Annotated in this window: 52 protein-coding genes and 1 pseudogene (2 of these 53 cut by a window edge); 25 read left to right on the plus strand and 28 right to left on the minus strand. The window is 66.0% G+C overall.

Annotated features, from left to right (window positions below; all coding sequences use genetic code 11):
• From AAF481_05500 to AAF481_05515, 4 genes are all read left to right on the plus strand, one after another.
• On the plus strand, window positions 1–1908 hold the 3' portion of the coding sequence (locus AAF481_05500) for a PilC/PilY family type IV pilus protein (protein MEM7480608.1). 1767 nt of this gene lie to the left of the window's left edge; only the last 1908 of its 3675 coding nucleotides appear in the window; its start codon lies beyond the left edge, outside the window; its stop codon occupies window positions 1906–1908.
• Window positions 1908–2588, plus strand: a complete 681-nt coding sequence (locus tag AAF481_05505) for an FxLYD domain-containing protein (GenBank protein ID MEM7480609.1) — start codon at window positions 1908–1910, stop codon at window positions 2586–2588. Before AAF481_05500 ends, AAF481_05505 begins: the two co-directional genes overlap by 1 nt.
• A 297-nt stretch (window positions 2589–2885) precedes the next feature.
• Window positions 2886–3056 (plus strand): hypothetical protein, encoded by a 171-nt coding sequence (locus AAF481_05510; GenBank protein MEM7480610.1) that lies wholly within the window; start codon window positions 2886–2888, stop codon window positions 3054–3056.
• Window positions 3057–3102: 46 nt separating this feature from the next.
• Complete coding sequence (locus tag AAF481_05515; protein ID MEM7480611.1) at window positions 3103–3840, plus strand: hypothetical protein; 738 nt, start codon at window positions 3103–3105, stop codon at window positions 3838–3840.
• Between the two features lie 150 nt (window positions 3841–3990).
• Here AAF481_05515 and AAF481_05520 read toward each other — a convergent pair whose 3' ends face one another.
• Complete coding sequence (locus AAF481_05520; GenBank protein ID MEM7480612.1) at window positions 3991–5322, minus strand: sigma-54 dependent transcriptional regulator; 1332 nt, start codon at window positions 5320–5322, stop codon at window positions 3991–3993.
• Between the two features lie 174 nt (window positions 5323–5496).
• On the opposite strand from AAF481_05520, the gene AAF481_05525 reads away from it, so the two are divergent.
• Together AAF481_05525 and AAF481_05530 are read left to right on the plus strand one after the other, a co-directional pair.
• The gene (locus AAF481_05525) at window positions 5497–6030 is read left to right on the plus strand and encodes an MXAN_5187 C-terminal domain-containing protein (protein ID MEM7480613.1); all 534 of its coding nucleotides are present in this window, start codon (window positions 5497–5499) and stop codon (window positions 6028–6030) included.
• A gap of 28 nt (window positions 6031–6058) precedes the next feature.
• Window positions 6059–7135, plus strand: coding sequence for a tetratricopeptide repeat protein (locus AAF481_05530; GenBank protein ID MEM7480614.1), 1077 nt, complete (start codon window positions 6059–6061; stop codon window positions 7133–7135).
• 286 nt (window positions 7136–7421) lie between these two features.
• On the opposite strand, the gene ychF is transcribed toward AAF481_05530, so the two are convergent.
• The 3 genes from ychF to AAF481_05545 form a co-directional block, all read right to left on the minus strand.
• Window positions 7422–8492 carry a redox-regulated ATPase YchF gene (ychF, locus tag AAF481_05535; GenBank protein MEM7480615.1) on the minus strand — a complete coding sequence of 357 codons (1071 nt, stop codon included), beginning with the start codon at window positions 8490–8492 and terminating at the stop codon, window positions 7422–7424.
• Between the two features lie 222 nt (window positions 8493–8714).
• Window positions 8715–10085 carry a metallopeptidase TldD-related protein gene (locus AAF481_05540; protein ID MEM7480616.1) on the minus strand — a complete coding sequence of 457 codons (1371 nt, stop codon included), beginning with the start codon at window positions 10083–10085 and terminating at the stop codon, window positions 8715–8717.
• Window positions 10079–11395 carry a metallopeptidase TldD-related protein gene (locus AAF481_05545; protein MEM7480617.1) on the minus strand — a complete coding sequence of 439 codons (1317 nt, stop codon included), beginning with the start codon at window positions 11393–11395 and terminating at the stop codon, window positions 10079–10081. The genes AAF481_05540 and AAF481_05545 overlap by 7 nt, the downstream gene beginning before the upstream one ends.
• A 247-nt stretch (window positions 11396–11642) precedes the next feature.
• Here AAF481_05545 and AAF481_05550 point away from each other — a divergent pair, with 247 nt between their 5' ends.
• The 3 genes from AAF481_05550 to glyA all read left to right on the plus strand — a co-directional run bounded on the left by AAF481_05550 (window position 11643) and on the right by glyA (window position 14919).
• Window positions 11643–13217: an acyl-CoA carboxylase subunit beta gene (locus AAF481_05550; GenBank protein MEM7480618.1), complete on the plus strand. Its 1575-nt coding sequence runs from the start codon at window positions 11643–11645 to the stop codon at window positions 13215–13217.
• Between the two features lie 127 nt (window positions 13218–13344).
• A complete protein-coding gene (locus AAF481_05555) occupies window positions 13345–13641 on the plus strand; it encodes a hypothetical protein (protein MEM7480619.1) in 297 nt (98 codons plus the stop codon).
• 9 nt (window positions 13642–13650) lie between these two features.
• Window positions 13651–14919 (plus strand): serine hydroxymethyltransferase, encoded by a 1269-nt coding sequence (gene glyA / locus AAF481_05560; protein MEM7480620.1) that lies wholly within the window; start codon window positions 13651–13653, stop codon window positions 14917–14919.
• On the opposite strand, the gene AAF481_05565 is transcribed toward glyA, so the two are convergent.
• The 4 genes from AAF481_05565 to AAF481_05580 form a co-directional block, all read right to left on the minus strand.
• Window positions 14916–16205, minus strand: coding sequence for a folylpolyglutamate synthase/dihydrofolate synthase family protein (locus AAF481_05565; protein ID MEM7480621.1), 1290 nt, complete (start codon window positions 16203–16205; stop codon window positions 14916–14918). The two genes, glyA and AAF481_05565, sit on opposite strands and share 4 nt — an antisense overlap.
• Window positions 16206–16313: 108 nt before the next feature.
• On the minus strand, window positions 16314–17156 hold the full coding sequence (accD, locus tag AAF481_05570; protein ID MEM7480622.1) for an acetyl-CoA carboxylase, carboxyltransferase subunit beta: 843 nt from the start codon (window positions 17154–17156) through the stop codon (window positions 16314–16316).
• A gap of 75 nt (window positions 17157–17231) precedes the next feature.
• The gene (locus AAF481_05575; GenBank protein MEM7480623.1) at window positions 17232–17468 is read right to left on the minus strand and encodes a hypothetical protein; all 237 of its coding nucleotides are present in this window, start codon (window positions 17466–17468) and stop codon (window positions 17232–17234) included.
• Between the two features lie 19 nt (window positions 17469–17487).
• The gene (locus AAF481_05580; GenBank protein MEM7480624.1) at window positions 17488–21312 is read right to left on the minus strand and encodes a TonB family protein; all 3825 of its coding nucleotides are present in this window, start codon (window positions 21310–21312) and stop codon (window positions 17488–17490) included.
• A gap of 206 nt (window positions 21313–21518) precedes the next feature.
• Here AAF481_05580 and AAF481_05585 point away from each other — a divergent pair, with 206 nt between their 5' ends.
• The 10 genes from AAF481_05585 to AAF481_05630 all read left to right on the plus strand — a co-directional run bounded on the left by AAF481_05585 (window position 21519) and on the right by AAF481_05630 (window position 29897).
• A complete protein-coding gene (locus AAF481_05585) occupies window positions 21519–22061 on the plus strand; it encodes a DUF1697 domain-containing protein (GenBank protein ID MEM7480625.1) in 543 nt (180 codons plus the stop codon).
• Window positions 22062–22292: 231 nt separating this feature from the next.
• Complete coding sequence (locus AAF481_05590; GenBank protein MEM7480626.1) at window positions 22293–23045, plus strand: YebC/PmpR family DNA-binding transcriptional regulator; 753 nt, start codon at window positions 22293–22295, stop codon at window positions 23043–23045.
• 6 nt (window positions 23046–23051) lie between these two features.
• A complete protein-coding gene (gene ruvC / locus AAF481_05595; protein MEM7480627.1) occupies window positions 23052–23555 on the plus strand; it encodes a crossover junction endodeoxyribonuclease RuvC in 504 nt (167 codons plus the stop codon).
• Between the two features lie 304 nt (window positions 23556–23859).
• Window positions 23860–24465 (plus strand): MotA/TolQ/ExbB proton channel family protein, encoded by a 606-nt coding sequence (locus AAF481_05600; GenBank protein MEM7480628.1) that lies wholly within the window; start codon window positions 23860–23862, stop codon window positions 24463–24465.
• An 18-nt stretch (window positions 24466–24483) separates the two neighbouring features.
• Window positions 24484–24921 (plus strand): biopolymer transporter ExbD, encoded by a 438-nt coding sequence (locus tag AAF481_05605; GenBank protein ID MEM7480629.1) that lies wholly within the window; start codon window positions 24484–24486, stop codon window positions 24919–24921.
• Between the two features lie 9 nt (window positions 24922–24930).
• Entirely contained in the window at window positions 24931–25368 is a 438-nt protein-coding gene (locus AAF481_05610) for a biopolymer transporter ExbD (protein ID MEM7480630.1), read from the plus strand.
• 24 nt (window positions 25369–25392) lie between these two features.
• Window positions 25393–26136, plus strand: coding sequence for a TonB family protein (locus tag AAF481_05615; GenBank protein ID MEM7480631.1), 744 nt, complete (start codon window positions 25393–25395; stop codon window positions 26134–26136).
• A gap of 19 nt (window positions 26137–26155) precedes the next feature.
• A complete protein-coding gene (locus AAF481_05620) occupies window positions 26156–26989 on the plus strand; it encodes a DUF4388 domain-containing protein (protein ID MEM7480632.1) in 834 nt (277 codons plus the stop codon).
• A 147-nt stretch (window positions 26990–27136) separates the two neighbouring features.
• On the plus strand, window positions 27137–28246 hold the full coding sequence (locus AAF481_05625; protein MEM7480633.1) for a tetratricopeptide repeat protein: 1110 nt from the start codon (window positions 27137–27139) through the stop codon (window positions 28244–28246).
• A gap of 361 nt (window positions 28247–28607) precedes the next feature.
• The gene (locus tag AAF481_05630) at window positions 28608–29897 is read left to right on the plus strand and encodes an OmpA family protein (GenBank protein ID MEM7480634.1); all 1290 of its coding nucleotides are present in this window, start codon (window positions 28608–28610) and stop codon (window positions 29895–29897) included.
• Between the two features lie 191 nt (window positions 29898–30088).
• Here AAF481_05630 and AAF481_05635 read toward each other — a convergent pair whose 3' ends face one another.
• Both AAF481_05635 and ftsE read right to left on the minus strand, forming a co-directional pair.
• Entirely contained in the window at window positions 30089–30994 is a 906-nt protein-coding gene (locus tag AAF481_05635) for a permease-like cell division protein FtsX (GenBank protein MEM7480635.1), read from the minus strand.
• Entirely contained in the window at window positions 30991–31821 is an 831-nt protein-coding gene (ftsE, locus tag AAF481_05640) for a cell division ATP-binding protein FtsE (GenBank protein MEM7480636.1), read from the minus strand. Before ftsE ends, AAF481_05635 begins: the two co-directional genes overlap by 4 nt.
• Before the next feature lie 174 nt (window positions 31822–31995).
• Between ftsE and AAF481_05645 the strand changes: the two genes are divergently transcribed.
• Window positions 31996–32712 carry a polyphenol oxidase family protein gene (locus AAF481_05645; GenBank protein ID MEM7480637.1) on the plus strand — a complete coding sequence of 239 codons (717 nt, stop codon included), beginning with the start codon at window positions 31996–31998 and terminating at the stop codon, window positions 32710–32712.
• Here AAF481_05645 and rlmN read toward each other — a convergent pair.
• A complete protein-coding gene (rlmN, locus tag AAF481_05650) occupies window positions 32687–33823 on the minus strand; it encodes a 23S rRNA (adenine(2503)-C(2))-methyltransferase RlmN (GenBank protein ID MEM7480638.1) in 1137 nt (378 codons plus the stop codon). The two genes, AAF481_05645 and rlmN, sit on opposite strands and share 26 nt — an antisense overlap.
• 40 nt (window positions 33824–33863) lie before the next feature.
• Window positions 33864–34193: a hypothetical protein gene (locus AAF481_05655; protein MEM7480639.1), complete on the minus strand. Its 330-nt coding sequence runs from the start codon at window positions 34191–34193 to the stop codon at window positions 33864–33866.
• Between the two features lie 147 nt (window positions 34194–34340).
• On the opposite strand from AAF481_05655, the gene AAF481_05660 reads away from it, so the two are divergent.
• Both AAF481_05660 and tatA read left to right on the plus strand, forming a co-directional pair.
• Window positions 34341–35294: a phosphotransferase gene (locus AAF481_05660; protein ID MEM7480640.1), complete on the plus strand. Its 954-nt coding sequence runs from the start codon at window positions 34341–34343 to the stop codon at window positions 35292–35294.
• 77 nt (window positions 35295–35371) lie between these two features.
• Entirely contained in the window at window positions 35372–35554 is a 183-nt protein-coding gene (tatA, locus tag AAF481_05665) for a twin-arginine translocase TatA/TatE family subunit (protein MEM7480641.1), read from the plus strand.
• A 423-nt stretch (window positions 35555–35977) separates the two neighbouring features.
• On the opposite strand, the gene AAF481_05670 is transcribed toward tatA, so the two are convergent.
• The 13 genes and pseudogenes from AAF481_05670 to AAF481_05730 all read right to left on the minus strand — a co-directional run bounded on the left by AAF481_05670 (window position 35978) and on the right by AAF481_05730 (window position 47649).
• Complete coding sequence (locus AAF481_05670) at window positions 35978–36697, minus strand: lytic transglycosylase domain-containing protein (GenBank protein ID MEM7480642.1); 720 nt, start codon at window positions 36695–36697, stop codon at window positions 35978–35980.
• A gap of 230 nt (window positions 36698–36927) precedes the next feature.
• A complete protein-coding gene (locus tag AAF481_05675; GenBank protein ID MEM7480643.1) occupies window positions 36928–37221 on the minus strand; it encodes a helix-turn-helix domain-containing protein in 294 nt (97 codons plus the stop codon).
• 103 nt (window positions 37222–37324) lie between these two features.
• Complete coding sequence (locus tag AAF481_05680) at window positions 37325–38461, minus strand: LysM peptidoglycan-binding domain-containing protein (protein MEM7480644.1); 1137 nt, start codon at window positions 38459–38461, stop codon at window positions 37325–37327.
• 171 nt (window positions 38462–38632) lie between these two features.
• The gene (locus AAF481_05685) at window positions 38633–38977 is read right to left on the minus strand and encodes a hypothetical protein (GenBank protein MEM7480645.1); all 345 of its coding nucleotides are present in this window, start codon (window positions 38975–38977) and stop codon (window positions 38633–38635) included.
• Window positions 38926–39561: pseudogene (locus AAF481_05690) on the minus strand (tetratricopeptide repeat protein). Before AAF481_05690 ends, AAF481_05685 begins: the two are co-directional and overlap by 52 nt.
• A 161-nt stretch (window positions 39562–39722) precedes the next feature.
• Entirely contained in the window at window positions 39723–40577 is an 855-nt protein-coding gene (bamD, locus tag AAF481_05695; GenBank protein MEM7480646.1) for an outer membrane protein assembly factor BamD, read from the minus strand.
• Window positions 40574–41227 carry a ribulose-phosphate 3-epimerase gene (rpe, locus tag AAF481_05700; protein ID MEM7480647.1) on the minus strand — a complete coding sequence of 218 codons (654 nt, stop codon included), beginning with the start codon at window positions 41225–41227 and terminating at the stop codon, window positions 40574–40576. Before rpe ends, bamD begins: the two co-directional genes overlap by 4 nt.
• Before the next feature lie 30 nt (window positions 41228–41257).
• On the minus strand, window positions 41258–42010 hold the full coding sequence (locus tag AAF481_05705; protein MEM7480648.1) for a PASTA domain-containing protein: 753 nt from the start codon (window positions 42008–42010) through the stop codon (window positions 41258–41260).
• Window positions 42011–42250: 240 nt separating this feature from the next.
• A complete protein-coding gene (rseP, locus tag AAF481_05710; protein MEM7480649.1) occupies window positions 42251–43561 on the minus strand; it encodes an RIP metalloprotease RseP in 1311 nt (436 codons plus the stop codon).
• Window positions 43562–43684: 123 nt separating this feature from the next.
• Window positions 43685–44536 carry a phosphatidate cytidylyltransferase gene (locus AAF481_05715; GenBank protein MEM7480650.1) on the minus strand — a complete coding sequence of 284 codons (852 nt, stop codon included), beginning with the start codon at window positions 44534–44536 and terminating at the stop codon, window positions 43685–43687.
• 68 nt (window positions 44537–44604) lie between these two features.
• Window positions 44605–45417 (minus strand): isoprenyl transferase, encoded by an 813-nt coding sequence (locus AAF481_05720; protein ID MEM7480651.1) that lies wholly within the window; start codon window positions 45415–45417, stop codon window positions 44605–44607.
• Window positions 45418–45430: 13 nt separating this feature from the next.
• Window positions 45431–46216: a tRNA pseudouridine(38-40) synthase TruA gene (gene truA / locus AAF481_05725; GenBank protein MEM7480652.1), complete on the minus strand. Its 786-nt coding sequence runs from the start codon at window positions 46214–46216 to the stop codon at window positions 45431–45433.
• Window positions 46213–47649 carry a hypothetical protein gene (locus AAF481_05730; GenBank protein MEM7480653.1) on the minus strand — a complete coding sequence of 479 codons (1437 nt, stop codon included), beginning with the start codon at window positions 47647–47649 and terminating at the stop codon, window positions 46213–46215. Before AAF481_05730 ends, truA begins: the two co-directional genes overlap by 4 nt.
• Here AAF481_05730 and AAF481_05735 point away from each other — a divergent pair.
• Both AAF481_05735 and AAF481_05740 read left to right on the plus strand, forming a co-directional pair.
• On the plus strand, window positions 47628–49133 hold the full coding sequence (locus AAF481_05735; GenBank protein ID MEM7480654.1) for a glycosyltransferase: 1506 nt from the start codon (window positions 47628–47630) through the stop codon (window positions 49131–49133). The genes AAF481_05730 and AAF481_05735 overlap by 22 nt on opposite strands.
• Window positions 49134–49210: 77 nt before the next feature.
• A complete protein-coding gene (locus AAF481_05740; protein MEM7480655.1) occupies window positions 49211–49753 on the plus strand; it encodes a GNAT family N-acetyltransferase in 543 nt (180 codons plus the stop codon).
• A 3-nt stretch (window positions 49754–49756) separates the two neighbouring features.
• Here the strand turns inward: AAF481_05740 and AAF481_05745 are convergent, their stop codons facing one another.
• Both AAF481_05745 and AAF481_05750 read right to left on the minus strand, forming a co-directional pair.
• Window positions 49757–51958, minus strand: coding sequence for a UvrD-helicase domain-containing protein (locus AAF481_05745; protein ID MEM7480656.1), 2202 nt, complete (start codon window positions 51956–51958; stop codon window positions 49757–49759).
• Between the two features lie 273 nt (window positions 51959–52231).
• Window positions 52232–53437, minus strand: a complete 1206-nt coding sequence (locus AAF481_05750) for a hypothetical protein (protein MEM7480657.1) — start codon at window positions 53435–53437, stop codon at window positions 52232–52234.
• A gap of 354 nt (window positions 53438–53791) precedes the next feature.
• Between AAF481_05750 and AAF481_05755 the strand changes: the two genes are divergently transcribed.
• A complete protein-coding gene (locus AAF481_05755) occupies window positions 53792–54973 on the plus strand; it encodes a low temperature requirement protein A (protein MEM7480658.1) in 1182 nt (393 codons plus the stop codon).
• 69 nt (window positions 54974–55042) lie between these two features.
• Here AAF481_05755 and AAF481_05760 read toward each other — a convergent pair whose 3' ends face one another.
• Window positions 55043–56548 carry the 3' portion of a sulfatase gene (locus AAF481_05760; protein MEM7480659.1) on the minus strand. It continues 660 nt past the right edge of the window, so 1506 of the gene's 2166 nt are visible here — the last part of the coding sequence; its start codon lies off the right edge, out of view; its stop codon occupies window positions 55043–55045.

Raw genomic sequence — 56548 nt, forward strand, 5'->3', positions numbered from 1 at the left:
TTCCACTCGGACCCTCTGGTCACCGGTTCGCCGGACAGTTTCCGCTTCTACGCCAATGATTTCTTCGGCGACTTCCACGGCGTTGACGAGACCCGGCCGACGGCATCTCTACTCGCCCAGGGTTTCGACGAGGCGTGTGAGGTCAACTCCCCTTACACCAAGAAGAATCCCGGCTACATCTGTTTCTTCGAGCGCCACAAATACCGCCGAAAGTCGCTCTTCGTAGGTTCCAACGACGGCCAAATGCACGTTTTCGACGCCGGAATCTTCGACGGTACTCGCGACAGCACCACCGGCGTGGTCACCGGCTCGTTCACCGACGGCACCGGCCGCGAGCTGTTCTCCTACGTACCCCGCGGCGTGATGCCGACCCTTGAGAAGATGGCGAACGGCGCCGTCGAGCAGTACGGCGTGGACGGCTCCATTCGGGTGGCCGATGTCTTCATCGGCCCGACGGCGACGGACAAGGAGTGGCGCACCGTGGCGGTGGGTGGACTGCGTGAAGGGGGGGTCGGTTACTACGCCCTCGACGTCACCCAGCCGGACATTCTGGGCGCCGGCAACATCCCGGCGCCGCGCTCCGGCTCCCCGAAGTACGTACCGTCCTGCTCCAACCAGGCCACCGGCTGTTCAAAGAAGTATCCGGACGTCCTGTGGGAGTTCGCCGACATGTGCCTCAACACCTTCACCGGCGCTCCGGAGCCCTGTGACGACGACGCCAACGGTCTTCCGGACCTGGCCGACGGTTGGTCGCGGCCGGTGGTCGGGGTGATCGACGTGTGCGACGGCACCAACTGCGGCCCCGGCGGCTCGGATGTGGTGAAGAAGTTCGTCGCCATCTTCGGCGGTGGTCTCGATCCCGCCAGCATCGGCGCGCGGGGCAACTTCATCTACATGGTGGACGTCGAGACCGGCGAGACCCTCTACAAGCGCGAGGTGATCGGCAGCGTGCCGAGCGAGCCGGCGGCCGTCGATACGGACCAGGACGGTATTCTCGACACCATCTATGTCGGCACTACCGCCGGCTACATGTACAAGGTCGACCTGCGCGAGAGGGTGCAGATCGTCAACGTCTCCGGCGTCGGCAAGCGGATCACCGATGCCAAGTGGACCCCGTTCCAGATCTTCGACGCCGGTCCGCGGCCGATCTTCTATCCGCCGTCGGTGATCTTCGTCGGCAAGCTCGGCCGCTACGCGGTGGCCTTCGGCACCGGCTACCGCGAGGACCTGTGGGGGCCGCGGACGGAAACGGCGCGCTTCTTCGTGGTGCTCGACGAGCTCGTCGATTCGAGCTCCGACCCGGCCGTGATCCGGCCCTTCGAGCGGGGTGACTTCCCGTCGAAGCTGCCGCTGGATTCGTCGGACCTGCGCTCGATCGATCCGGAGGGGTCGCCCTTCACCGGCGATCCCGACTTCCTGACGGCGCCGGGGACTTTCGATCCCGGCTGGTACATGGAACTGCTGTCGCGTGAGAAGGTGATCGCTTCGCCCTTCGCGCTCTCCGGCCTGCTGGTGTTCCTGACCTTCCAGCCGGAAGAGATCATCGATGGCGGTAGCCGCACCTGTGCGAACCGCGGCCAGGGGCGCTCCTTCGCGGTACTCACCACCAACGGCAACCCGGTGGCCGGCAGCAGCCGGTACGCCGTGATCGACGATCTGCCCACCGGTGCGTACACGGAATTGGGAATCACTAAGAACCCCGATCCCAGCGCCCAGGCCGGTGAGATCGAAGAAGCGATTCCGGAGTCTCTCGAATCGGTGATGGCAGGCCTCCAAAAGCTCATGCCGGAGAACTGCAATTTCGCCAACTACACGGTGAACGTGAAGACCCGGCGAGCCGACACGGGGGTTGAGTTCATCGCTCCGGTACCGGTCTGTATCGTACAAAAGAACTGGAAGGAGTATTGATGCCCCGAACGCGCTGGTTCGCACTGGTTCTGATCGTCGCGCTATGGGCACCCGTCGCTTCGGCCGACATCCTGGTGCTCAAGGATGGCACCGCCGTCCAAACCGAGGGCGAGTGGGAGGTCAAGGGACGGCTGGTGGTGTTCACCTCCGCCGCCGGCACCTTGTCCTCCATGCGCTTGACGGAGATCGACCTCGACGCCAGCCGGCAAGCGACGCAGGAAGCTCTGCGCGCCGCCATGGCGCCGCCGGCAGAGTCTAGCCCTGAGGAGCGGCCCAAGGCGGTGCTGGTACTGAAGGACGGAGACGTACCGAAGGCGGTGCCGCCGGCGGCCGATGGCGAGGCGAACGAGAAGGCAGTGGAAGGCACCGCCAGCGGCACCGTTGAGGTCATCGAGTGGAACGTCGATCTACCGAGCGATCGCGACGGCGCGGTGGTCTCTGGCCGGCTGCGCAACAACGGCTCCACCATCGCCGTCGGCATCCAGCTCGAAGTGCTGGCCTACGACTCTGACGGCACCCTTCTCGGCAAGATGGCGGCGGACGTCGTCCGCCGGCCCGTCGCCCCGGGGCGGGTGGTGGATTTCGAGGCGCTCTTCCGCGGCATCTACAACATCACCGCCGCCAAGTTCGTGGTGCAGTCGGACACCTTCGACGAGCAGCAGCTAGAGCCGGCGTCTTGATCTGCTGTCGAGGTCGGAATTTTTCCTTATTTGAAGGGGGTTTGCTATACAAGAGATGAGGACTTGGTTGAAGTTGGCGCTCGAGAGTGCTAAAAGAGTTTCAGTCGTCAAAGGTCATGAGGCATGATGGTCCCTGTTGTACACTGCAATTGCTCGGATCTTCGAAGGATCCAAGGGCCATTCAATTGCCGCTAACGTACCCACTCTTGAGTGAAGTGGTCGGTTGGCCGAAAGGAGTCCATGGCAATGTGTAAGCCCCCGTTTTTTTCAGGGCCCAACGAGGATGTGGTGGAGGGCATGACGACCCTGCCAGATGGGGGGCACTACACCGATGCGGATTATTTGGCGACAACGGAGGAGTTTCAGCATCATCTCGTCGAGGTGCGTGAAATGGTGGAGTCCTACCTAAAGGTGCGCAGCGAGAAGCGCAACGGATCCTCTCAGGGTTTGGGCGGCTCGACCGGGTAGGAAGGTAGCCGCGCCACTCATCGGATAACCAATCATCGACTAGTCCTTGCCGTTCAATCTGCTTCTGCTCCCCCTTCTCGGGGGATACGTGCTACTCCACTCCACCTACTATTTTAGATATCGAGCAGTTGGATATTCAAATTACCGTCTAGTTTTCAACTCTGCAATTGCCGGTATTGCCCTGGGATTCCTCTCCCTACTCACCATTCGCGTAGTTTCTGAGTGGAGCTGGCTCCGTGAGCCGATCGGCATTTGGAAAAGCCTGGTGCCTTTTGAGTACAGCGGCACGGCAGCCGGTGCCCTTTTGTTGGCTCCCGCGATCGCTCTCTTCACCAATCTCGTGTGTGGGCGAGATCGCGCAGCCGAGCTCGTGATCGAGAAGCACGGTAGTGCCCTATTGAAGCTCTTTTTTCTCTCGCAGCAGGAGAAGAGTAGCGTTATGGTGACCCTGGGATCGGGCAAAGTCTATATCGGCACGGTGACCCTTTCGGACAACCTCGATCCCACCCATGTCACTCTTCTGCCCAGCGTCAGCGGCTACCGGGACCCGGACACTCAGGAGTTCAGCCTCACGACGACCTACGAACGGATCTATGGCGCCATCAAAGAGGCTCGTAAGAATCCGAAACTAGAGCACTCACCCTTTCGTCGAATGCGGGTCAGCGACTTTCAGATCGTGATTCCGATAGGAGACGTTCGACAGGCGACTCCCTTCCGCACCAATGTTCCTCAGACAGCCTTCCAGCTAGAGCGCTTCCATGAATCCCTGCACGACATGACCTAGCAGGGTGCTGAAAAAGCTCATCACCACCCTGCTCCGAGCCCAAGAGGCGAGGCGGCGCCGCAGGCGCCCTGGACGGGGTGAGCCCAAAAACGAGCAGGGCAGCTTGAGGGATCGGCCGAAAGCCTTTTTCAGCAACCTGCTAGCGGCTGGTCATTTCCGGTATTGCGGTACGCCTTCCAAGTCGTAGGCTTTGATGCGTCGTTGAAGGGTTCGCAGGCTGATGCCCAGGCGATCCGCGGCGGCGCTCTTGTCGCCGTCGGTGGCGATCAGCGCTCGGCGGACGGCCTCCCGCGGATCCTCGTCGGCCGCCGTCGGGGTGGCGCCGGTCAGCGCGAGATCGTCTTTCGTCAGGCGTGTGCCCTCCAGCAGGATCAAGGCTCGTTCGAGCACATTCGAGAGTTCCCGCACGTTGCCCGGCCAAGGCTCGGCGGCGAGTACTCGCAAGGCTTCTTCGTCGACCTGGACCGGTGACCGGCCGAGGCGTTCGGCGATGCGATGGGTGAGGTGCCGGACGAGAGCGGGAATGTCCGACGCTCGGTCGCGCAACGGCGGCAGTTCGATGGGAAAGACCGACAGGCGGTAGTAGAGGTCCGAGCGAAAGGTACCCTCGGCGAGCATTCGCTCCAGGTCTCGGTTGGTGGCCGCCACCAACCGTACGTCGGCGTCCAAGGTGCGGTTGCCGCCCACTCGCTCGAAGGTACGTTCTTCGAGTACGCGCAGCACTTTTCCCTGCACCGCCGGGCTCAGTTCGCCGACTTCATCGAGCAACAGGGTGCCGTGGCGAGCCTGCTCGAAGCGTCCCTGGCGCGGACGATCGGCGCCGGTAAAGGCGCCCTTGTCGTGGCCGAAGAGTTCGCTTTCGATCAGCGTTTCGGGGATGGCGGCGCAGTTCACCGCCACGAAGGGCCCGGTGCGTCGCTCGGAGAGTCCGTGGAGCGCCCGGGCGAAGAGTTCTTTGCCGGTTCCGCTTTCGCCGGTCAAGAGCACCGTGCTCTCGGTGGGGGCAACGCGCTCGACCATTCGCGCCGCCCTTCGCAGGCTGGGGTGGGCGCCGACGATTTCCGAGGCACCGGGCACCGCCAGGCACGGCTCGGCCGGCTCCTCCCGGCCGAGGGCCCGGGCGACCAGGTCGAACAGCTCCTCGATCTCCACCGGCTTTTCGAGGAAGTCCCAGGCGCCGAGCTTCATCGCTTCGACGGCCGTGCCGACGGTGCCGTAGCCGGTCAGTAACACCACCGGAACGCTCGGCTGGGCGGCGCGGCAGGCGCGCAACACCTCCACCCCGTCGGCGCCCGGTAGCCGGAGGTCCGACAGCACCAGATCGAACGCCTGCTGCTCGATCGCCTCGATGCCGCGCCGGCCGTCGTCGACGCTGGTCACCCGGTAGCCCTCTCCCCCCAAGGCCTGTTCCAGCATGCGTCGCAAGGATGCCCGGTCCTCGACCACCAGCAGGTGCGGCGCTGTGGAGAGAGGTGGACTCATCGAATGCACCGAGCCTGGACGGTAGCGGACAAAGGGATCGGGCCGAAGGTCATTGGATGGTGAGCGGACGGGGTCCGTATAAACTTCGAAGACTACGCCGGGTATGGACGAGTCCTGGTACCCGGTGCGAGGTTCTATTGTATCTACGCCGGTTTCCAGTCGCTGGGAGGAATTGTGGATATCGAAGGGCGCATCGAACGGGTCGAGGACGACCTGCGGCTGTTCCAGGTCGAGTTCGAGAGGTTCTTCCGCGGCGAGCGGGCCACGCCGCCGGAGGAGATTCGTCAGCGCGTGCTCGGAGATCTCCGGAACCTGCGAACGGCCAAGCTGCAGGGCGTTGCGGACACCTTTCGCGTGTCGCAGCTCGAAGCTCGCTTCAACAGCTACAGCGAGCTGTTCAACCGTCGGACCCGCGATTTCGAGATGGGCGGGCGCCGCCGGGTGGTCACCGGCACCTACGTCGATGTGGACCGCGGCGTGATCTTCGGTGAGCGGGTGGACCAAAAGGCCGCCGAGGCGCTGTATCGAGGTCTACACCGCCGTGGCGCGGAGCCACGCTTCGATCTCGAAACGTTCCAGGGGTACCTGGACCGTCAGCGGGAAGCCATCCGGGCGAAGACCGGGTGCTCCCACGTTCAGTTCCGCCTGAGTGACGAGGCGGGACGCACCAAGTTGAAGGCCAAGCCGGTGACCACCGGCACATCATGAGGCTCCGAGAGTCTCGGAGGAGTACCCCTTGAAGAAAAACATCGCCAAGAAAAAGATCGCCGGCTTGCTGGCCCTCGGATTCGCCACCGCCGTGGCCGTGGCCCTCGCCGGCTCGGTTCCGCAGAACCTCAACAAAGCCATCGAAGCGCAGCGCACCTTGGTCGACGAGCGACCGAGCGATGCGGCGGTCCTGAATGACTATGCCAATCTGCTGATGCTGGCGGGCCGGTCCGCCGAGGCGGAGGCAGCCTACCTGGACGCTTTGGCGATCGAACCGGACAGCGTTCCGGCGCGCTTCAATCTGGCGCTGCTGCTGCAGCGCCGCGGCAAGGCCCGCCTCGCCCTCGATGAGTACCGTAAGGTGTTCGACCTGGCGCCGGATCACGCCTGGGCGGCGTATCAAATCGGTTCCATCCACGAGGCGGCCGGCGACGAGCGCCGCGCCGTCGATTGGTACGCCCGATCCTTCGCTCTCGACTCGCGGCTGTTCCTGGCGGACTACAACCCGCAGGTGATCGACAACGGGCTGGTCGAGCGCGCGATGCTGGCCGGCGGCCGCCAAGTGAAGCCCGCCCTCGCCCCGCGGATCTACGAAGAGCCGGCTCGCATCCGCCGCTTGCTGGTCGCCCTGCCGGAGGGAGAGGAGGGCGAGGACGAAGCGATGGAAGAGGATGAGGAGATCGATCCGGTAGACGTGGAGGGCTCCGTGTCGCGGGTGCTCGAAACGGACGATCTCGACGATCGCGCCGTCAACCAGGCGAGCGGGCGGGCCGGCGGGCCAAGTTCCAACCGACGTTTCAGCCCCAGAACCCGCTCGCGGACGTGGAGTTCGCCATCGTCGAACCGTCCCTCAGCCACCGAGGGGAATCGCGGCGGCACTTCGACTCAGCGTCAGGGCACCCAGCGCCAGGGAGGCTCGACTTTCCGCGGCGGCAGTACGACCATCATCCAGCCGGACACCGGCCGCCCGACCTCCGGCACTCCGTCCCGCACCATCCGCCCGCGGGTGGGTCGTCCGCTGGGCGGCACCCCCATCGGCACGGCCAGCACCGGCCGTCTGGAGATCGACTGGATGCCCGAAGGGGAGGACGTGCTGCCGGGCTGATCATTTGCCCGTTGTCATGAAATCGTCGGGATGAGGCTGACGCTGGTTGGCCCCTCGACCCGAGCCCGAAGGGCGAGGCGGCGCTGAAAGCGTCGAGGATGGTTGCTCCAATCGGTGACTGCGCAGCGACCGAACCCGAAGGGTGAGGCGGCAGCGAAGCTGCCGAGGACGGGGTGAGCCTGAAAACACTGGTGTTTTCGGGCGAGGGGGCGCCTAGCCCCCTGGAAATAGAAGCTAGCAGGCGTGATGAAAAGATCGGCGAAGCCGTATTTCATCACCCTGCTAGCTACACATTGAAGCGGTAGTGGACGACGTCGCCGTCTTTGACGACGTACTCCTTGCCTTCCAGGCGCAAGAGACCCTCTTCGCGGCACGCGGCGAGGGTCTTTTTGTCGAGCAGATCCTCCCAGGGCACCACCTCGGCGCGGATGAAACCGCGCTCGATGTCTGAGTGGATGGCGCCGGCGGCGCGCCGGGCGATGGTGCCCTGGCGAATGGTCCAGGCGCGCACTTCGTCCTCGCCGACGGTGAAGAAGGAGATCAACCCCAACAGTTCAAAGCTGGCTCGGATCACCCGATCGAGGCTCGGTTCGTCGAGGCCGAGATCGGCGAGGAACTCCTGCTGTTCTTCCGGCTCGAGAAGGGCGATCTCCTGCTCGATGAGGGCGCTGACGGTGATCGCCTTGACCCCAACCCCCGGGTAGATTCCGAAGCCCTCCGGTGTGGCGTCGGCCACCTGATCCTCACCGACGTTCACCACCAGCAGCAGGGGCTTGGCGGAGAGCAGTTGAAAGCCCCGGATGCGCCGCTCGTCCTCTGCTTCCAGATCGATTTCGCGCAGGGGCTTTTCCTCGCTGAGGGCGGGCAAGAGGGTTTCTGACAGCAGTTCCAGCTCGCGCACTTCCTCCGGCGACAGGCCGCGCTTCTTCGATTTCTCCAGGCGCTCGATGCGGCGCTCCACCAGCTCGTAGTCGGCGAGGATCAGCTCCAGGTCGATGGTCGCCGCGTCCCGCGCCGGATCCACCGAGCCGGCCGGATGCGGCAGCTCCTGGTCCTCGAAGGCCCGCACCACATGGACCAGAGCATCGACGTCCTTGAGCTTGGCGAGGTCGAGGCTTTCGGCGCTTTCGCCCTGGCGCATGCCGGGAATGTCGACGTACTGAATGGTCGCCGGCACGTAGCGCCGGGGATTGAACAGGTCGCGCAGGGCGGCGAGGCGGCGGTCCGGGACCTGGGCTATGCCGATGTTGGTCTTCGACGAGGCGACGAACTTGTCCGTCTCCTGCTCCGAGGCCGTCAAGGTGTTGAACAACGTCGTCTTGCCGGCCTTCGGCAGACCGAGAATTCCAATTTCCATACCGCTCCTTGATCACATTCCGTTGATCGATTTGAAACGTCTTCCGAACTCAGCTTTCCGGGCCAAAAACTCCTTTGCACACCGCGACCGAGCCCGGAGGGCTCGGCGGCAGCTTGCTGCCGAGGTCGGGGTGAGCCCGAAAATGTTTTCGGGCGAGGGGGCGCCTAGCCCCCTGAAAACGGACAGCTGGCAGGCTGCTGAAAAGATCCGCGAAGCGGTTCTTCAGCAGTTTGCCAGCTCGAGGCCCGCGACGAGAAGCGTCGGCGAGCCGATCATGCCGTCATAAGGCGCGAAGGTGAGATCCCTTGCTACCGCTTTGACCCCCTGGAGCAGGGCTCCCACGCTACCGGTCAGCACGGCGCCGCGGATCGGTTGCGGGGCAGTCTGGCCGCCCTGCACGGCGAATCCGCACACCGGCAGTTGAAAGCGCGAGCCGTCGGTCTCGAACCGGCCCGAGCCCGGGGCGTCCACCAGATAGTAGCCGCGCGCGATGCCGGCGAGAAGGGCCGACACGGCCACGGACGGGTCCGGCTGGATCAGCAGGTGCGTCGGCCCGGCTGCCGGCAGGTCCCGCCAACTCGCCCGCCGCACGCAGCCGGTCGCCCGGCCGCCGTCCGTTCGCACCTGGTCCCAGGGCAACAGTGGTTGTCGCCAGTGCCCCTCGTCGATCAGTCGCACCCGTCCGGTGGCCCGGCCCTCGCCGTCCGCCGGGGCGGCGAGCAGGCCGCCGGCGAGGCGCCCGTCGTCTAGGATCGTCAGGGCTTCGGAACCCACCCGGCCACGGCCATCGCGCAGGCCGGCGAGGCGCGAGCCCTTCTCGGCGCCGACCAGGAAGGGGCGGAGCCCGTTCAGAAGCGCTGATCCCACCGCCGGCGCGAGGAGCAGGTCGCCGCGGTCCCGTACCGCCGGCCGGCCGTGGAGGCGGATCGCCAGCAGGTCCGCCAGGCGCCGGGCGAGGGCTTTCGGATTGAGCCGCCGGGCCTCGCGCTCGGCCAGGTAGAGGGAGGCCGTATGGACCCGTCCGCCGTCGCCGGAGACGGCTCCTTCAAGCCGCAATGAGGCGAGGCGTCGACGGTAGGAGGCGCGAATGCCGCGGCTGCTGGCGACCCAGCTCTCGCTCGATCCGTCTTCCAGCACGGCGCGCATCAGTCGAGCCTCTGGCATTTCCTCGGCGAGGGCCGGCTCAAAGGCGGCGAGGAGCCGCAGGCCTTCCGTCTCGCCGATCAGCGGCGCGTCGAAATCCGGCGGCTCGCTCCAGCCCTCGGCGCCGGCGTCCGGCTCCGGCAGGCGGAGGCCGAAGCCGTCCGGTTCCGGCCAGGGGCCTCCGGGCGGCGGCGAACCGCTGCCGCAGGCGAAGCACGAGGCGCGGTCGCCGCCGGCTCGCACCGCCCAGCCGCGCTCCTGGTGGAAGCCCGTCAGGTGGGTCGTCGGGCCGTGCTCCAGGCGCCGCGACCGGCCTTTCTTGAGGTAGACCTCTGCCTCTTCGAAGCCGGCTTCGGCCAGTCCGGCAAGGGTGGCTGCGAGATCCTCCGGTGCACCCTTTGGCGGCCGCTTCTCGCCCTCGGAGGCGTCGGATGGACCTTGCGTCACCATGGAGTCACCGCCAGCCCTTCCAGACGGACCGCCGGGCAAGTCGCCCAGACGGGTACTTTGCGGCCGCCCTTGGCGCACCATCCGGCGCCGGCCAAGCGGCGCTCATCGCCGACCGCCGTCAGCGAGCCGAGGAGGTCGGCGATGCGGCCGGAGAGCAGGCCGGCGCCCACCGGTTCGCCGATGGCGCCGCCGCGGATCCGACGGGCGGCCACGAACCCCAACTCAAAGACGCCGGTCAAGGGATCGAGGGAACCGCGGGAAGCTTCGGCGATCCACAAGCCTCCCTCCGCCTCCGCCCGAAGGTCGTCCTCGGCGGTGTCTCCGGCGAGGAGCTCCAGGTGTGATGAGCGGGGATCCGGCGGGCCGTGGCGATCGCCGCGCCGCGCCGCGCCGGGTATCAGAATTTCCGATCCTTCGGCCCAGGCGGCATCGGCCAGGGGCTGTTGTACGACGCCCTCGCGCAGCAGCCAGCGACGACGCACGGTTCGGCCTTCGTCGTCGGTGCGGCGGCGCACCTCCTCCGGCGCCGTGGCGGGGTCGTCGAGGACGGACAGCTCGCGCCTCCCCAGGCGCACCCCGACGGCGCCCTCCGGGTGGCCGGAAAGGGCCAGTAGATCGGCTTCCAGGGAGTGGGCGATGGCTTCGTGCAGCAGCACCGCCGTCGCCCCGGGGCCCAGCACCACCACCCCACGGAAGGGTTCCGGCGGCGGTGCGCGGCGCGCCCGGAAGGTCTCGACGAGGTGATCCGCCAGGTGTGCGACGGCCGGCGGACCGAGCTTTGGAAAGAGCGCCCCGTGGGTGCCCCAGGGCAGCTCCACGGTGCAGCTATAGAAACCCTCCTGCTCCGGCTCGGTCACCAGCGGACCGGAGACCACCCGCAGCCAGCGGCGATGGCGCCGCGCGGTGAGCATGAGCGGGAAGGCCACGTGGTGGGCGCGGATGCTGCGCTCGAGGGCGGAGGTCAGCTCGGTCAGCTCCGGCGCTGCCGGTGGGCCGTCCCACGGGCCGACCTCCAGCCGCGGCGCCGGATAGGCGGCGGAGGGATAGACCCGCGCCACTTGGCGCAGGGCTTGGCCGAAATCCTTGGAATCGAAACCGTCGCGGCTGGCGAGCCAGGTTTGCCGTTCGCGGGTGAGGCGCAGGGCGAACCCCTCTTCGCGCCGCACCCGAACCCCCGGTGTGGCGCCGCTGCCCGGTAGTTCGAGAGTCTCGGTGCGTTCGAAGTAGGCGTCGGCGAGATCTTCCGGGCGGGTGGAGAGCTGGGTGAGGGAGCGGCCGACGGCGGCGCAGTCGAGGTGGGCGAAGGGCATTGAGTCTCGATTCTAGCCGTCTGCCTTGAGAGTCGTTGCGAATTTGGGACCGAGCCCGTCCAGGGCTCGGCGGCGGGTGCGAAGGAGCCGCCGAGGACGGGGGTGAAGGCGAATGGAGGGCTTTTCGGCTGAGGGGAGCGCCTAGCCCTCCTGGAAAAGGACATTAGCAGGGCTGGAAGGAACCTGAACATCCCTTCCAGCCCTGCTAATATTTCGCCTTCACTAGCGCGGAGGAAGCATGGCGGAGATGGAAACGAAAGGGGAAGACCGTGGGTTCGGGGAGCTGGAAGAGCGTCTCCGGCGGTCCTCCCTGGGGGGCGGCCAGGAGCGTATCGATAAGCAGCACGCGGCCGGCAAGCTGACGGCGCGGGAGCGGGTCGAGCTGCTGCTCGATGCCGGGAGTTTCGTGGAGCAGGACGCCCTGGTCACCCACCGCTGCCGGCATTTCAAGATGGACGAGACCAAGATTCCTGGCGACGGCGTGGTGTGCGGCCACGGCACCGTCGACGGCCGGCTGGTGTACGTCTTTGCCCAGGACTTCACGGTGTTCGGCGGCTCGCTGTCCGAAACCAACGCCGAGAAGATCTGCAAGGTGATGGAGCTGGCCCTCGACAACGGCGCGCCGATCATCGGCCTCAACGACTCCGGCGGGGCGCGCATTCAGGAGGGGGTAGCGTCCCTCGGCGGCTATGCGGACATTTTCCTGCGCAACACCTTGGCTTCTGGGGTGGTGCCCCAGATCAGCGCCATCATGGGGCCGTGTGCCGGCGGTGCTGTCTACTCACCGGCGATCACCGACTTCATCTTCATGGTCGAAGGGACGAGCTACATGTTCGTCACCGGTCCGGACGTGATCAAGACGGTCACCCATGAGGAGGTCACCAAGGAGGAACTGGGCGGCGCCTCCACCCACGGCGCGAAGAGCGGCGTGTGCCACTTCACCCTGCCCTCCGACGCCGCTTGCCTGGCGGCGGTGCGCGATCTTTTGTCGTACCTGCCGAGCAACAATCTGGACGATCCGCCGCCGGGCACCAGCAACGACGATCCGGCGCGCGAAGATCCGGCCTTGGACGATCTCATTCCGTCGGATCCCAACAAGCCCTACGACATCAAGCGGCTGATCTCGTCGGTGGTGGACGACGGCCGTTTTCTCGAGGTGCAGGCGGCCTACGCCCGCAATCTGGTGGTGGGTTTCGCCCGCATCGGCAACCGGAGCGTCGGCATCCTCGCCAATCAGCCGGCGTACCTGGCCGGCGTGCTCGACATCGACGCGTCCTTGAAGGGCGCCCGCTTCGTGCGTTTCTGCGATGCCTTCAATATCCCCCTCGTCACCTTCGAGGACGTTCCGGGCTTCCTGCCGGGCACCCAGCAGGAGTTCGGCGGCATCATCAAGCACGGCGCTAAGTTGCTCTACGCCTACGCCGAGGCGACGGTACCCAAGATCACCGTGATCACCCGCAAGGCCTACGGCGGCGCCTACTGCGTGATGGCGAGCAAACACCTGCGCACCGATGCCAACTTCGCCTACCCGGCGGCAGAGATCGCCGTCATGGGGCCGGAAGGGGCGGTCAATGTGCTCTACCGGCGTGAGCTGGCGGCCGCCGCCGCCAACTCTTCGGACGACGCCGACGCGGTGCGCCAGCGCCACGTGGCGGAGTATCGGGCGCAGTTCTCGAACCCCTACGTGGCGGCCGAGCGCGGCTTCCTCGATGCGGTGATCCGGCCGCGAGAAACCCGGCCGCAGATCGCCCGCGCCCTCGAGGCACTGGCCGGCAAGCGGGCTTCGATGCCGGCCAAGAAGCACGGCAATTTGCCGCTGTAGTCGCGTCCGTTGGAGAGCCTCGAACCGGCCGGAGGACGAAAGCGATACACTCCCCCTTCGCCCGCACGGGCCGAATTCGTATTTTTCAGAGGATTTCAACCCTCAATGCACCTCAAGGGAACCGATCATGAGAGAGAAAGACCGTAGTCTCCGGCGGCGCCGCCAGCGGCGCGCCAAGCGATTGAAGAAGCGCCATCAAAAGGAACTGGCGGCGGCCAAAAAGGCAGCAGCCAAGGCGCCCAAGAAGTCCACCGCCAAGAAGCCCGCGGCGAAGAAGCCGGCGGCGAAGAAAACTGCCGCCAAAGCAACGGCCAAGAAGCCCGCGGCGAAGAAGCCGGCGGCCAAGAAGACGACGGCGAAGGCTGAGAAGGCAGACGAAGCGCCGGCCGAAGAGGCCGCCACCGCCGACGGCGACGAGAGCTAGTTTTTCCCGATGCCCGATCTTCGCTCCCTGCGGGTCCTGGACCCCGAGATCTACCGTTCCGTGGCGGCCGAACGCGATCGCCAGAATCAAAGTCTCGAATTGATCGCGTCGGAAAACTTCGTCGGCCGGGCGGTGCTCGAAGCCGCCGGTAGCGTGTTGACCAACAAGTACGCCGAGGGTTATCCCGGTCGCCGCTACTACGGCGGCTGCGAACACGTCGACGAGGTTGAGCGGCTCGCCATCGATCGCGCCAGAGAACTGTTCGGAGCGGAGCACGTCAACGTGCAGCCGCACAGCGGAACCACCGCCAACATGGCGGTGTACTTCGCCTTCCTGCGCCCCGGCGACAAACTGATGGGGTTGGATTTGGCCTGCGGCGGTCACCTCACCCACGGCCACCGGCTGTCCTATTCCGGCCGCGATTTCGAGGTGGTGGCCTACGGGGTGGATCGCGAGACGGAGCGGATCGACTACGACGCCGTCGAGCGCCAGGCGGTGGAGGAGAAGCCGAAGATTATCGTCTGCGGGGCCTCGGCCTACAGCCGGGTGATCGACTTCGAGCGCTTCCGCGCCATCGCCGACCGGGTCGACGCCCTGCTGATGGCCGATATCGCCCACATCGCCGGGCTGGTGGCCGCCGGTGAGCACCCGTCACCGGTGCCGCACTGCGATTTCGTCACCACCACCACCCACAAGACCCTGCGGGGCCCCCGGGGCGGCATGGTGATGTGCCGCGAGGAGCACGCCAAGCTGCTCGACCGGTCGGTGTTCCCGGGGCTACAGGGCGGCCCGTTGATGCACGTCATCGCCGCCAAGGCGGTGGCCTTCAAGGAAGCCTCCGACGAGAGTTTCCGGACCTACCAGCGACGGATCGTGGCAAACGCTCGGGCGCTCGCCGGGCGGCTCCAGGAGCGCGGCCTGCGCATCGTCTCCGGAGGCACCGACAACCACGTTATGCTGCTCGACGTGTCGGCCGGTGGCGAAGGTCACGAAGGGACCACCGGCAAGGTGGCGGAAGCGGCGCTCGAGCATGCCGGCATCACCACCAACAAGAACACCATCCCCTTCGATCCCAACCCGCCGATGGTGGCCTCGGGCATCCGCCTGGGCACGGCGGCCCTGACCTCCCGCGACATGGGGGAGGCGGAGTTTGCGAAGGTCGGTGACCTGATCGCCGACGTCCTGAAGGATCCGGAAAACGAGGACGTTCAGAGCAAGATCCGCGGTCGGGTGGGCGGCCTGTGCGAGCAATTCCCGCTCTACGACGCCTTGTCCTAGCGAAGGCGCCCACGCGCCGCCCCCACCAGAAAGAACGAGCCGGCGACTAGCAGGGTGTCGCCGGCCCCTTCGAGGGCTCGACCGAGGGCCGATTCCCAATCCGAGTGGACGGTCGCCAAGGCTGGCGCACTGCCCACCCAGGGGAGTAGTTCGCGGGGATCGCGACCGCGTTCGTGCGGTGGGCGGGTGAGCAGAGTCCGCCCGCCTCGTTCGGCGACGCGGGCGGCGAGCGGCGGCACGATCGCTGCCGCCTCCTTGTCCTTCAAGAGACCGAGCAGGAGGTCGAGGCGGCCCGTCGGGGCCTGTGCGAGGAAACGTGCCAGCCGTTCGGCGCCGTCGGCGTTGTGGGCGGCGTCGAGCAGGACCCGCTGCCGATCTCCAGCGCGCAGAACTTCCAGCCGGCCGGGCCACTCGACCGCCGCCGCGCCCCGCGCGATGGCTGCGCCGTCGAGGCGGTCCCAGCCGATGTCCTGGAGCTTGCCCGCGGCGACGGCGGCGAGGGCCAGATTCTCCGCCTGGTGGTCTCCCAGGAGCGGTATCTCCAAGGTGAGGGAACTGTCCGGCAGGACGATGGTGACCTGCTGACCGCTCCAGAAGTCTTTTTTCGGCTGGCTCGCCACGGCAGGCGCCACGTCCTTCCCGAAGGTCAACTCAGCACCGATTCCTCGGGCTCGCTCGCTCAAGGCCGCTGCCGCCTCCGGCTGCTTTACCCAGGCGATAGCCGGCCGGCCGGCGCGCAGGATGCCGGCCTTTTCGCCGGCGATGGCGGCTAGCGTGTCCCCCAGGTGCTCCCGATGGTCGAAGGAGATCGGGGTGATGAGGGACAGTACCGGTTGCGCCAGATTGGTGGCGTCGAGGCGGCCGCCGAGGCCGACCTCGACGACGCCCAGGTCCACCGTGCACTCGGCGAAGTGGGCGAAGGCGGCGGCGGTGAGGGCTTCGAAGTAGGTCGGCGCTTCGGGTGTGGCCTCGATCGCCCGCAACAACAGTGCGCCGAGGGTCTCGCCGTCGATCGGCCGGCCGTCGATGCGCACCCGTTCGGTGACCGACTCCAGGTGGGGCGAGGTGTAGAGCCCGGTGCGGTAGCCGGCGGCGGTGGCCATCGAGGCCAGCAGGGCGGCGGTGGAGCCCTTGCCGTTGGTGCCGGCGACCAGTACCGCCGGGAATCGCCGCTGAGGGTCGCCGAGGGCGGCGAGCAGGTCCGCCATTCGGTCGAGGCCGAGGCGGATGCCGAACAGCTCCAGGCGATCGAGGGCCTTAGCTGCCTCCCTGGGAAGTTCAGTCATGCGCTAGGATTTCGTCAGAACTTGCGAACGAGGGGGCGCCAAGCCCTCTGGAATTCAACAGCTAGTAGGCGTGCTGAAAGCATCGGCGAAGCCGCTTTCAGCACCCTGCTAGCTGAAGTGCTTCAGGGCGCGGCCGACGGTGGCCTTCAATTCCGGCCGCGGCACCACCGCGTCGAGGAAGCCGTGTTCGAGCAGGAACTCGCTGCGCTGGAAACCTTCCGGCAGGCTCTGGCGGATGGTCTGCTCGATCACCCGTGGCCCGGCGAAGCCGATCAAGGCGCCGGGCTCCGCCAGGTTGAGGTCCCCTAGCATGGCGAAGGAAGCGGTCACCCCTCCGGTGGTGGGATCCGTCAGGATCGAGAGGTACGGCAGCCCCGCTTCGCGCAGCCGGTGGAGGGCGGCCGATACCTTGGCCATCTGCATCAGCGACAGGACGCCCTCCTGCATGCGGGCGCCGCCGGAGGCGGAGACGATGATCAGCGGCTGCTCGGTCGCCAGCGCGCGCTCCGCCGCGCGGGTGATCTTCTCGCCCACCACCGAGCCCATGGATCCGCCCATGAAGTCGTAGTTCATCACCGCCATCACCACCGAGATTCCTTCCAGGGTGCCTTCCACGGCGATCAGCGCATCGCGCTCGTCGGCCTTCTTCTGGTAAACCTTGAGGCGGTCCTTGTAGCGCTTGGTGTCGGTGAACTGCAGCGGATCGCCCGGTGAGATGCCGGCATCGAGTTCCTCGAAGTCCCCGTCCAGCAGCATGCGGATCCGGCGGTTGGCGCCGATCCGAAAGTGGAAACCGCACTTGTAGCAGACCCGGAGATTTTCTTCGAGATCTCGCGAGTACACCACTTCCTTGCAGCCGTTACACTTGAGCCAAAGCCCTTCCGGAACTTTGCTCTGCGGCCGCTCGGAGCGAACCGGTTTGGGTTTCTTGGTTTTTCTGAACCAGGCCATGGTGGACCGACCGGCGCCCCCTGCCGGCCCCCTCGGAAGGGTCGTGGAGGGGTGAGCCGGATCCGGGTGGTGCGATCAGACCTCGGAGGCGTCGCCGTCTTCTTCGGCTTCGAGATCGTTCACGACGCCGAGGCGTAGGCAGGCCGCGTCGTACATCTGGCGGGCCGCTTTCTTGGCCTTCTGTAGGTCGGCGAGGCGATCCCGCACCTTGGCGAGTTCTTCTTCGATCTGCTGATCAAGTTCAGCGATTTCTTCCTTGGTGACCGTCAGGGTGTTTTCGTAGAAACTCCGCTGTTGCTCGTTCAGGCTCATTTGATTCGTCCTCTGATCCTTACAACCGGAAGGGCAGACGGAGGGTCGTCCACATCTTGACGACGACGTCGTCCTTCCTGGCGGGCTGATATTTCGCGGTTCGGGCCGCTCGGACCGCCGCTTCGTTGATTCCGACGTTCCTATCGATGCGCTCGACGAAGCGGGTGTCTACCACCTTGCCGTTCTCGTCGACGAGAACCGAAAGCACCACTTCGCCCTCGACGCCCATGCGCTTGGCGATGGGAGGATACTCCGGTTTTTGAATGCTGACAAGCTTTGGCGCTACCACTCCGGGGCCGGCCCGGACCAGATCGCCGCGCCTCGTCGTCGGGCGCTCCGGAACCTCCGTCGGTGCGGATTCGGGGGCCGCAGAGGGGGTGGTGGACGCTGGTTGTGGTGGGGGGGCTGAGGAGGTCGTGGCGGTCGGTGGCGGTCCGGTTGGCGCCGGGTCGGAGGCGCTCTGGATGGGCGCTTCGCCGGTCGGCGGAGCGGCGGTTGGCGGTCCACGGGCGGCAGCCGGCGCCGGGGATTTGCTTTCCGGCTCCGCCGTGGGCGCCGGCGGTGGAGCCCCGTCCGATGGTTGCGGCGCCGGCGGGTCGGCGGGCGCCGAGCGTGCCGCTTCCTGGGCCTCGCGGAGCTGGTCTTCGAGCCGCTTCTGCTCCGCTTCGAGTTTGGCGCGCAGAGCTTCTTCCCGGCGGGCCAGTTCCTGGTCGACCATCTCGGCCATATCGTTCGCCGGCTCGTCGGTGCCGGCGGCCGCGGCCGCGGTGCCGTCAGCGGACGGAGCGGTGGTGGCGCCGGCCGGCGGTGCGGTGGCGCCCTCGGGTACCGAGGCCAATCCCTGGGGGGCCGACCTGTCGGGGTCCGACCTTTCGGGGGCCGACCTTTCGGGGTCCGACAGGTCGGGGTCCGGTCCCGCCGCGCCGGCGGCTCCGGAATCGACCCCCTCGCCTTCCGCCGCTTCGCCCTCGAGGGCGCTATCGAGCGAGGGATCGGAGGGTTCGTTCGCGGGAGCGCCGTCCTCGATCGGCAGGACGACCGGATCCTGCGAGGCCGGCGGCTCGGCGGTCTTGCGGGCCGCGAATCGGTAGTAGAGGAACGCCAGCAAACCGATGAGCACGATCACCGCGATCAGCAACAGAAGCGGCTTGCGGCTGCGTCCGCCACCTTCCTCCAGCTCGTGCTCGTCGAGCGGCCCCTTGGCTTCGACCACCGGACTCGCCTCCTTGGCGATGCTGGTGTCGATGGGGCCGGAGGGGGGCGCCGGATCCGGAAGCATCTTTGCCGGTGCGGTGGAGGCGGTCGACGAAACCTCGGCGGCTTTCTCGCCGGCGCGTTCGTTCACCGGGGCGCCGGTCGCCGTTTTCGGTTGCGGTTCCGGGCTGCCAGCAGGCTCGCCGGCCAAGGCCCGTTCGAGGTCGATGTCGACTTCCCGGCTCGGTCGCGGAGGGACATCGGGGATGGCCGGGGGTGCCCCGAGGGCCGGCTCCAGGACGGGTTGCGGCGTCTCCTGCAGAGCCTGCGGCGGTACCTCGGAATCCGCCGAGATCGATGCTGCCGGGGACGATGCCGCCGAGGCCGGGGGTGGTTCGATCTGTAGGCCAGGAGCCCCTGGGCCCGCAGGATCGGCGGCGAGAGGTTCCCGGTCGGGAGCATCCGGGCCGGTGGCTTCGTCGGAATTGCGGATGCGGTCGAGGTAGGCCGCCAGATCCGCCGGGCCGGGGGTGGGTTGCAGTGAGTACAAGGCTTGTTCCAGTGCATCCCGGAGCTGACCGGCGGATTGGAAGCGGTCTGCCGCGTCCTTGGCGAGGGCGGTCATCACGATGCGATCGGCATCTGCGTCGATCGCCGGGTTGACGTCCCGCGGCGGCTGCACCTCGGCTTCGCGCACCGCTTCGAGCACCGAAATCTCGTTGTCCCCACCGAACAGCCGTTCGCCGGTGAGCATCTCGAACAGCAGGGTGCCGACAGAGAAGATGTCCGACCGCGGGTCCACCGGTTGGCCCCAGGCCTGCTCCGGCGACATGTACTGGATCTTGCCCTTGAGGGCGCCCATCTGGGTGTGGCTGGCCTTGGCGGCGGCCTTGGCGATGCCGAAGTCGCACAGCTTGATGTCGCCATCCTGGCTGATCAGCACGTTCTGTGGCGACACGTCGCGATGCACCAGCCCGAGCTCGCGATCCTCGAAGTCGCGTTTGCGATGGGCGTAGTCCAGAGCGCTCGCCAACCGGGCTCCGATCAACAGGGCGAGCCCTTGGTCCATCGGCTTGCCGAGATCCCGGGCGGTGGTCAGGATCTCCCGCAGATTCATACCGTCCACGAACTCCATCGCGATGTAGTAGTTGGTCGCGATCTTGCCGAGGTCGTAGATGTGGATGATGTTCGGGTGGCTGAGCTGGGCCGCGAGCTTCGCTTCGTCGATGAACATCGAAACGAACTCTTCGTTCTCGTTGAGGTGCGGCAGGATCTTTTTGATCGCGACGGTCTTCTGGAAACCTTCGACGCCGCGCATTCGTGCCTTCCACACCTCAGCCATACCGCCGACGGCGATGCGTTCGAGCAGCGAATACTGTCCGAAAGACTCCCGCGGGTCCGGCACCGCCACGGTGGCCGCGGCGTCGGCCTCGGCCGGCGCTTCGGCCTCGGTCGAGGATGGCGCGTCCGCGAAGCGATTATCCGGCGTGAAGTTGCCCAGCGCCGAGGACCCCGAGGCCGAGGACCCGGGAGCCGTGGAGCCCGGGGCCGAGGATTCCGAAGAGAGGGCTTCGAGCAACTCGGTGTTGAGCGGCGGCGGGCTCAGGGGCGGGTGCTGCGCTGGCTCGATGGCCGGTGGCCGGGCCTCGGCGGCCGGATGCGAAGGTTCGAGGGTCGCTGCCGAGGGAGGCTCTTCGAAGGATGCGGGCACCTCGGGAGGATCCTCTTTCCCAGCCGAGTCGAGCGCTGGCGGTGCGGCTTCCTTGCGGGGGGCGGTGCGGGGTTCCGATACCAGGTTCCCCAGACCGAGGCCGGCGAAGGGGTCGATCGCCTCGTCGTCGGCCCTCTTGGCCTTCGGCGCCTCCGCCAGGCCGGACAAGGTGTTCGAAAGCAGTTGGTCGACATCGTCGGCCGCCGGTTCGGAGGGCTTTTTCGGCATCTTCCGTTGCGGCGTTCCGGTCGCTCCCGAGAGGTCCGCTCCGAGGACCCCGGAAAGGGTCAATTCGAGCTTGCGTTCGATCTCGTCCGCGTCACTCGGTACCGCCGGTGGTTGCACTGGCGGGGGTGGCGTCTGCGGAGGGTTGAGATCGGAGGGAAGCGGCGGGGCTGCCGGCTCCGGCAGCGGTGCCGCTTCCACCGCGGCCGCCGCCGCTGGCGGAGGCGTCGCCGAGGCCGTCTCCGGGGCCGTCGGACTGTCGCCAGCGATTTCTTCCTGAATCTCCGCCACCAGATCGCCGAAGATGTCCGCTGAGGTCAGTTTCTCGCCGGGACCCGCTGGCCGACCGGCGGTCGGCGGTGGACTGCCGGAAAGGCTGCGGCGGACTTCGAGGCGGAGTTCCTGGTCGGTGAACGGCTTGGTCACCAGGCCGTCCACTCCCATGCCTTGAGCGGACCGTTCCGTCGCCTGGTGCTCGGGGAGCATCGCGATCACCCCGGGGCCCTGGTTGCGCTTGGCGAAGCTCTCGTAGACCACCTCGACGCCTTCCAGCTCCGAATTCACCAAGACCAGGCTCGGCACCTGTTGAGCGCCCACCTGTAGCGCCTCTTCCGGGCTGCTGACGAGCCGAGTGCTCCACCCTTCGGTGCTGAGGGTGTCTTCGATGCGCTGGATATAGCGGTCTTCGTTTTCGACGACGAGGATTATGGACATGGATGGCTCCGGTTGAGCTGCGGTTCTAGCACCGGGGTTGTCGGGAGTCAATTGTACTGGCCGGTGAGCGAATTCTGCCGGCCGCCGCATATTGCGGCACGGTGCCACCTTTCTATGAAGTGCGAGCACCGGGTCTTTCGAGGTCGTGAGGAGCCAAGACACGGCAAAATGCAGCGATGGTCGATGAACGTGGTAGAACGGCTCGCATGAGTCGATTCGTGGCCTTTCTGCGCGGTATGAATGTCGGTGGTCACCGCATCACCAACCCCGAATTGTGCGCCCACTTCGAGCGCATGGACCTGGGCGAAGTCTCCGCTTTTCTCGCCAGCGGCAACGTACTCTTCAGCGCCGAGGGCGGGTCGGGCGACGACCTGCGCGAACGGATCGAAGGAGCCCTGGAGGAAGTGCTGGGATACGCCGTCCCGACCTTTCTGCGCTCGGCCGAAGAGGTGTGTGCCATCGCCGATCACGAAGCTTTCGATGCGAGTACCCTCGAGGGACCGCGGGGCAAGCTGCAGATTGCCCTGTTCTCCCGGCAGTTGAGCCAAGAGGCCGAAAGGGCCGTGTTGGCCCACTCCACCGAGGACGACCGGCTGGCCGTTCACGGCCGGGAGCTGTACTGGCTGCCGCGCGGCGGAGTGAGCGAATCGGAACTCGATTTCAAGGCCATCGAGACCCTGCTCGGCGGGATGACCGTGCGCACCCACCGGACTCTCGAACGTCTGGCTGTCAAGCTGTCGGACAAGTGAGTGTTCCAAACGGTCGATTCTCTTGTTGGGTCGAGGAGATCGATGAAGTGAGCGGGCGATCTGCTATTCGAGCAGATCGCTTCCGAGCCTGAAGGGCGAGGCGGCAGCAGAGCTGCCGAGGATGGGGGTGAGCCCGAAAAATGACACTTTTTCGGGCGAGGGTGGCGCCCAGCCCCCCTGAAAACGGTACACTCCCTGGTCCTTAGACTGACGGAGGAGGCAGCGCGAGCGATGGCGGGTCACAGTAAATGGGCGGGGATCAAACACAAGAAGGCGATCATCGACGCCAAACGGGGCAAGCTGTGGACCAAGCTGCTCAAGGAGGTCACCGTGGCGGCGCGGCTGGGCGGCGGGGATCCGGACGGAAATCCGCGGCTGCGCAGCGCCATCCAGGACGCCCGCGGCGCCAACTGCCCGAAGGACACCATCGACCGGGCGGTCAAGAAGGGCACCGGCGAGCTGGAAGGGCTCGAGTACGTCGAGGTCAGCTACGAGGGCTACGGGCCCGGCGGCGTGGCGATCCTGGTCGACACCATGACCGACAACCGCAACCGTACCGTCGCCGAGCTCCGGCACCTCTTCTCCAAGAACGGCGGTAACCTGGGAGAGAGCGGTTGTGTCGCCTGGATGTTCGATCGTCGGGCACAATTCGCCATCCCCAAGGACGCCATGGACGAGGAGTCCTTCGTCGAGCTGGCGATGGAGCTGGAAGCGGAAGACCTCGCCACCGACGGCGACGCCTACGAGCTGTACGGCGCCGTCGAGGACTACAATCGGCTGCGCGAAAGCCTCGAAGAGCGTGAGCTAGCCCTCGAGGTCAAACAGCTCGCCCAGATCCCCCAGAACACCATCCGGGTTGACGAAGAAGACACCGCCGGTCAGCTTTTGGGCCTTCTCGAAGCGCTCGAAGACCACGACGACGTGCAGTCCGTGTGGGCCAACTTCGACATCGACGACGAACTCTTCGAGCAGGCGGCGAGCTAGCCCTTCGTGCTCGTTCTCGGCCTTGACCCGGGCAGTCGCATCACCGGGTGGGGGTTCGTCGAAAAGCGTGGCGCGAGCCTCGCCCTGGTGGAGGCGGGAGTCTTCCCGGTGCCCACCAGAGAGCCGATGGCCCGGCGCCTCGCGTACCTTTCACAGGAGCTGACCGTCTTGCTTGCCCGGCGACCGCCGGCGGCGGTCGCGGTCGAGACGCCCTTTCATGGCCGCAACAGCCGCTCGTTGGTGGTACTGGCGCAGGCCCGGGGAGCGCTGCTGGCGGCGGCCGGCGCAGTCGATTGCGCGGTCCGCGAGTACAGCCCGGCGGAGGTCAAGGCCGCCGTCACCGGCAACGGCCGCTCCGACAAGCAGCAGGTGGCACGAATGGTGCGGTTGATGCTCGGTGCCGGCGAAGGCCTGGCGGCCGACGCAACGGATGCTCTGGCGGTGGCGATTTGCGGCATTCAACGGGCCCGAATAGAGCGAATTTCGGCCCTCGGAGTGCGTCGCAAATGATTGTAAAGAAAGACCTTAGTGGTGTTAGAGCCATTCTTGACCGGATTTTTTGCGCGTGCTAAGATCCGCCGCATGCCTTTTCCCACGGGGGTTGTGGCAATCGTGCTCGGGGCCGTGGGCTCGCCTCGGCAAAGCCCACCACTCGCGGCAGATCTCCCGGGCGAGATCTCCTCAGACGGTGTCGCGATGATGGAGCACGGGAACTTATCCCGCAGTAGGCGGGTCATACTAAGCGCAAGGAGGAGGAACAGTGGCTGATATCGGCGGAACTTTTTTTGGGTTTCTCAAGGATGGCGGGTTGGTCATGTGGTTGCTCTTGGCGGCCTCTATCCTCGCTCTGGCCGTCATCGTCGAACGCCTGATCGCTCTGCGGCGGGCCAAGATCAACGTCAATGAGTTTCTGGCCAAGATTCGTAAGGCCCTGATCGTCAACCACTCGGTCAGCGACGCGAAGAAGATTTGCGAGCAGTATCGCGGTCCGGTGGCGTCGATCATGAAAGCCGGCCTCCTCAAGTACGGACAGCCACGGGAAGACATCGAGAAGACGATCGAGAACGCGGCGCTGTTCGAAATGGGCCGCCTCGAGCGCGGATTGGTGGTGCTGGCCACCATCGCCAACGTCGCTCCGCTCCTCGGTTTCCTCGGAACGGTGACCGGCATGATCCGCTCTTTCGACGCTCTGGCCGAGGCCGGCTTGTCGAACCCGGGCCTGGTGGCCGCCGGTATCTCCGAAGCCTTGCTCACCACCGCCGGCGGTCTATTGGTCGCAATTCCGGTGCAGATCGCCTACAACTACTTCATGACGCGGATCACCCGTTTCGTGCGAGACATCGAGTCGGCCACCAACATGCTGCTCGAGACCTTCAGCGAAATGGATCGCGGTGGAGTCTCCGCCGACGCCCGCAAATAGACCGATCGCGACGACCAGATGAAGCTACACCAACGCTCAAGACAGGATGCGGCGATTCCAACCGCCTCGATGGCGGATATCGCTTTCCTGCTCATCATCTTCTTCATGGTCACCATCACCTTCGAGGTCGACAAGACCCAGGTGACCTTGCCGGCGACGGAACTCCGCGCGGAGATTCCCAAAAAGGCGGCATACATATCGGTGACCGAAGACGGCACGATTCGGGTGAGTAGCGGCGAGGAAATCAGCTACGTCATCTCCGGGCCAGAAGAAGTGCTGAGTTTCGCCGCTTCGACAACGGCGGTGGATCCGCAGAAAGTCTTCGTCGTGAAGGCGGACAAGGAGACGCGGTATCAGTTGATCGACGGGGTGATCGATTCCCTCAAGCAGGCCAAAGTCGAGACGCTGTACTTGCTGTCCCGAGCGGAAACCACCGACGGTTCCGACACTCAATAGGGGCGCGAGATGATTTTCAAGCGCGAGAAGAAAGTCAGTGACGAGATTCCGACCTCCTCGATGGCGGATATCGCGTTTCTGCTGATCATCTACTTCATGGTCACCGTGACCTTCACGGCGACCCGGGGCATTGACTTCGCCCTGCCGAAGGACGATGAGACACCACCAGAGATCGAGAAGGAAGAGTCGGTCCTGATCGAGATTCAGCCCAGTGGTCAACTGATGGTCGACGGTACGCCCAAGGAGTTGGACGCCGTGATCGACTACCTGAAGCCGAAACTCGAGCGCAACCCTCTGAAGCCCGTGATCATCCGGCCGGACGCCAATGCTCCATACGGCGCCATGGTGGATGTCTACGACGAGTTGCGCGACGGGGTGAACCAGGGAGTCGAAGTGAAGAACATTTCGATTCCGACGCAGCGCGAGATCGACGCCTTCTGGTTTTAGGCCAGGGACGAAAGGGAGTGCATCATGACTAAGGAGCAAGAAGTCACCCCGGCTGGCCCGGATCCGGCGCCTCAGAAGCCGGCGGCGGCTTCCCAGACCCAGACGCAGTCGGCCTACGAGGCCTTTGCGCAGGAGTATGAAGAAGATCGCAAGACCATGTGGGTCGCCTTGGCGATCGCCATCGTGTTTCACGCCGGTCTTTTGATCATCAATCTGCCGGAGTTCACCGGCGGCGACGCCGCGGAACCGGACAAGCCGAAGGTCTACGTGGTCCAGCAAGTCCGCTTCAAGCCACCGCCACCGGAGCAGAAGCGCGAGATCCCGAAGCAGAAAGCGAAGAAGGTACCGATTCCTGATCCGACTCCGGATGAGCCGGAACCGATTCGTCTGCAGGAGGAGATCGAGCCGGACATCGACCTGCCGGAAACGGACATCATCTTCGACGTGCCGGAAGGTCCACCGCCGGTCGAGCCGGAAGGTCCGATCATGGTGGGCGGCGACGTGAAGGCGCCGGTCAAGACATACCACCCGGATCCGCAGTACACGGAGATCGCTCGCAAGGCTCGGATCCAAGGCGTGGTGATCGTTCAGGCGACGGTCTCGAAGGAAGGCGTTGTCCAGGACGTCAAGGTGCTCAAGGGCTTGCCCATGGGCCTCGACAAGGCGGCCGCGGACGCTGTGAAGAAGTGGAAGTTCCAGCCGGCAACCCTCAACGGCAAGCCGGTGGACGTCTACTACAATCTCACGGTGAACTTTTCCTTGCAGTAAGAGCCGGTAGAAGGGAAACATGGCCTTTCAGGGCTCGTTGACCGAGTTGCCGCTGCCAGACATCATCCAGCTGGTATCGGTTTCCGGCAAAACGGGCATGTTCGCTCTGACCCGCGGGGGATATCCGCAAGGGGAAATTTTCCTCCGCGGGGGTCAGATCACCCACGCCTCGGTGGGCGAGCTGGAGGGCGAAGAAGCGATCTACGAACTCGCCATCTGGCCCGAGGGGGACTTCCTGTTTACCCCCGGACAGGAAAGCTCCACCACCTCTGTTCAAAAGTCGAACACCAATCTGTTGATGGAGGCGGCGCGCCGGATCGACGAGTGGCAGATCCTGTCGAAAAAGATTCCTTCCACCCGGCTGGTGCCGGTGTTTACCGACAACGCGACCACCACTTCCGTCTCTCTGACCCCTCAAGAGTGGGCGGTGATCTGCAAGCTCGACGAGCGCCGCTCGATCGACGAAGTGGCGGCGAGCCTCGGGCAGAGCGCTTTCGACACGGCCAAGCTGCTGTACGGCCTGATCACTTCGGGCCTGGTGGATTTGAAAGAAAACCTCTCGGGATTGCGCACGGAACGCCTGGCGAAGCTACCGCCGGCGGAGATCCTCGCTCTGGCGCAGCAGGTCTCGGAGGAAGCCCGGCGCGAGGCCGGTCCCGGAATCAACCATCAAGAGTTCGACCGGATTTTCAAGTTGACCAAGGTGGAGATCGATGCGGGTCGAGGCGGCGATGCTGTCCTCGATCTTGTGCGGGCCTGCGAGAAATTGGTGTCCGCGGCCCTCGGCCCCAACCGGTCCAAAGCATACGTGGACCGGGTCACGGAGATGTTGGAGCGTCCTTCTTCGGTTTGAGATACCGAAGCTTGCACAGGAATTGCATCCACAGAACTCTGCCCGGCGCACCGTAAATATTCAAGCCACACGACGCCGAGGCGGAAAAGGAGGACGGTACTTATGCGAAAGACATTGATTTCACTTCTCGTGGTTGCCGGATTGTTGGTGAGCGGAGCCGCGTTTGCGGAATGGGAGGCCGGTGTCGCGGCCTTCAAGGCCCGGAATTTCGCCGTGGCCGAGAAGGAATTCCAGGAAGTGGCTGCCAAGCAGCCGGACTGGCCCGGTGGTCACTACATGCTCGGTCAGGTCCAGCTTCAACTCGGCAAGAGCAAGGATGCTCTCAATGCCCTGAAGAAGGCCTACGAACTCAAGCCTGGCGACGTCAGCTACCAGTACATCTTGGCTCAGGCGTATCTGAAGACCGGTGGCTACAGCCAGGCGGCTTCGATGCTGCAGAAGATCAATCCTTCGTCGCTGCCGAGTCAGCAGCAGGGTAAGTACCAACAGTTGCTCGCCGTTGCCCTCGACCGCAGTGGCAATGCCAGCGGCGCCCTGTCCGCCCTGCGCAAGGCCGCCGAGGCGAATCCTACGGATGCCAAGGCTTGGTACAACTACGGCACCACCGCGTTCAACGCGGGCGATACGGCGACCGGCGCGTCGGCTCTGGAGAAGGCCGTCAATCTGAACGGCAGCGACGCCAAGGTGCGGACCGCATACGTCAACTCGCTGATCCGCCTCGGTCGTGAGAAGCGCGGCGATTCGAAGCAGGCGACCTACGCCAAGGCCGCTCAGGCGGCGACTCCCTTGGCGTCCTCCAGCGCGAACTACGACACGCTGCTCCTGGTGGCCGAAGCGCAGCTCGGAGCCAAGGAGTATTCCGCGGCCACTTCGACCCTGAACCGGGCCAAAGCCAAGGCCGGCAACGACTGGCTGGTTCACTACTACCTGGCCCAGGCATACACGGCCGCGGGGAACTTCAACGACGCGAAGGCCGCCGGCCAGTTGGCGGTGGATCGGGCGGCCAGCGCCGCCGACAAGAAGCGCGCTTGGCAGCAGGTGGGTTTCGTTGGCGAGAAGCTGAAGAATTACGACGAGGCGATCGTCGCCTACCGCAACGCGGGCGACCAGGCGGGTGTCAACCGGGTCGAAGAGAACCGGAACATCGCCAGTGAGAACGCCACCATCGAGAAAGAGAACGAGGAAATCCGGGCTCTCGAAGAAGAGCGCAGGCGGCTCGAGGAGGAGATCAAGGGTCTCCCCGGCGGCGGCCGCTGAGCCGGGCCCTTCTCAACCCATTCAGATCGTCGAAAAAGGCCCCTTCGGGGGCCTTTTTTGGTGGCGACCTTCCCTGAGCACTCGGAGCCTCTCGGCGGCCACACGATTGCCCTCTCGAGGCCTTCGTTCTGATCTATTCGACCGGTAAGGTTTTCACCTCTCGGGAGCGACGAGCGCGGCCGAGAAGCGCTGAAAAGGCTGAGTTTTAAGCTCTCAAGGAAAAACGTTGTCTTGGCCCAGACTGTGCTACGCTTTTTGTCGAGGTCCCATCCAAGCTGCGCCTTGCGGGGCTCACCAATGGTGTCGATGGGGTCGGCCGTCACACAAGAGTTTGTCCTAGGTAGTTAGAGGAGTTACTTCGATGATTTGGAAAAAAGGCCTGGCCTTTCTTGCCGTACTGGTCTGTATCGCTACGCCCGCCTTCGCCGGCGAGGAGGCCGTCGCTCCGACGGCCACCGGGGAAACCGGTTTATTTACCCTGCTCTCCGGTACTTCTCTGCCGCAGGGGGAGTGGTCCTTCGGGCTCTACTACAACAATTGGGACCGGGTCTTCGAGCGCAACACCCGAGCGGATCTCGACTGGAGCCGTTTGAGTGCCAGCGTTGGCTACGGCGTGACGGACCGTTTCGAGGTGAGCCTGATGCTTCCCTACGAAGACTTCGAAGCCGACTTCCCCGGCCAGCCGGACGTAACGGACGATGGTCTCGGCAATGCTCGTCTGGGCGCCAAGTGGCTTCTGGGCGGCGAGGGCAGCGGCTTCGCTCTGAACGCCTTCGTCGAGCTCCCCACCGGTGACGAAGAGGTGCTCGGCGGCGAGACGGGCTTCGGTGCCGGCGCCAATTGGGACCGCGGCAACTGGGTGTTCAACATCGGCGCCCGGGTGCCGGGAGACATCGATGACATCGATCTGTCGCCGGAGATCATCGCCGGTCTCGGTTATGCGGGCCAGGTTTCCGATCGCCTCGACTGGATCACCGAGCTGGTGGGTACCTTGCCTACGGACAGCGACGACGCTATCTTCGAAGAGAGCGTTGACCTGACCACCGGCCTTCGCCTGTGGCTCGGTGACGGCAACGACTGGGCCTTCAATTTCGGGGTGCGCACGGATCTGCTGCAGTTGAGCGAAACGGATGAGCACTGCCCGATCGGCGGCCTCCTCGGCCTCACCTACCTGCCGCGTTTCCTCAAGTCGGAACCGGCGGTCGAGCCCCCGCAACCTCCAGCGCCGCCGCCGCCGCCGCAGGATCCGCCGAAGGTGGAAACTCCGCCACCACCGCCGCCGGTAACGACCGCACCCTCGCCGCCAAAGGTAACCGAAGAGGCCTGTAAGTTCGCCTCCAACAGCGCGCGCGTCGACAACCGCTGCAAGGCGACCCTCGACGAGGTGGCGCTGCGCCTGAAGGATGCGGCGAGTGCCGAGACGTTGGTGATCGGCTACACCGATAGCACCGGCTCTGATGCCTCCAACCAGCGGATGAGTGAGCGACGCGCCCAGGCGGTAAAGGACTATCTGGTGACTCGCCACGGCATCGATGGCAGCCGCATCGAGGTCGAGGGCCGTGGCTCCGCCGACCCGGTGGGCGACAACGCCACCGCCGCCGGCCGCGAGCAGAACCGCCGGGCGGTGATCCGCATCACCATCGACGGCTAGCGCTGTGTTTCAGGGGGGCTTAGGCGCCCGTGCGCGGGACCGCCCCCTCGACGCCAAGAAGTGCGAATCTTGCCGGCCCGCGCCGGGGGGCTCACCCCCGTCATCGGCGGCCTGCGGGGTGCCCAGCCCCCTGAAAATGAACGAGCCAACAGGCTGCTGAAATCATCCGCGAAGCGGTCTTCAGCAGTCTGTTAGCTCTCTTCGCTGCCGAGTTTTTCTCTTCGCAGCGAGGCGATGGCGCCGCCCAGACCCGCGGCGCCGCCCAATAGGACGAGCAGCAGGAGGGCCTGCCAGCCCAAGAACTCCGGCGTCGCCATGGCGCCGAGGAGGCTGTCGGCGGTGCGGGCGGCGGCGGTGCGGTAGGCGCCGTACAGGCCGCCGACGGCGAGCAAGCCACCGAGCAGACCTTGCAGCAGACCCTCGGCGTAGAACGGGCCGCGGATGAAGAACTCCGTCGCGCCGACCAGCCGCATGACGGAGATCTCGTCGCGGTAGAGGTAGGCGGTCAAGCGGATGACGCTGGCGATGGTGAAGATGGCGGCGCCCAGGAGCACCAGGCCGAGGGTGAGGCCAATGCCGCGCACTACGGCGACCAGCGTTTCGAGCTGACGCAGCCAGTCGCGGTCATCGTCGACCATGTCGATGGTTGCGTCGGCCGCGAGGTCGGCGAGCCACCCTTCGAGTTCCGCCGTCGGCGCCGCGGTGTCGAAGCGCGCCGAGATCGAGCGCGGCAGGGGATCCTCCTCCCAGTCTTCCACCAGGTCGGCGAGGCTGGGAAAGGCACCCTGGAAACGCTCTACGGCCTCCTCGGGGCTCACCTCCTCGATCGATAGCACCCAGGCTGGAGCGGCCATCCGCTGGCGTAGAGCGGCGATGGCTTCGGGCGAGGCTCCGGGCTCCAGGTATACCGTGACCCGGGTCTCGTCCTGCCAGCGCTCCACCCACTGGGCCAAGTTGGTGCTGACCAGCAGGAAGGCACCGCCGATGAACAGGCTGACGGCGATCGTCACCACCGCCAGCAGGCTGACCTTCCAGCTCCGCGCCAGGCTGATTGCCGCTTCGCGCAGAAAATACGAGGCCGCTTGGTTCAGCCTCACGGTGCGTCCTTCGGTTCGCGGGGCGACGGATCTTTGGGTCTCCCGTCGAGCCCATCGGCGGGCATCGGGTTCGAAGACGGTTTTCGTTCACGGTCCTCGGTGGAGTCGGTTTCATCGGCGGCGGGGTCGAGCAGGTCCGCCACCTGGGGCGCCTCGCTACCTTCCACCCGCTGATCGCGGGTCAGCCGTCCCTCCCGCAGTTCGAGGACTCGTCCGCCCATCGACTGGATGATGTCGCGGCTGTGGGTGGCGATCAGCAGGGTAGTGCCGCGCAGGTTGATCTGGCGGAAGAGCCGCAGGATCTCCGCCGACAGATCCTCGTCCAGGTTGCCCGTCGGCTCGTCGGCGATCAGGATCTCCGGCTCGTTGATCAGCGCCCGGGCGATGGCGATGCGCTGCTGCTCACCGCCGGAAAGCTGGAGGGGAAAGGCCTGTGACCGGTGGGCCAAGCCGACCCGCCGCAGGGCCTGATAAGCGAGCTTCTTCTGCGCACGGTGCGGCAGCCCGAGGATGCGCGGCAGGTAGGTGATGTTCTCGAACACTGTCTTCCTGGGGATCAACCGAAAGTCTTGGAACACCACGCCCACGGAGCGGCGTAAGTACGGGATCTTGCGGCGTGGGATGGAAGCGACGTTGCGGCCGTTCACCAGGATCTGCCCGGCGCTCGGAATCTCCTCGCGAAAGATCAGCTTGAGGAGAGTCGTCTTGCCGGCGCCGCTCGGTCCGGTGAGGAACGCGAGTTCACCCGCCGGAAGATCGAAACTGACATCGTCCAACGCCTTCTGGCCACCGGGGTACCGCTTGCTGACGTGGAAGAACTGGATCATGGACGGTTGGAACGAGCCCTCTCTCGGCGACGATTCTCCGGCATAGGGTGCAGGGCACTCAAAGCTTGTCGGGCGATCGTACCAGCCGCGGCCCGCTCCTTCGCCGGATGCGGTGGCGTCTCGCGGGGCCGTACAATGCCGCCGTACACGAAATGCAGGCTGGTGGAGATTGCGATGATCGTAGGCCCCGTGGGGAACTCTCGGAAGGGCTGGATGTGGAGCGACAGCCGCGTTCGAGACGGCAGTTTGCTCGAAGTTCGATTCGCCGGCCGGGGGATGAGCGAGGCGGCGGAATTCGTGCCTTCGGAGATTTCCCTGGCGCGCTGCCGGCAGGAGCACTCGGCGCGGGTGTTGGCCGCCCGCCCCGGCGACTGCGGGGCCGGTGACGCGCTGGTGACGGACCGGCCGAGCCTCGCCCTGGCGGTGGTGACGGCGGACTGTGTACCGGTGCTGCTGGCGGCGGGAGAACGCCTGGCGGCGGTGCACGCGGGCTGGCGCGGACTGGCGGCGGAGATCCTGCCGGCGGCGGTCGCGGCCCTGGAAGCCGGTAGCGGGGAGATCTCCGCCTGGATCGGTCCGGCGATCGGGAGTTGCTGCTACGAGGTGGGCGAGGAGGTCGCCGGCGAGGTGGTGGCGGCGAGCGATCCCGCCGTCCGCCACGATGTGTCAAAAAGCGGCGGGCCGCGACGCCGACCGCACCTCGACCTGTCGCTAGCGGCCCTCCATCAACTGGCCGCCGCCGGCGTACGGGATGTGCGTATGGTGCCGGCCTGCACCCGCTGCGAAGAGGATCTGCTGTGTAGCTACCGACGCGACGGGCCGAGGGGCGTAGAGGGTGAAAGCGGCGCCGGTAGGAACATGGCGATCATTTGGCGGACGGAGACTCTCTAGGGCTGCGCCGTCGCTGGCCGATGAAGCCCTCGCCCAGGGAACGTCCCTCGAAGGTCTTGGGGGCGCGTCCCTGAACTCGAAGCTGGCCGCAGGCGGCGCTCACCTCGTCACCTCGCTGCCGCCGCACGGTGGACAGCACGCCGTGCCCTTTGAGGCGGCGGTGGAACCCGTCGATGCGATCGTTCGATGGCGGCTGTAGATCGTCACCGAGCACCGGATCGGGGTTCATCGGGATCAGGTTCACCTTGCTCGGCAAACCGCGCAGCAGGCGCGCCAGGCGGTCGGCGTGATCGAAGGAGTCATTGATCCCCCGGAGCAGGATGTACTCGAAGGTCAGCTTGCGGCCCTTCTCCAGGGGATACCGGCCGAGGGCCGCCCTCAACTCCGCCAGGGGATGGGTGCGGTTGACCGGCATCAGCCGGCTGCGCAGGGCGTCGTCCGGCGCGTGCAGGGAGATCGCCAGGTTCGGGCGCTGGGGCCAGGCGGCCAAGGCGTCAATGCCCGGCACGATGCCCGCCGTCGATACGGTGATGCGCCGCGGCGAGATGCTCTCCACCAGGATTCCGAAAGCGGTACGCAGGTTGTCGAGGTTGAGCAGCGGTTCGCCCATTCCCATGAACACTAGGTTGAGGCCCTCCGGCAGATCGCCGTCGCGCCGCACCCGCCGCACCTGAGCCACGATCTCGCCAGCGGTCAGATTGCGTCCGGCGCCCCAGAAGCCGGTGACGCAGAAACTGCACGCCAGGGCACAGCCGGCCTGGCTTGAGATGCACAGGGTGTGGCGCTTGCCGTCGGGGATGTCCACCGCCTCGATGGTCGATCGCTCGTCCAACGCGAACAGGTACTTCACCGTTCCGTCGGCCGCCTGGTGGCGCTCGGCGACCTTCGGCAGAGCAATACGAAAGCATTCGCCCAACTTGTGCCGCAAGGCCTTTGGTAGGTCGGTGATCTCGTCGAAGGAAGCGGCCTCCCGGCGGTGGAGCGCGTCGTAGATCTGCCGTGCCCGGAAGGGCCGGTCGACCCACGGTTTGAGGGTGTCCTTCAGGCGGTCGAAGGGCAGGCCGAGGAGTTCCGGGCGTTCGGCGGGTCTGGAGGGCGACGGAGAGGTCATGACTCGGCTGGGCTGTGTCCAGCGGCCCGGGTCGGACCTGTCACCGCCGGCTCTTGAGGCGGCGGGTGGGGTCGATGCCGATGGAGCGGAGGAAGGAGAGGTCGTTGCCGTTGATGCGGAAGTCCGGTTGGAATTCCGGTTCGTCGCCGCCGACCAGCGGAGTTGCCGAAGAATCGGTCTCCGCCGCCTTCAGGCCGTCGTCGAGGAGCAGGAACAGCGAGTAGCCCTGGTCGCGGATGGCGCGCAGACGACGACTCGCCTCGGAGGAGTCCGAGATGGCCTCCGAAAGGGAGCGGCCGAAGTCGCGCAGCATCTTCCTCAGGGTCGGGTCCAGAGCCTCTTCTCCTTTGCCGGTGGACGGCCATCGCAATCCTTCCAGGGCCGCCCGGGGCGTTCCGCCAGGTCCACTGCAAACGGTGAAAAACCGGCCCGGCGGTGCTGCATTATCGCCCCGCCCTTTCGAGGGTGTCAAACGCCCCGGGGAAGCCGCAGGCCCCCGTGCTAGCCTGCCGGAGTTATGGTATGGAGCCCTCCCTCCCGCGCCGATGTTGCCGCCTGGACAAAGCCCCTGGGCCGTCTCCAAGAGCTGCAGTCGCTGACCGGCGACGTCAGTCCCCGGCGCTATTATCGGCTCTGCTTTGACCACGGCGGAGCGGCGATTCTCGCCGCCTATCCGGAGTCCCTGATGCCCGCCTTCGAGCGGTTCCTGCGGACCACGGAACTGCTCGAATCGATTGCCGTGCGGGTGCCGTCGATCCTGCAACAGGCGCCCGAACGGGGCTGGATGGCGGTGGAGGATCTCGGTTCCGAAACGCTATTCGATCTACCCTCGGATTGGACCCTGCTCGCGCCCTACTACCGATCCGCCCGACGCGTCCTGGAGCGGGTGGACGGCTTGCCGGCGGACTTCGTCGCCTCTTTCTCGCAACCCCTCGACCGGGCCTTGCTCGAAAAAGAGCTTGAGCAAACCTGGGAGCGATTTCTGCTGCCGCGCGAGGTGGTCTCCCACGGGGAAGCGGCTCGGCGTCTGGAGCGCGCCTTGAGCGACCTGTGCGGGAGTCTCGCGGAGCTGCCGCCACGGCCCTGCCACCGCGACTTCATGGTACGCAATCTGGTGCCCCTGGGAGGCGGTGAGGTGGCGGTGCTCGATCACCAGGATTTGCGCCTCGGGCCGCCGCACTACGATCTCGCCTCGCTGCTCAACGACAGCCGCTTCCCGCGGCCGGCGGAAGTCACCCTCGAGTTGCCAGCGGAGACGGTGGACTACCACCGGGCAGCGGCCCAGCGCACCTTGAAGGCGGTGGGCACCTATGCGGCCTTCGCCGACCGCGGGTTCGACCGCCACCTGCCGCTGATCGAACCGACCTACCGCCGCGCCCTGGAGCACCTGGCGAAGGTGCCGGAGACGGCGCCGGCGGTGGTGGATCTGGCGCAAAGCGAAGTCGCGGATCGGGGTGGAGCGGCCGGCTGACGGCCTCTCCCGCACCCTGCTAGACTGGTATCTCACTTCGGCCGGGACGGATCCCGGTCGATCAGAAAGGAAGAACCATGGGTGGTATAGGCGTACCCGAACTGCTGGTCGTGTTGGGCATCCTGGTCTTGCTCTTTGGCGCGACGAAATTGCCCCAGATCGGCCGCGGCCTGGGCGAAGGGATCCGCAACTTCAAGACCGGCGTCCGCGAGCCGGAGTCCGACAAGATCGACGACGGCGAATCCGTCAAGCCCCGCTGAGGACCGTTCCCGGTCCTCTATTGTCTTCCGCCGTGCGAATGCCGCTACGGCGCTGCTTCATCCATCTCCTCGTCTTGTTCTAGGAGTTTTATCTCTAGCCGTCCTGAGAATTGGGACTAGATGGCTGCTAGGGAATTCGATGCGGCTTACGACCGAGCCTCGAAGGCGAGGCGGCGAAGCCGACTCGGGGGTGAGCCACGAAGTGGCGAGGGGGGCTTGCGACAGCAGGTTGCTGAAGGGCGGCTTCGCCGAGGTTTTCAGCAGCCTGCTGTCTGTTTCATTTCCAGGGGGCTAGGCGCCCCCTCGCCTGAAAAGGCAAGCCTCTTCAGGCTCACCCCATCCTCGGCAGCTCCGCTGCCGCCTCGCCTCTGGGCTCGGAGAGTTTTCTTGGAAGAGTCCGCGAAGCGCATCTTCAGCAGTCTGCTAGTTGAGAACGATTAGGTCTGTGGCCCCGGTGTCGTCCCACACGCTGCGGTGGATGTCGACGTAGGTCGAGATCACCTTGGAAACATAGCGGCGGGTCTCGCGGAAGGGCGGGATGCCGCCAAACCGGCGCACGTTGCCGGGACCGGCGTTATAGGCCGCCAGGGCCAACTCCAGGTCCCCATCGTAGGTGTCGAGCAACTGCCGCAGATAGCGGGCGCCGATGTCCAGGTTGACCGCCGGATTGCTCAATTCGGTGCTGAATCCGCCGGTGGCCGGCATCACCTGCATTAGGCCGACGGCTCCCACCGGCGACACGGCGTGGGGCAGAAACCCCGATTCCACCTCGATCACCGCGGCGACCAGCAGGCTGTCCAGGTCGTAGCGCTCCGCCGCTTCGACGATCTCGCCGCCAAAGGGCACGGATTCGAGGTAGCGATGGTTGTCCTCTTTAAGGTTGTAGCTGCGGAACAGCTCGAAGGTTTCGGGGCGCTCTCGCACGGCGGCCCGGATGTCCACCGGGCTCATGGTGCCGAGGCTGCCCTCGTCGGAGTCCGTGAGCCAGAGGGCGAGTTCGTCGAGAACGGCGATCTCTTCCGGGCTCGGAATCTCCACTGACGGAGGCGTGGGCGGGGCGGAAACCCCGGTGCCGCCGGAGCTGAGAAGGAAGGCGAGGGTGGCGAAAGTCGCCAGCACGCCTTGGAGTCGTAAACAGATCATGGTGAATTCAGGTCCTAGTTTCGGTCGGGAACGGGGCTGGACCGGCGACGGGGTGATCGTGGCCTGTGGGTGGGGCCGGCTCAGCCTCGGTGTACTGATCCCGCCGGAGACGTATTCATCCCGGACGGGCGCCTGCCTTCTTGCGTCGTAAGAAGCAGGTTGTATGCCAACCGGCGCATCGGCCGGTGCTTTTGTTACGGCCCAGAGATTTTCTTACGACGGTACGCGGATCAGCGCTTGCCCGGCGAGGACTTGGGGGGTGCGCCCTTCCCGGCCGCGTCGCGGCCGCCGCCGTTGCGTGCAGTGCTCGCTCCGATCCCCAGGTTGGAGACCTTGTTGCGCAAGGTGTTGCGGTGCACGCCGAGGCTGCGGGCCGAGCGGCAAAGGTTGCCGTTATTGGAGTTTAGGGACGCCACGATGAACTGGCGCTCAAACTCGCGGCGAGCCTGGGCGAGGGTCATCCCTCGCTTGACCAGCTCGTCGACGATCTGGGTCAGTCGGCGGTTGAGTGTCGGTTCCTTCACAGGGCTTCTTCTCGCGGCAAGGCGACAGGATAGCACAGCGAAACGTCGCTGCGAGGGGGAAAGGGATGCCGCACCCTGACGCCCGGAGACGCCAGGATGACACTCATTTCAGGGCCAGCAGATCGCCGGGATAGATGGGGTAGCGGGAGCCGATGATCTTGGCGACGGACGACCGGCTGTGGACGGAGAGCACCGCCAACTCGCCCAGCACCACCGGCGGCAGGCCTTCACTGTTGAGGCGGTAGACGGTGTAGATGTCGCCGGGTACGACATCCGCGTTCTCGCCGCGATCGATGTGGACCACACTGTCCTCGCCGAGGGTGATGAGGCCGTGGTCGCCGGCCAGGATCACCGGCGCACCGGCCAGAGACTCCGCCGAGGCGGGCAGGTTGACCGGCCGCAAGCCGGTGCGGCGACCGAGCGGAACGGGCTCTTCATCGAACAGCTTGAGCTGCGCGCCCACCACCACCGGTCGGCAGGTATGGACGACTTCGGCGATCGCCGTTTCGGCCTGCACGGACAACACCCGCACCTGGCCCTGGTAGTGGTACATGCGGCCGAACACGGAATTGTCCCCGGGATGCCGAATCTTCGGTCCGCTGCCGATGGCCGTGTAGACGGTGCCCGGCGTCATGTTGCCGCTGCGGCCGCCGCTCAGATAGATGATGTCACCGTTCATCATGCCGTACTTGAGGGTGTCGGTTCCGTAGAGGCCGTTGTAGCTGGCGGCGGCGGAGCCGCCGAGGTTGTCGAGACTGGGGGACAAGGCCTGAAACTCGGAGCCGATGATGGCGAAGGGGAACTGCTCGTTGAGTTCGCCGATGAAGCCGGTGCAGTAGATGTCCGATTCGCCGCCCAGCGGGCCCGGCGGGCGAGCATCCGATCCGGCCCGCAGGAAGGGATAGTCATCGTCCGGGGCTTCGTCGTCGAGGCCGGCTTGATCGAGGGACTCGACGGTGGTGACCTCGGTGGTGGTCAGCAGCGGATCGCCGGGATAGATCCAGTGTGCGTCGAGGATGTATTGGTTCTGCTCCCAGAGCTGGGGCCAGAGGTACGGGTCGCCATAGAAGCGCGCGGCCAGATCCCACAGGGTGTCGCCGCGGGCGATGATGTACACCTCGGCGTCCTCGGGCGGAGTCGGGGGATCCCAGGCGGTCCAGTGGTCCCCTACCTGGCGGAGGTTTCTGGGCGGATTGTCATGGGCCAGGACGATGCCGCTCGTCAGCACGGCGAGCACCATTGACAGTACAAGCCAACGGACGAGCCTGGTCGATTGATTCTTCATGGCAAGCGAACCCCCCGAACACGACACTGCGTGTGTAAGCCTATAGCGAGATCCCAATGCACGGTATCTCGCTGTGCCGTGCAGTGTCAAGAACTTAGCCGGCAAAACTTCAAGCACTACTTTAACCTATCGCCTGGGCTGAGGCGAATCCTGGACTTCGGTTCGGCGAGCGAACGATCTGCTATTCCAGCAGACCGCTATCGAGCTCGAAGAGCGAGGCGGCGGGCTGGGCACCCCGCGGGAGCCGCCGGGGATGGGGGTGAGCCCCTGCGCGGGCCGCAAGAGAATGACACTTCTTGCAGCGAGGGGGCGGTCCCGCGTCCAGGCGTCGAGCCCCCCTAAAAGCCTAACTACGGCAGTTTGGCGATTCGCTCCTCGGCTACTGCGGAGGCGGCGCTCGAAGGAAAGCGGCGGACGATCTCGCGGTACGACGCCCGGGCGCCGTCCGAGTCGCCGAGGAGCTCTAGGCACTGGCCGGCCTTGAGCAGCGCGTCGGGTACCTTGTTGCCTTGCGGGTAGCGCTCCACGGTTTCGCGAAAGGCCGCCAGCGCTCCGCGCGTATCGCCGCGCGCAAAGCGCGCTTCGCCGATCCAGTACTGGGCGTTGTCTGCCAGGTTGGTATTGCCGCTCTCCTGCAGGAAGCGCCGGAAGCGTGACTCGGCGTCGATGTAGTTGCCCTGGTGGTACTGGGCGTAGCCCTCATCATAGAGATCCTGGGCGGAGGCCGAGGGAGTCGTCGTGGTCGCGCCCACGGTGGGCGGCTCCAGGTTCGATGGGGCGGCGGCGGCCGGCAGCGGCGGGCGTGGATCCGCATCGCGGCTCGGAATGTCGACCACCGGCAAATCCTCGTCCGCCAGGTTTTCCTCTTCCACCTCGCCACCGCTGTCGCTGCGGGCGGCGATGCGGTCTTCTAGCCGAGGTTCCTCCAGCGGGCGCGGATTCGAAGAGGTCGGGTCGGCGGGTCGGCGCGCCGCCCCGGCGGTCGCTCCGCCGGCGATCAGCGCTTCCAAAGCCCGCACCTGCTGCCGCAGGCGATCCATCTCGAGCTCACCCATCACCGCCTGCCGCTGCAACTCCACCACCCGCGCCTTGAGTTCGGCGACATCGTCGGCGGTGGTGTTCTCCGGAGCGGAGGAACCCCGTCCGGTAGCGCAACCGAGGCTGATGGCCAGCAGAGCGATCAGGAGGGTGCCGAGGAGCCGCTGCGCGGAGCGGGTCACGAGTCCGATTCCTCAGAGGATGGCCCTTCGTCTTCCGCGTTGCCGGGACTTTCCGCGCCGTTCTCGGCGGTGGCGCTCTCGACCGGTGGTGCTTCTACCGGCGGGATGTCCGCGATCCAGGGGCTCTCCGGGTGCTCGGTGCGCAAGCGATCGAACACCTCGATGGCCTTGATCTTGTCTTGCGGACGAAGGCTTCGGTTGTAGGTCAGGCCTAGGTGGTAGAGCACCTTGTCGCGCTCCGAATAGTTCGGATAGCTCGCCAGGAGACCTTCGAAGCGCTGGATCGCGGCGATCAGCACGGGGCGCCGCCGATAGTAGTCACCGACCACAAACTCGTGCTCCGCCAGGTTGTCGAGCACCTTGTTGATCTGCTCTCGGGCCTCGGCCGTGTAGTCGCTCGTCGGGTACAAGCGGATCAGCTCGCGGAAGGCCTGGAGGGCTTTCTCGGTGGCCGTTTGGTCGCGGTCCGGTTTCTCCATCCGCTCGGCCAAACTGTTGGCGATCTGGTACTGCGCGTAGGCGGCCAGATTGCTGGTCGGAAAGCGGTTCAAGAAGTCGCGGTACTTGGCCTCCGCCTGGATGTAGTTGATGGCGCCGCCGTCCAGGTAGTAGCTATCCGCCAGTAGGAGGAGCGCTTCGCGTCCGGAGAGGGAGTTGGGCTCCACTTCGAAGGCGTGGGACAGATGTCGCCGGGCGCGGGCAAACTTTTCGTCGGCCATCAGGGTCTTGCCTTCGTCGAGGGCTTCCTGAGCGGACAGGCGGAGGATCGGGTCTTCCCGAACGGCGCTGCGGCAGCCGAGGGGCGAAAGGCTGACGAGGACCAGGATCGAGAACAGGATCTTGCGGTTCATGAGATCTCCGAAAGGGAGCGCTGGCGCAGCTCCGCGATGGCGGCGACGGGATCGTCGGCGCCGAAGACGGCGGAGCCGGCGATCGCGATGTCCACGCCCGCCGCCCGCGCCGGTCCAATGGTGTCACGGTCGATGCCGCCGTCCATGGCGATGTCCAGGGAGTCCCCGGCGAGATCGCGCAGGCGGCGGGTCTTGTCGAGAGCTCGTGGGATGAAGCTCTGGCCGCCGAAGCCCGGATTGACGGACATCAGCAGTACGAAGTCGAGATCGTCGAGGACGTCTGCGAGTACCTCCACCGGAGTAGCCGGATTGAGGGCGACGCCGGCCGCCGCGTGACCGCGGCGGATGCGGTCGAGAACCCGGTGCAGATGGGTGCAGGCCTCCCAGTGGACGGCCACCATGTCCGATCCGGCGGCCAGGTACTCGTCGAGCAACCGGCCCGGTGAGTCCACCATCAGGTGGACGTCGAGGGGCAGTTCGGTGCGTTCCTTGAGCGCCGCGATCACCGGGATGCCGAAGGTCAGGTTGGGTACGAAGTGGCCGTCCATCACGTCCACGTGGATCAGCTCCGCGCCGCCGCGTTCACAGATGTCGACGGCACCGACGAGATTCGCCAGGTCGGAGGCGAGGAGTGAAGGGGCGAGCTTCATGGGTGAGTCCTCAGGGTCATGCGATCGATGTCAACCGGTGCGGGGAGGGGAGGCGACCACCAGGGAGATCGCTTCGCGACGCGTCAATGGGTGCCCGGCAAGCGGATATTGGCGCAAGATGGTGCCCTCTTCGACCCCTTCGTAGGGTTCGTACTTGATCCCGCCGAGGCGGAAATCGCGGGCTTCGAAGAACGGCCGCACCTGTCGGTAGTTGCGGTAGACCAGATCCGGCATGATGTAGCGCTCGCCGGGCGCTCCCATGGAGAGCAACACATCGACCTCGCTGCCCGGAGCCACCACCCGCTCCGCCAGCGGCGATTGCTGAACGATGGTGCCCGGCTCCATCCCCGGTTCGTAGACCCTGAGGGAGCGGCCGAGGGTGAGGCCCGCCGTCGCCAGGGCCACCTGCGCCGACTGCAGCGATTGGCCCCGCAGGCTCGGCACCGCCGTCTGCTGCGGCCCGAGGGACATCACCATCTGCACCGTGCTGCCGCGCTTGACCAGGGTGCGGGCGCGGGGCGTTTGTTCCACGACGTGGTCCTCGGCGATCTGCGCGTCGAAGCGCGCCGCATCCTCCCGGAACTGGGGGGTCAATCCCTGATCCGAGAGGCGTTCGAGGGCCTCGTGCCGAGACAGCCCCACCAGGTCCGGCGCCGCGGTGGCGCCGCTCCTCACGAAGGCGTTGAAGGACAGGTAGGCGGCGAGCAGAAAAACCCCCGCCAGGGCGCCAAAATAGGCGAGGCGGCGAAAGATCTTGAGGGCCTTGGCGGCGACCGGCGACATCCGGTAACTCTAACAGCTAGCTGCCAGCTGAGCGGGCGCTTCGCGCATGATTTCAGCGCGCCGCTAGCTGTTGATACCCAGGGGGCTGGGCGCCCGCCCGCGGTCCGCCCCTCGCCCGAAGAAATGAACTCTTCGCGCTCACCCCTGCGCGGGCCGCCCGTCCTCGGCAGCTTCGCTGCCGCCTCGTCCGGGGGCGCCCAGCCCTTCCGGCTCGGTCGCTAGCAGAGGGGTTGAAGGACGTCACAATCCGAGGGGCAGATTCTTCGCCAGATCGAAGTAGAGCACCACCGCCATGAGCAGCAGGATCATCACGAATCCCACCTGGGCGAAGGCCTCCTTGAGGCGCATGGGAAGGTCCCGGCGGATGCCGCTTTCGACCAGCAGCATCAGGATTTGGCCGCCGTCGAGAATGGGGATCGGCAGCAGGTTGACCATGCCGATCGAAATCGAGAGAAAGCCCATTAGGTGGATCAAGCTCTTGAATCCGACCTGCGCCGCCCGCCCGCTCTGGACGGCGATCTCGATCGGTCCGCCGAGGGCGCCCTTGGCGGGAATGTCCCCTTGAAAGATGCTGCCGATCACCGCCACCGTCTGTTCGAGGATCTGGCGGTTGTAGCGCACACTCTGCACGATCGCCTCGATCGGACCGTACTTTTGGTAGATGCCCAGACTCACGCCGATCCGGCCGATGCCGTCCTCGCTGGTTGCCGGTGTGACCTTCAGCACCATCGGTTCGCCCTTGCGCAGCACGCCCAGGTCGATGGCGGTGTCGGTTCGTTGCTCGATATAAAGGGCGAAGCTGGCCGAATCGAGCACCGCGATGCCGTCGACGGTGGCGAGCTGGTCGCCGGCCTTCAGGCCGGCGGCGGCGGCGGGGGAACCTTTGGCGACCTCGACGATGCTCGGTCGGAGCTGCGGATAGAGGCCCGCCAGGTCGCCCACCTCGTACTTCTCGATGCTGCCCGGCGTCACCGTCGCTTCAAAGCGTTCGTCGCCGCGTTCGATCTGTAGCTGGACCGGCCGGTTGGGCGAGGTGAGGAGAGCGAGCATCACGTCCGGCCAGCTATCCACCGATTCGCCGCCGACGGCCAGCACCCGGTCGCCCCGGCGCAGCCCCGCCTCCGCCGCCGAGGACCCCTCGACGGCGCCGCCCAGCACCGGTTCGATGTCCGGCAAGTCGGCGGTAGAGGTACCCACCATGAAGACACCGGCGATCAGGGCGATGGCGAGCACCACGTTCATCACCGGGCCGGCCAGGTACACGAGGATGCGCTGCCAGCGCGGCTTCGACAGAAACTCGCGCGGATCGCCGCTTGCCTCCTCCGGCAGTTCGCCCCCCAGCTTGACGTAGCCGCCCAGGGGAATGAGGGACACCCGGTAGTCCGTCTCACCGCGCTGAAAGCCCCACAAGCGCTTGCCGAAGCCGAGGGAGAAGGTGTGCACTCGCACTTTGAAGGCTTTGGCGACCAGCAGGTGCCCGGCTTCGTGCACGAAGATGATGATGCCGAGGGCGAAGGGGAAGGCGTAGATGAAACTCAAGAAGTCGGTCATAGGCTAATCGGAAGCTCTGTCGGTCGATGGGTCGTGGGGGTGTTTGTGTACCGCTCGTTTCGGTGCACCGAGGATAAGCAACCTGCCTACATTACGCAGGAATTCCCCTGGCGTTCTCGACCCTCACGGGCTCAGCAGGGCGGGGTCCAGCCACAGCACCGCGAGCCACAGCACCGGCAGGGCGAAGAGCACGCCGTCCACCCGGTCCCACAGGCCGCCGTGGCCCGGCAGTAGGGTCCCTGAGTCCTTGACTCCCGAGCCGCGCTTGAACATCGACTCGGCGAGATCTCCGATCTGCGCCGCGACCGAGGTCACCACCGCCAGCCCTAGCAAGACCGGCCGGATTTCGCCCAGCCGGAAGTGGCACCACAGGAGGGCGACCGCCAGCGATACGGCGAGGGCGGCGGCGGCTCCTTCCCAGCTCTTCTTCGGGCTCACCCGTGGCGCCATCTTGTGGCGCCCGAAGGGGCGGCCGACATAGTACGCACCGGTGTCTCCCAGCCAGGCGATGGCAAAGGCTAGAAACACCAGCCAGGGGTCGCTCTCGCGCAGCTCCCAGGCGGCGAGCACCGGCAGGGCGAAGTACGGCAGGCCGAAGGCGAAAGCCCCGACCGTTCGAAAACCGTGCTCCAGAGAGGTGCGGGCGGCGAGGACCGCCACCGGCAGCGCGATCGCGACGACCGCCGCCAGGGCCGCGACACCGCGCCCTTCGGTCATCGCCTCGCGCAGGCCCCAGGCGAAGGGGATGACCAGGATCGGCAGCATCCCGAGGAGGCCGCGGCCCGGCCGCTCCTTTGCCGGCAGGGTGGCCGCCGCCGGATGGCGCGGCTCCTCCGGCAGGGCGATGCGGGTGTATTCCCAGGCGGCCAGCAGAACGCCCGCCGTCACCATCGACATGAAGACCCAGGTGGGTCCCAAGAGCATGCTGGCCAGGAAGGGCGGTGCGAGGATCGCCGCCGTGAGGAGTCGCTGCATGGAGGATGGTTGAGCCGAGGAGAGCGGGCCGCCTTCTCGGCACCGGAACCCGCGAACGCCGGGCTGGTTTACCCAGGAGCTCGGACGGTGGTTGGCGAAGAATCGTCGCGATCGGCGTCCTTGACGGCGCCGAAGCGGCGATCCCGCGCCTGGAAATCGAGAATCGCTTCGAACAGGGTGCCGCGGCGAAAATCCGGCCACAGGGTGTCCGTGAACCAGATCTCCGAATAGGCGATCTGCCACAGCAGAAAGTTGCTCACCCGCATCTCGCCGGAGGTGCGGATCAGGAGGTCCGGATCCGGCTGGCCGGAGGTGTAGAGGTAGCGGCCGAGGGTTTCCTCGTCGATGTCGGCGCCCTTGCCGGCCGCCCACTCGGTGACGATCCGCCGGCAGGCGTCCACGATCTCGCAGCGGCCGGAGTAATTGAGGGCGATGTTCAGCCCCATGTTCTCGCCGTCCTTGGTGGCGTCCAGGGCATTTTCCAGCACCGCGACGACGGACGGGTCCAGTTCCCGCCAGCGGCCCAGCACCTGGAGGCGAATGCCGTTCTTGATCAGCGTGTCGAGTTCCCGCTGGACGTATTCCTTGAGCAGGTTCATCAGCGTCCACACTTCGAAGCGGGGACGCTTCCAGTTCTCGATCGAGAAGGCGTAGAGGGTCAGCACTTCGAGATCGAGGCGCGCCGCCGCTTCCACCGTGTCGCGCACCGAGGCGATGCCGGCGCGGTGGCCTTCCACCCGGGGCAGACCACGGCTACGCGCCCAGCGCCCGTTGCCGTCCATGATGACGCCGACATGGCGGGGCAGTCGTTCCAGGTCTAGGCGCCGGACGAGAAGCTCTTCCGGCGAGCCCGGCTCGGCGAGTTTTGAGATTTCGATCATTGCCTTCGGGGATTTAAACTACCACATCCCCTCGTTCCTCTCCTCGGTTCACGGGCCCCCACTCCGGGGGGTAGAGAACACGCTCCAGGCACAGCCCTCGGGCCGGTGCCGTCGGGCCCGCTTCGCCGCGCGGCCGGCCGGTGAGCAAGCGGCGGAAATCCGCCGTCGTGCGCCGCCTGAGACCGATGTCAATCATCGTACCGACGAGGGAGCGCACCATGCCGCGCAGAAAGCCATCGCCGCGCACCCGGAAGCGGATCTCCCGGCCGTCTTCCTCCCACTCTGCCGACCGAATGTGGCGAGACGGATGCCGATGGGAGCCGCCGGCGAGGGCAAATGCGGTGAAATCGTGGCGCCCGACCAGCGCCGCCGCGGCGCGCTGCAAGGCCCGGCGGTCGATGGCCTCGTGCACCGGCACCATGAAGGGCGCCTCGAGCGGCGGGATTACCGGGTGGCGCCACAGGCGGTAGACGTACTCCTTGCCGCCGGCCGAGCGCAGGGCGTGGAAGTCCGGCCGCATCCGATCCGCCGCCAGCACACGTATATCCGGCGGAAGGCGGCGGTTAGTGCCGTGCACCATGCCGCGGCGGGGAAACGGTGCCGGCAGGTCGAGGTGGGCCGCCTGGCCGCGGGCGTGCACGCCGGTATCCGTTCGGCTGGCGCCGTGCACGGTGACCGGCTCGCCGAGGAGATCCGCAAGGGCTCCTTCGACGGCCCCCTGGACCGTCGGCCCGGAAGGTTGGCGCTGCCAGCCGTAGTAGGCGTTGCCGCGATAGGACAGCAGCAGCCGGTACCTCATGGCGGCGAGGCTCCGTCCGCCGGTAGGGCACGAAACGCCTGGGAGGAGCGCCGGCGGCTGGACCAGCGCAGCAGGAAGAACGGCACCCAGATCGCTGAGAACACCCACGGCATGAGCGGAACGGAAAGAAACTGCGGCAGGTACGAAAGCGGCAACAGCGCCGCCAGGGTCAACCAGGCGGCATCGCGCGACAACGCCGCCCAAGGCATCATCCACAGCGCATACCAGGGGTAGAAGGTGGCCGAGCACAGCAGCAGTCCTTCGAACAGCCGCGCCGTGCCGGCGACCGGGTCGCGCCGCCGCAGGGAGCGGGCCAGCACCCACAGCATGATCCCGGCCAGGATGGCCTTGGCGATCAGCCGGGGATAGACCCAGGGATAGAGCCCGTTGACCGTCTCGTGATGTCCGATCCAGCCTTTCAGCCGGTCCAGCCCGCCGTGCAGCATCGGCACCAGGCCGCTCGCCTCCACGGCGCGCCACAGCGGCTCATACAGCGGGCCGTTGAACTCCCAGGACACGCCGTAGGTGGTGAGCCCCGGGGGCACCCCGCCGGCCGTCGCGACCACCGGTGCGAGGGAGACGGCGGTCACCCCGAGGGCGATGGCGGCGAACTTCCAAGGGCGTCCGCTGTGGCGCGCCCACATGGGAATCGCGGCGAGGGGCGCCAGCTTCGCCAGCACCCCACCGGCCGCCGCCAGGGGCGCCGTCAGGCCCTGCCGGCGCGGGCCGAGGAGCCACGCCACGGCGGCCACCGTCGCCGCCACGCCAAGGGCGTCCACGTGGCCCATGCCGGCGGTTTCCAGCGCCACCAGAGGACTCCAGGCGTAGAGCGCCACGCGCACCTGGGGCAGGCCGCGGCGGCGCGCCACCAGGAGCAGGGCCCAGGCGCCGAGGACGTCGGCGGTCGCCAGGGCGCTTTTGATCCACAGGCTGCCGTTGTCGAAGACCGGATCCGGCAGGCGAGCGGCTATACTGAACACGCCCATCGCCAACGGCGGGTAGACGGTCGCCACCGAGCGGTGCGGCAGGGCTTGCCACAACTCGTCCCGCAATGGGGTGAGTTCGTCGGCGTCCGGTGCCAGAATGTAGGGGTTCTGGCCGGCGGCTGCCACCCGGCCGTCCCACACATAGCGCAGGAGATCGTCGGACAGAGTCGGCGTCAGCAGCAGCAGCGGCAGCCGCATCATCACTGCCACGATCAGTACCGCTCCGGCGACTGGGCCGGAATTAGGCTCCGCGCCCTCGATCCGACGAATCACCCACACCAGAGCACCGGTCCCCACCGCCAGCAGCACTACCGTCCATTCGACGTGTTCCGCCAAATCTCCAACCCGCGCCAGCACCATCGCCAGGCCGACAAAGGGCAATCCGGCCAGGAAGACTCGCCGCGCCGCGGGCGAGGGGGATACGAATGACGAACTCGATCGGAGCATCGGTGGTGTTGCTGGCGTACTACGGGATTCTGGCGATCCTCGCCGCCTATGGCGTACACCGTATGGTGCTGGTGGCGCTCTACATCCGATTTCGGCGCCAGGTGGCGGTGGAACCGCCGGCGCCGGAAGAATGGCCGCGGGTGACGGTCCAACTGCCACTCTACAATGAGATGTACGTCGCCCGCCGGTTGATCGACGCGGTGTGCACCCTCGACTATCCACCCGACCGGCTGGAGATCCAGGTTCTCGACGACTCGACGGACGAGACCCGCGACATCGTGGCCGCCGCCGTCGAGCGTCAGCGCGCCCTCGGGCACCGCATCCGCCATCTTCACCGGACGGACCGCAGCGGTTTCAAGGCGGGGGCCCTCGCGGCCGGTTTGGAGGTCGCCGACGGCGACCTGGTGGCGGTTTTCGATGCCGACTTTCTGCCGACGCCGGAGTTCCTCCGGCGCACCGTGCCGCACTTCGCGGACCCCGGGGTTGGCATGGTGCAGGCGCGGTGGGATCACCTCAATCGGTCGTTCTCGCTGCTGACCCGCATCCAGGCCATCTTCCTGGACGGCCACTTCGTCATCGAGCACACGGCGCGCAACCGCAGCGGCTGCTTCTTCAACTTCAACGGCACCGCCGGGGTGTGGCGTCGGCGGGCGATCGCCGACGGCGGCGGCTGGCAGCACGACACCCTGACCGAGGATCTCGACCTTTCCTACCGTTCGCAGATGAGCGGCTGGCGTTTTGTGTACCTGCCGGATCTGCTGGTGCCGGCGGAACTGCCGGTCGAGATCAACGGCTTCAAAAGCCAGCAATACCGTTGGGCCAAGGGCTCCATCCAGACTGGCCGCAAGCTGCTCTCGCGCCTTCTCTCGGCGCCTTTGCCGCCGCGGGTCAAGGCCGAAGCGGTGGTGCACCTGACCAACAATTTCTGCTACCCCTTGATGGTACTGCTGGCGCTCCTGGTGTTCCCGGCGATGGTGCTGCGCCGCGGCTCGTCCTGGGAGGCGCTGCTCTTGATCGACCTGCCGATGTTCATGGCGGCCACCTCGTCGGTGCTGATCTTCTATATCGCCAGCCAGGTAGCCGGCGGCCGCGGTTGGCGCCGCACCTTGGGCGATCTACCGGCGCTGATGGGCCTCGGCATCGGCTTGTCGGTGAGCAATTCTGCGGCGGTGTTGACCGGCCTCAAGGATCGCGGCGGCACCTTCGTCCGCACGCCGAAGTTCTCCATCGTCGAGCGCGGCGATGCGGATCGGCCCCGTCGTTACCGGGCCGGCCGCAGCATGACCTTCGCCATCGAGCTGGCCTTCGCCCTGTACTTCACGGTGGTCTTCGTGTACGCGGCGGTCGATGGTATGTGGGCCTCGCTACCGTTCCTCTATCTCTTTCTGCAGGGCTTCTGGTACATCGTGCTGCTGTCCCTGGCGGAGCGCTGGCGCCAGCCGTCGGCGGTGGAGACGCCTTGGCCGGCTTCAGGCGACGGGTAGACCGCCGACCATTGTAGTAATCTGGAGGGTACTTTCATGGCGCTAGCTAGCACCATGAAACCGAGAGGTGCCCCCGCATGTCCGTCGCCATCCAACGTCCCAGCCCGCGCGTCAGTCTGCGTCCGGCCGTGCCGCGAGATGCCGAGTACCTGCGGGCCTGGCGGGCGGAGGAGAGCGTGCGCCGCTACCAGCCGCTCAATGAACTCACCGTCGGTCAGCTACGCACCGACGTGGCGAGCCACCGCATGAGCGATCTCTACCGCTCGCGGGGCGAGAAGTTCCAGTGGATCGTCCTGATCGACGATCACCCGGCCGGTTGGATCACCTTGGTGGTCAGCAACTGGGAGCACGGCCTGGCGGAGGTGGGCTACGCTCTGTCGACCCAAGCCCAGGGCCAAGGGGTGATGACGGAGGCCCTCCGGCTGCTGATCGACGACCTCTTCACGGACACCCATCTCGAGCGCATCGAAGCGCGCTGCGCGGAGGGAAACCTCGCCTCCCAGCGGGTGCTCGAGAAGCTCGGATTCGAGCGCGAAGGTCTTCTGCGGAGCTACTTTCGGTTGCCCGAGGGACGGGTAGACAACTACCTGTTTTCGCTGCTGCGCTCGGACTGGGGGTAGTCGCTACAGAAGTTCGAGGTTGGCGTACTTGGCGACCAATTTCCGCTTCCCCACCTTCGGAAAATAGATTGTCAGCTTCGAGTGCTCGCCCTCTCCTTCCAGGGTAATCACCGTGCCGTCCCCCAGGGTCGGATGACGTACCCGGCTGCCGCGGCGCACCTGCCGCGCCTCCTGCGACGGCTCTTCCCATTCGCGTTCCTGGGGGCTGTCCCGCGGGCTGCGGCCGAAGAAGGAGTAGACCTCGCCGGCCTCGCGGAACAGGCTGGGGCTGTGGCTCACGTCCAGTAGCTCCTCCGGCAGTTCCAGCAGGAAGGGCGACTCGCGCTGGTCCTGATAGCGCCCGGCGATGCGGCGGCGGCGGCAGCTCGTCAAGTACAGGTGCTGGCGCGCCCGGGTCATGCCCACATAGAGCAGGCGCCGCTCCTCTTCGAGATCGTCGCGGGTGCCTTGAGCGTTGAAGTGGGGCAGCAGGCCGTCCTCCAGGCCGCCGATCACCACCAGGTCGAACTCCAGCCCTTTGGCGCTGTGCAGGGTCATCACCGACACGCCGCGCTCGACGTCCCAGTCGTCGAGGTCCGCCACCAGGGCGATGTGGTCGAGGAATGGGGTCAGCAGATCGTCTTCGTCGGAGCCGTAGGCCCGGGATTCGGTGAACTCTTGGGCCGCCGACAGGAACTCGCGGATGTTCTCGATGCGCGCCTGGCCGTCCGGATCCTCCGGCCGGAAGAGATCCATGTAGCGGGTCTCTTCGAGCAGGCGGTCGAGGAGGGCCGGCAGCGGAAGGTCGGCGGCGGCCTCTCGCAGGTTCACCATCAGACCGCGGAAGCGCTCCGCTGCCTTGGCGGAGCGCGGCGGCAGATTCTGGGTTTGCCGGTGGTAGATCACGTCCCACAGCGGTTGGCCAAGGGCCTCGGCCTCCTGCTGGAGCAGCTCCTGGGTCGCTTTGCCGATGCCGCGCGGCGGTTGATTGAGAATGCGCCCCAGGGAGTAGCTGTCCTGCGGGTTGCGCAACACCCGCAAGTAGGCGACCAGGTCTTTGATTTCCGCCCGTTCGTAGAAGCGGGTGCCGCCGACCAGTACGTAGGGAATGGCCGTCCGCAGGAGTTCCTCTTCGAGGGCTCGGGTCTGGGCGTTGGTGCGCACCAGGATCGCCATCTCGGAAAGCGGCAGGCGCTCCCGCATCCCCTGCAGCACGTTGACGATCCAGCGCGCCTCCTCCTGCTCGTCGGCGGCCTTGAATACCTCGATCTTGCCGCCCTCGCCGGCTTCCGTCCACAGCTCCTTGCCGCGCCGGCCTTCGTTGTTGGCGACCAGCGCGCCGGAGGCGTCGAGGATGGTCTGCGTGGAGCGGTAGTTCTGCTCCAGTTTGCGGATGGTGGCGCCCGCGAAGTGACGCTCGAATTGCAGAATGTTCTCGAGTTCCGCGCCGCGCCAGCGGTAGATCCCCTGGTCTTCGTCGCCGACGGCGGTCAGGTTCGGTTCGTCGCCGGCCAGCAGCTCGATCATCCGCTGCTGCGCCTGGTTGGTGTCCTGGTATTCGTCCACCAGCAGAAAGCGGGCGCGGGAGCGCATGCGGGCGAGCACGTCCGGCTCCTGCTCCATCAGCCGCACCGAGCAGAGCAGCATGTCGTCGAAGTCCACGCCCGAGGCTTGGGCGAGAAGGCCCTGGTAGCGCCGGTAACAGGGCGCCACCCGGCGGGCGAAAAAGCTATCCGCCTGATCTTCGAAGTCGTCCGGGTCGATCAAGCGGTTCTTGGCGCTGCTGACCGTCGCGAGTACCGCCCGCGGCGGGAAGGACTTCTCCGACAAGCCCTCGGCGGCCAGCGCCTTCTTCATCAGAGAGAGCTGGTCCGAGGTGTCCAGAATGGCGAAATTCCTCGCCAGCCCCACCCGTTCGCCCCACCGCCGGAGCTGGATCAAAGCCCAGCGGTGGAAGGTGCCGACGAAGGTTTCGAGCGGCCATTGATCGACCAACGACTCCACCCGCTCGCGCATTTCCGCCGCCGCCTTGTTGGTGAAGGTGACGGCGGTGATCTCCCCGGGTCGCACGCCCAGCTCGCGCACCAGCCAGGCGATGCGGTAGGTGATCACCCGGGTCTTGCCGGAGCCCGCCCCGGCGATCACGAGCTGCGGTCCGTTGCCGTGGGTGACGGCTTCGCGCTGCTGCAGGTTGAGGTCGGCCTCGAGGTCCACGGCGGTCGTCATGGCCGGAGTCTCTCCGAGGCTTAGGGGAGATGGCAACCCTTGTTCCTTGGTACAGATGAAAACGACCGGATCCGCCCCAGAAGGGCCGATCCGGTTGATGACGATCCCCGATCGCTGCTCCGAGCCCGAAGACCGAGGCGGCGGCTTGGCCGCCGTGGACGGGGTGAGCCTGAAAAGCCGGGGCTTTTCAGGTGAGGGGGCGCCCAGCCCCCTGGAAATCAACATCTAGCAGGAGTGCTGAAATCATGCGCGAAGCGCTCTTTCAGCAGCCTGCTAGGGCACCACGTTGCAGAGGGAATTGATTGCCACGCCGTTGAATCCCAGGCTGTAGCGGTTCTCGGCGCTCATCAGCACCTGCACCCAGCCCTGGCGATGGTTGTTGAGGCCCGGTCCATCGGCCAAGGCGATCTGCATGCGGCCGAAGTTGTAGGGAATGTTCAGGAAACTCACCGGCAAGCTCTGGGTGGCGAAGGGGAGCGCCGTGCCGGTATTGGCCGGGTTGAAGAAGTTCCCACCCGCTTCGTCGCGGGCGCTGATGAACGAGGTGTTGAGGGGGAACCAACTCGGTCCCGGACCGGCGCAGGGGAACGGATCGACTTCGTCAGTGCCGGTATCCCGCCAGACAACGAGCTGCGTACCGCCGGAGAAGGGGCCGCCCTCGAGAAAACGATTGGCCCACAGGTCCGGTAGCGGCGAGCGCTCGTCCTGGGCGTCGAAGTTGCTGTAGCGGCCATAGAAGGTGAACTCGTTGGCGGCGGCGAACTCCGTCAGGCTGCCGCGGATGGCGATCGCCTCGCTACCCTGGGCGAAGTCCTGGCTCGGATTGACGATGAAGAAATCGCCCCACAACCGGTTCTGGACGATGCCGATGCCGCCACCGCCGCCGCCGTTGACGAAGTAGGTTGCCGAAGCCGGGCTGAAGGTGTCGTCCGTTTGAATGGCGCTGCACTCGTCCACGGTGTCCACGGTGATGTAGCCGCGAGCCGTGTTGTCGAAGTAGTTGGCGCTGGCGCACAGACCGCTTGTGGGATCCGGCGTGCCGGTGTGGAAGGCCGCTAGGGTCGCGCGCTCCGCCGCGGTCAGCGCGGGGTTGCTGTGAACCGGCGTAAAGGTCGCGGACTCGCAGAAGGCGAAGGCCGAAAGATCCTCGCCTGCACCGGTGGAAGGGATGATGCCGTTGAGCAGATCGCGCACGTTCATGGTCTGCAGATCCCGAGGCCGCAACCAAATATCGAAACCGAGGGTGGGAACTCCGAAGTCCGTCCACAGCACTACCCGCACCAGCGTTTCGAACTGGCTTTCATTGTTGACCGAGAACAGGGTGGTGACGCCGGCCGGGCTGTTCAGATTCACTTCGAAGTACGGGATGAGCAGGGTGGAGCCCAGACCCACTCCGGACCGGCACTCCTGTGCTTGGGCTACGCCAGCAAAGCCCGTGAGGGCCAGTAGTAGGCTGAAAATCAGAAGTCGCTTCGCCATCGATGGTCTCCTTCGATCCGTTTCGAACTCAGGTAGTGCGCCCGGGGGCCGCATGCCAATTCATGGATACAGATGTTCTTGCCATTGTACCGGCGAACGGAGCGCGGAAGTGTTACGACCGGTATGTCCGCTGATGGCGCTTCGCCGAAGCGTTCCTCGCTCCGAAAACGGATTCAAGAAAGAAACGGGTGTACTTTTTCTCCTGCTCCATCTACCATTGCCGGCTGCTACTCGAGATCAACGGGCACAAGCCTGAACGGGCCAAGGAGAACCGGCTGAAGGCGAAGTGCCTTCTCGAGGCCTGGAAGAAGTGGTGCGCGGAGAACGACAACGACAGAGGTAGCCAATTTGACCATGAGCGACAGATCGGTCCTCATCAATCCCATCACCGCCCGCGGGGTCGACGAGAGCCATCGCGCCGCGACCCCCCTCGAGCTGTTCTACGACCTGATCTACGTGGTCGCGATCGCGAGCCTCGCGGCCCAGCTACACCACACCGTTTCGGATTGGCACCACGTCGGCCACGCCTCCCTGATGTATCTGTTCATCTTCTGGTGTATCTGGTGGCCGTGGAACACCTACACCTGGTTCGCTTCGGGATACGACACGGACGACGCCCAGTTTCGCTTGGCCTCCTTTGCGCAGATGGTCGGCGTGATCGTCATCGCGGTAGGTGTCGAGCCGGCCTTCAAGGAGGAGAACTTCCTGGTCATGATGATCGGCTACGTCATCATGCGCATCCCGTACATCTTGTTGTGGTTCAAGGTCGCCCGCGATGACGCACAGGCGCGGCCCATCGCTCTGCGCTACGCGGTCGGTGTTTTCCTCGTGCAGGTCGGATGGTCGCTGGCGGTTCTTTTCTTCAAGAACTGGTACCTCTTCGGGCTGCTGCTACTCCTTGAAATGCTGGTCCCGTTTCTGGCCGAAACGTCGGTCGACCGGGGGCAGAACACGAAATACCATTTCCACCACATCGAAGAGCGTCTCGGCCTGCTCACGATCATCGTTCTCGGAGAATCGATCCTGGCCTCGGTCTATGCCTTCCGGAAGGTCGTCGAGCACTACACTCCCGACCTGGCGATGCTCGTGGTGGGTACGTTGATGATTCTGTTCTCGATGTGGTGGTTGTACTTTGACGACAAGGTCGGGCAAGAGCTCGCGAGCGAGCGGAAGGCGTTTGTCTGGGGCTACGGCCACTATTTCGTGTACGCGTCCGCCACCGCCGTCGGGGCGCTCATCAGCGTCAACGTCGACGTTCTGACCGACCACGCCAAGATCGACCCCAGCCGCGCAGTGCTCGGCTTGTCACTGGTGATCGCCGCCTATCTCGTCTCCATTTGGTTGTGTCACGATCTCCTGCTCGAGAAGAAGGGGCTCAAGGGGATCGAACTCCTGGTGCTCGCCGTATTGGTCGTCGTTCTGGCGGCCACAACGGGGAGCGTCTTGCTCATTGGACTTGCCTTCGTCTCGCTGAATGCGGCCCGCCTCGTGCGTCGGCACCGGGAGTACGCATCGGGTCGACGGACGGCGCGATAGTTCGGCGCACCGGCATTTCGCCCACCGGGCCCCGTTACCGCTTCGACAACGCAGCGGGGCCGAGTCGGGTCACTGCAAATACCCCAACGCCTTGAGTTTGGTGATGTGGTTCCACTCGAGATACGCGGAGTCGAGGACGTCTTCGCCGGCGCGCAGTTCGCGCCGCAGCTCCTCCCGCTCCGCGATCTCGCGCTCGCCGAAGGCCAGCAGATCGGCGGCGATGTCCGGGCGCTCGGCGGCGAGGTCGCGGCTCTCGGCGGGATCTTCGGCCAGGTTGTAGAGCTCTTGGGGGAGGTCGTCGTCCTCGGGCACGATCAGTTTCCAGGGGCCGCGACGGACGCTCCAGCGCTGAGGGCCGTAGAGGATGCGGTCACTGATCAGGGTTCTGCGCGGCGCCCGCTCGCCGTGGAGCACCGGCGACAGGTCCATTCCCTGGGTGCGCGGGCTGTCGATACCGACCAGCGACAGGGCGGTCGGGAACAGGTCCGCCAGTTCCACCGGATCCGCGATGCGCCGCGGCTCGAGGTTCGGCGCTCGCACCAGGCCGGGCACCCGCACCAGTTCGCGGTAGTGCATGTTGCCGTGGTCTTGATCCTCGTAGCCGTGGGTCTGGAAGCGCTCGGCCCGCTCCCAGAAGGTCTCGCCGTGGTCGCTGGTCAGGATCAGCACGGTGTTCTCATCCAGGCCGAGGGTTTCGAGGCGGTCGAGGAAGCGCCCGACCTGGCGATCGGTGGTGGTGATCTCAGCTCGGTACAGGCCCTCGATCCAGCGCCGGTCGCGCCAGTCCGGGAAGGGCGGTCGGGTGTACTCGCAGTCGATCTCGCCCGCATAGTCCGGAGCGAAGGGCCGGGCGATGGCCTGACAGTCGTCCGCCCGTGGGGTGTACGGGTGGTGCGGCCCGAAGAGGTGGAGAAAGAGGAAGAAGCGCTGATCCTGGAGTTCCTCCAGCCGCTCCAGGGCGTGGTCGACGATCTTGACGTCTTCCTCGCTGATCCAGGCGTATTCGTCGAAGCCGCGGTCGAAGCCGAAGGAGGGATTCAAATAGATGTTGTTATAGATACCGACGGTGCGTAGGCCCTCGCGCCGCAGCACCTCCGCCAGGGTGGTCAGGGCGTCGTTCAGGGCGGTGGGCGCAAAGCTGCCGAGCTTGCGCCCGGCGCCGTGGGTCTGCGGCTGGAAGCCGGTGAGCAGTGAGGCGGTGCTGGGCAGGGTCCAGGGGCTGGGGGCCACCAGATCATCGAGCACCACCGACTCCTCCGCCAGGGCGTCGAGGCGAGGCGATAGGTTCATGTCGTCGCCGTAGGCACCGAGAAAGTCGGCCCGCAGTGTGTCGATCACCAGCACGATCAGGTTGGGGCCGGCATCGCGGCCATCCCGCACCAGCGCCGGGGCGCCCCACAGAGCGGTGCCCGAGGGCAGCGACCGCTCTCCCCGGGTCACCCGGGTCTCCAAGGTCAGTCGCATCCCCGGTGTCGTTCTCACCGGCCGGCGCAGGGTTTTCCAGCCCTCGACCCCGCCGCCGGAGAGAGTCTCGTCGAGCCACACCGTGCCGTCCTCCGCCACCGCCCGGAAATG

This window comes from Acidobacteriota bacterium (genome assembly GCA_039030395.1).
GTDB lineage: Bacteria > Acidobacteriota > Thermoanaerobaculia > Multivoradales > JBCCEF01 > JBCCEF01.

Excerpts from the sequence above, each read along its gene's own strand:
- AAF481_05505 (MEM7480609.1), top strand. The coding sequence starts at position 1,908 with ATGCCCCGAACGCGCTGGTTCGCACTGGTTCTGATCGTCGCGCTATGG.
- AAF481_05510 (MEM7480610.1), top strand. The coding sequence starts at position 2,886 with ATGACGACCCTGCCAGATGGGGGGCACTACACCGATGCGGATTATTTG.
- AAF481_05520 (MEM7480612.1), bottom strand. The coding sequence starts at position 5,322 with ATGAGTCCACCTCTCTCCACAGCGCCGCACCTGCTGGTGGTCGAGGAC.
- ychF (MEM7480615.1), bottom strand. The coding sequence starts at position 8,492 with ATGGAAATTGGAATTCTCGGTCTGCCGAAGGCCGGCAAGACGACGTTG.
- AAF481_05540 (MEM7480616.1), bottom strand. The coding sequence starts at position 10,085 with ATGGTGACGCAAGGTCCATCCGACGCCTCCGAGGGCGAGAAGCGGCCG.
- AAF481_05545 (MEM7480617.1), bottom strand. The coding sequence starts at position 11,395 with ATGCCCTTCGCCCACCTCGACTGCGCCGCCGTCGGCCGCTCCCTCACC.
- AAF481_05550 (MEM7480618.1), top strand. The coding sequence starts at position 11,643 with ATGGAAACGAAAGGGGAAGACCGTGGGTTCGGGGAGCTGGAAGAGCGT.
- AAF481_05555 (MEM7480619.1), top strand. The coding sequence starts at position 13,345 with ATGAGAGAGAAAGACCGTAGTCTCCGGCGGCGCCGCCAGCGGCGCGCC.
- glyA (MEM7480620.1), top strand. The coding sequence starts at position 13,651 with ATGCCCGATCTTCGCTCCCTGCGGGTCCTGGACCCCGAGATCTACCGT.
- AAF481_05565 (MEM7480621.1), bottom strand. The coding sequence starts at position 16,205 with ATGACTGAACTTCCCAGGGAGGCAGCTAAGGCCCTCGATCGCCTGGAG.
- accD (MEM7480622.1), bottom strand. The coding sequence starts at position 17,156 with ATGGCCTGGTTCAGAAAAACCAAGAAACCCAAACCGGTTCGCTCCGAG.
- AAF481_05575 (MEM7480623.1), bottom strand. The coding sequence starts at position 17,468 with ATGAGCCTGAACGAGCAACAGCGGAGTTTCTACGAAAACACCCTGACG.
- AAF481_05580 (MEM7480624.1), bottom strand. The coding sequence starts at position 21,312 with ATGTCCATAATCCTCGTCGTCGAAAACGAAGACCGCTATATCCAGCGC.
- AAF481_05585 (MEM7480625.1), top strand. The coding sequence starts at position 21,519 with ATGAGTCGATTCGTGGCCTTTCTGCGCGGTATGAATGTCGGTGGTCAC.
- AAF481_05590 (MEM7480626.1), top strand. The coding sequence starts at position 22,293 with ATGGCGGGTCACAGTAAATGGGCGGGGATCAAACACAAGAAGGCGATC.
- AAF481_05600 (MEM7480628.1), top strand. The coding sequence starts at position 23,860 with ATGTGGTTGCTCTTGGCGGCCTCTATCCTCGCTCTGGCCGTCATCGTC.
- AAF481_05605 (MEM7480629.1), top strand. The coding sequence starts at position 24,484 with ATGAAGCTACACCAACGCTCAAGACAGGATGCGGCGATTCCAACCGCC.
- AAF481_05610 (MEM7480630.1), top strand. The coding sequence starts at position 24,931 with ATGATTTTCAAGCGCGAGAAGAAAGTCAGTGACGAGATTCCGACCTCC.
- AAF481_05615 (MEM7480631.1), top strand. The coding sequence starts at position 25,393 with ATGACTAAGGAGCAAGAAGTCACCCCGGCTGGCCCGGATCCGGCGCCT.
- AAF481_05620 (MEM7480632.1), top strand. The coding sequence starts at position 26,156 with ATGGCCTTTCAGGGCTCGTTGACCGAGTTGCCGCTGCCAGACATCATC.
- AAF481_05630 (MEM7480634.1), top strand. The coding sequence starts at position 28,608 with ATGATTTGGAAAAAAGGCCTGGCCTTTCTTGCCGTACTGGTCTGTATC.
- ftsE (MEM7480636.1), bottom strand. The coding sequence starts at position 31,821 with ATGATCCAGTTCTTCCACGTCAGCAAGCGGTACCCCGGTGGCCAGAAG.
- AAF481_05645 (MEM7480637.1), top strand. The coding sequence starts at position 31,996 with ATGATCGTAGGCCCCGTGGGGAACTCTCGGAAGGGCTGGATGTGGAGC.
- rlmN (MEM7480638.1), bottom strand. The coding sequence starts at position 33,823 with ATGACCTCTCCGTCGCCCTCCAGACCCGCCGAACGCCCGGAACTCCTC.
- AAF481_05660 (MEM7480640.1), top strand. The coding sequence starts at position 34,341 with ATGGTATGGAGCCCTCCCTCCCGCGCCGATGTTGCCGCCTGGACAAAG.
- tatA (MEM7480641.1), top strand. The coding sequence starts at position 35,372 with ATGGGTGGTATAGGCGTACCCGAACTGCTGGTCGTGTTGGGCATCCTG.
- AAF481_05670 (MEM7480642.1), bottom strand. The coding sequence starts at position 36,697 with ATGATCTGTTTACGACTCCAAGGCGTGCTGGCGACTTTCGCCACCCTC.
- AAF481_05680 (MEM7480644.1), bottom strand. The coding sequence starts at position 38,461 with ATGGTGCTCGCCGTGCTGACGAGCGGCATCGTCCTGGCCCATGACAAT.
- bamD (MEM7480646.1), bottom strand. The coding sequence starts at position 40,577 with ATGAACCGCAAGATCCTGTTCTCGATCCTGGTCCTCGTCAGCCTTTCG.
- rpe (MEM7480647.1), bottom strand. The coding sequence starts at position 41,227 with ATGAAGCTCGCCCCTTCACTCCTCGCCTCCGACCTGGCGAATCTCGTC.
- AAF481_05705 (MEM7480648.1), bottom strand. The coding sequence starts at position 42,010 with ATGTCGCCGGTCGCCGCCAAGGCCCTCAAGATCTTTCGCCGCCTCGCC.
- rseP (MEM7480649.1), bottom strand. The coding sequence starts at position 43,561 with ATGACCGACTTCTTGAGTTTCATCTACGCCTTCCCCTTCGCCCTCGGC.
- AAF481_05715 (MEM7480650.1), bottom strand. The coding sequence starts at position 44,536 with ATGCAGCGACTCCTCACGGCGGCGATCCTCGCACCGCCCTTCCTGGCC.
- AAF481_05720 (MEM7480651.1), bottom strand. The coding sequence starts at position 45,417 with ATGATCGAAATCTCAAAACTCGCCGAGCCGGGCTCGCCGGAAGAGCTT.
- truA (MEM7480652.1), bottom strand. The coding sequence starts at position 46,216 with ATGAGGTACCGGCTGCTGCTGTCCTATCGCGGCAACGCCTACTACGGC.
- AAF481_05735 (MEM7480654.1), top strand. The coding sequence starts at position 47,628 with ATGACGAACTCGATCGGAGCATCGGTGGTGTTGCTGGCGTACTACGGG.
- AAF481_05730 (MEM7480653.1), bottom strand. The coding sequence starts at position 47,649 with ATGCTCCGATCGAGTTCGTCATTCGTATCCCCCTCGCCCGCGGCGCGG.
- AAF481_05740 (MEM7480655.1), top strand. The coding sequence starts at position 49,211 with ATGTCCGTCGCCATCCAACGTCCCAGCCCGCGCGTCAGTCTGCGTCCG.
- AAF481_05745 (MEM7480656.1), bottom strand. The coding sequence starts at position 51,958 with ATGACGACCGCCGTGGACCTCGAGGCCGACCTCAACCTGCAGCAGCGC.
- AAF481_05750 (MEM7480657.1), bottom strand. The coding sequence starts at position 53,437 with ATGGCGAAGCGACTTCTGATTTTCAGCCTACTACTGGCCCTCACGGGC.
- AAF481_05755 (MEM7480658.1), top strand. The coding sequence starts at position 53,792 with ATGAGCGACAGATCGGTCCTCATCAATCCCATCACCGCCCGCGGGGTC.